Below are 57,401 nucleotides of genomic sequence, written 5' to 3'. Positions count from 1 at the left end.
AGAAACGACTAATCAAGCAGTGAAAGATACTATTTCTGCCATTGAAGAATCTCAAAAACATAATACTAAACTGATTGCTGCGGTAGATGAAGCATCTGAAAAAATGCAAACAGCCAGTGAAAAAATGAATGGTTTAGTTGATAAAATTGATGGCACTGTTCAACACATGGACGAAATTCAAACTGAACAAAGAGTATCTTTGGATAGGTTTAATACTGATCTACAAGAAAATCTTAGCAGAATTCAGCCTGCAATTGAAAAAGGACTTGAAACAGCAAGTACCAGTTTAACCACTGCAATTGGAGCAGCAGCATTATTAATGCAAACTAGTATTTCTAATGCTTCAAATGAGATGGTCAAAAATATTCATGCTGCTTTGAATGAATCAGGTCAAAAACTAGAAAAAGCCGTCACAATTGCAACTACTGAATTAACTCGCTCGGTCACAGCAACCATTGAAAAACAAAATGAATCTATTAATGAATCATTTAAAAAATTCGATGCAGCTCAAGATAAACTCAATACTATTTTAAATACATTCTCTAGCGATATGAATGGTCATTTAGATCGTATGGCGACTGAATTAGAAGCTGTGGGGAAAAACGCTGAAAATATGATTAATTCAGCATCAAATAATTTAGAGAAAACGTTAGGTAATATTGATAATAAACTTCTCAATACGGCTAAAGTTTTAGAAGTATCCTTAGAAACATTCCGTATTCAATATCAGGAATCTTTGACTTCTTATCTCAATCAACAAACAGAAAACCTCAATGGTTTCCTTGAGCGTCAAAATGAGCAATTAGAACAAACTATTGGCGAACAACGTAAAGGTTTAGTTGAAATTACGAATAATTTAACTGAACAATTTAAGTTTATGGATGCCAAACAACGTGAAGTGAATACTGAAATTAATCGTTTAGTTTCTCGTATTGAAGCTATACAGGAGGCAATTATACCGAAAGTTCAAAGTATTGCGAAAGAACTAAATAAAGGTGAAGAAATATTAAGCCGTGAGTTAAGGCAATCTACTGCACATTTAACTACTGTTTCAGAAGCCTTAGAAAATATGGGGCGTAATTTACCAGAAGAATTTGCTAAAGCATTTAAAGAATTGGATAAAACTTATCAAGATGCATTTAAAGACCTTGATTCAGGTTTAAAACATGCTGTCAATAATTTAGGCAGTGCCGTAACTGGTGTAAATACGGCATTAAGTGCTTTAACCAATGCAGTACAACTGCACGACACTTTAAATCAACACTAATCAAAGGAAAATATCATGCTAGATGAAAATGAGTTTTCCGAACATGAAAGTGAATCTGCCACATGGATTGCTCTTGCCGATCTAATGACTGGATTAATGGCGATATTTTTAGTGATGTGTATGATTATCATGACCAATCAAGATCGTACACGTATTTTAATCATTCAATCAATCTCGGAGATTGCCAAACAAAAAAATATTAATATTAAAGTTGATCAGCAAACAGGAGATATTAGCATTACTGATAGTATATTGTTTGACTTAAATAAATCTACTTTGAACGAAGAAGGTAGAAACTTTTTAACAAGATTTGTTCCTATTTATAGTCAAGTATTATTTGAAAAATTACCTTCTGAACAGAGTAAACAAGTTTCTCGTATTATCGTAGAAGGACATACTTTGTTAGGCCCTACAGGTCAATATGCACCGAATATGCAGCTTAGTCTCAATCGAGCTTATGCAGTCGCCGCATTTGTTGAATCAATGCCAGATTTTTCTCATAAAGATGAGTTTTTAAAAAAACTTACGCCAGTTGGGCGTGGTTATTTAGATTCAAAGCCCTATAACCATCCAGAAGACCGAAAAGTAATTTTTACATTTCAATTTTCTTCTAAATTAAATCAACAAGAACTTATTTCTAACAGTTAAAGAGAATATCATGCTAGATGAAAATGAGTTTTCCGAACATGAAAGTGAATCTTCTACATGGATTGCTCTTGCCGATCTAATGACTGGATTAATGGCGATATTTTTAGTGATGTGTATGATTATCATGACCAATCAAGATCGTACACGAGTTTTAATTATTCAATCCGTAGAAAAGGCTATGAAAGAACAAGGTATTCCTGTTGAGATTGACCCCAAAACTGGTGATATTAGCATTGCCGAAAGTATTTTATTTCCTTATGCCTCTGCACAGCTTTCACCACAAGGACAATATTTTTTAGAGGAGTTTATTCCTGTTTATAGTAAAGTACTATTTAATGACCTTAGCCCTGAACAATTAGAACAGGTTTCCCGAATTGTGGTTGAGGGACACGGTAGCCGTGATAATAATACTAGTGCTGACTACGCAAAAAATATGACATTAAGTTTAAACCGTGCTAATGCTGTTGTACAGTATGTCAATAATATGCAGTATTTCCCAGCTAAACTACCATTCTTGCTAAAACTTACTCCTGTCGGTCGTGGCAATATTGATGCAAAAGATTATGATGATGCCAGTGACCGTAAAGTGGTGTTTAAATTCCAATTTGCATCGGAATTATTTAATACCACTAAAGATGAGCTTGTTCATTCAGAAAAAAATAATACTAAGAGTACCTCTATTTTCCCTAAGCCTTTACCTGTATCAGGAACGGTAAGAACATTTCATAGTCCAGCCGAAAGTATATTTTGTGGTTTCTTTATTCCATCTGATGAAAATATACCAACTAGTGTACGTTGCTATATTCGTGATGAATACAAATTTAATCTACCTAGATTAACAGATTGCCCTGTGCAAAAAAATGTATCTTTTACCCTGTGGGATGATATTGCGGAAACTCAGATACGTTGTAATGTCGCAGATAAAGTTGAACAAACAATTTTTGCTAATCGAAATAATAAGCAACAAGTTTTAGGCTATGGTGAAAAAATTAAAGCTGGTGGTATAGAATGTTGGTCAAGAGGAATTGGAATGACCTGTACCAATTCAAAAGGGAAAAGTTTTTCTATTGATGGTAATGGCATAAATCGCACACAATAGGTTATTGAGGTAAATATGAATTTTATTCGTCCAAATTTATTTGATTTTGCCAAAAACAGTACCTTAAAAAGTCAATTTAAAGGAACAAAAAGGATTGCAAAAGATTTAGGTATTCATTTTGATGATGCTGCAATTCAATCCCTTAATCCGCAAATCCTTTTTGATCAATTAACCAAAGGAAAAATTAATTTAGAGCTCATTCAAGTTTTTGCTTTAATGGGTTGGGAAAATCACCAATGGACGAGCAAAAATGGTAAAACTGCGATGCGAAACTGGTGGTTGTCCGCTTTGGATAAAGACCAACAAGGTGAATCTGTTTTTCGTCAGGTCATGTTATTACGGACGATTCTTGCAGATACAGAACGCTACCCTGCGCCTAAAAATGTGATTCAAACCTTGCGAACAGGTTTGGAAGATTTGATTCAATCAGGTGAATGGAAATATACCCATCATCTGGATGTATTGCAGGTACTTATTACCCAAAATGCTAAAAAACTGGCTGAAATTGCATTTAAACAAGAAAAATCTGTGATTGCTTTAATGCAAGAAGCAGGCTTCCCTCAAAGATTGCCAATTGTACAGGAAGCCGAAGTTAATTGGTTAGATCAATGGATTGCTTCTACAAAGTCAAAACGACAGATTCTACGACCAGCTTTAACCCAGATTTTAAACCCTACATTATCTTTGGAACGTCAAAAATGCTTCACTCAACAGATTCTAAATTCAACTACTTTACCCAAAGAGATTAGTGCATTAGAAAAACAGGTTGAGAACTTCCCCGAATTAGTCACATGGCTATCTACTTGTGCTAGAAATACAGAGTTTCAATCTGAACTGGTATTAAAGCACAATGAAAAGCAACGGTTGGCTTGCTGGATTGGTACAGGAAATTATGAAGCATTGCGTAAAATATTAATTGATATTGCCAATATTTATGATCAAGATACAGCAAATAAAACAGCCAATCGTTATATTTTTTGGAAAAACTATCAGGCACTTTTTCAGGAAGCATGGTTACTTTTACCAACAGCAATATTTGATAAAACTAACATCCATCTGAATAACATTAAAAAAATATCGACTTATTCCTATCCTGTGGTCGTTTTAAAAGTAATGGATAAATTTATTTTTCAATCATTTTTAGGAGATGCTTCACAAAATGACTTATTAATGACAGATGATATTTTTCAAGTTGAAAGAATACTTCATCAAAATATAGTAGATTATGAACAATTAAAAAATTTAAATTTAGTGCTTATACATGATCATGCTTTTAAATGGCAAACCGACTTAGCTTATACACTGGATAAACACTTTAATATTAAACCAAAAGATAAAATTGTATATTATATGGAGGGTAAATCACGTTATAGTCACTACTTACAAGAAGTAAATGAGAGTTACTTCAAACTTGAACGTGAGGATTGGAAAAATCTACCGCGTTGGGTGAAAAATAACAAGCATGATAACAAATACCCAGTACAGGTATTTAATCGAGCAGCCTTAACTGCCAAGCGTTACAATCTTATCTAAATTGCAAAAGATTCAGCCTAAAAACTGAATCTATTTATTATAGGAGACAATCATTAATCTCAAAAAAGCATCATTTATTTTAACTTTCAACCACAATCACCTGCCGACAAATTCCATCGGCTTGGCGTTGTTGTTCAAACATACTTTTTGACATCACTTCAAAATGATCACAGAAACTAATCTCTTGTTCATCAATTGAATAAATCAAAGATTGGTTTCCCACACCGTGTAAGGTGTCATAAAATACAATCACAAATTTACCTGCTTCAAACGCCTGTTGAATCTCTGCATAAGTCAAGGCAGCCCGAATGGGAATCTGTAGGCGTTGTGCATCAACATAACTGTGCTGTTCTTTCTCATCAATATTTGGGTCAGGGTCAGTATACAATGACACTTCAAAGCCTAATTTTTTCAGTGCCACAGCCAATGCTATGGTAAAAGTTCCGTCTTGTTGGTCATGGCGACATAACTGAATCAGGTCAGCAATATCAATATGACTCTGATATTGCTTTATAATCAGCCAGACCGCAAACACCCCACAATTTGCCTCAAGCTGCAATAATGGCTCTGGAATATTTAAACTCATTTAATACCAGTTCATTAACGACACACCCAAACCTGCATAGGTTGCACGGTGGTTATAATCAATCAGGCTTTCACCATATCCATCAAAGAGTTGTAGATGTCCACGTAACTTACCTTTGATTGGGAATGCCCAGTCAAATTGCACAGCACCATGCGAGCGATCGCCACCTTTTAATGAATGACGTAACATTAGCGAGAAATCATTATCATCATGGCGATAAAATGCTGTTAAGTCTCCACGCCCCATATAATCCTTAATATCAGGATTATTATCATCTTTGGCATTTTCTTCGACACGGTACCAAGGACGTACCATCAACGCAAAATTATCTTTTTCAAACCCTAAATTAAAAATTACACGGTTCCAACTACGTGATAATGGATCAGAACGACCATTAGATTGATGATTTAAAGTCACACCTAACAGACGCGCATTTAAACCTAAAATTTCATAGTTGGTTCTGAACATCAAACTTGCTTCAGGCTCGTAATTGGTCTCACGAAATGGACGTGATTCCTCAGAGTTGTAAACCTGCCAACGTGAAGACTGCGTATACCCCAACCAGACATCACCATTATTGCCTAAAATATTTTCTAAGGCTTTCGTTTTTAAAGAGATTTGAAACTTAGCTTCTGTAGAGGTTAAGTTTTGTTGATCTTTAACAGTATTGTTTGGATTGGGGCTACTAGGAAATTCATTCTTATCGCTGGTCCAAAATGCAGGCAGCAAATAAACGGGTTGATAAGCACGAATATTCCACACACCCAGTTTACTTTCTTCAGAAAGTTCCCAACGGCGATCTAATAATGAAATATTTGGATCAAATTTAGGCGCAGCACCTAAGATGTGCAAATCACTTACTTTTTGAACAACCTTATCACGCAAAGTCGTAGGTTCAGCTTTTTCATTTTTGTTTTCTACCGATGGAGTAGCTACCGCAATGATTGGTTCGGCTGCTTGAACTTGTGGTGCGATAACTGTTGGAGCTTTAAAAAGGCTATCATAACAAGCTAAACGATCTGCATTTGAAGCCAAAGCGACACAAGCCTCTACTGTTGCTGGTGCTGCAGGTGTAGTTGTCTGCGCATTGACCATAGAACTAGCTAAAGCGCTCAGTGTCATAACGACACCAAGCTCCAAGTGACCCAGCTCAAAAGATTTGAACGCCATAGATATCTCCAACTTTTTATTTTAATTAACTTGCTGAATATTAAATCCAAGTGCTTGTAGCTCATCACGTTTAGCAAATGGCGCAACGACTGCTTTTACTGGTTTTTGTTCCAATAAATATTGTTTTGCAACACGCTGCAAATCTTCCAAATTCACACTTAATAAGCGCTCACGTAAAACTCTACGGAATTTTGGCGTACGTGCATGCAATAATGCATAACAAGCAGTAATTGCTTCGCCAGCAGGTGAACCAGGTTTGTCCATACCTGCGACCAATCCAAGAATTGCCTCTTCAAGTTGATATGGTTGCTGTTCAACGTTAAATAACCATTGCACACTTGCTTCAAAATCATTAAATGTTTCAACTAAGCGTGGATCGCGATAACTATAAAAACGGAATGAACAAGCATTACCATCATAACTTGCTCCACCACCGTAAGCACCGCCTTTTTCACGAATGGCACTATGTAAGAAACCATTACGTAAATACGCAGCCAATACCATCAATGGTGCTGCATCTGCATGTGCAACATCGACGGCTTGATAAGCAGAGCAACAGAATTGAACATTTGTCTGAATGAGCCAAGCTTCTTCATTTTCTGTATTAATTTGCTCAACTTTGGTTAAGCTTACAGGTGATTTATCGACAGCCAGTTTATCCCAAACGTTTTGAATCTCTTCAACTAAACGATCAGATTGATGTTCTTCGCAAACCAATAAAAACTGTTTAGGTGCTTGTAATAACTTACGATGGATTGCTTGTAACTCAGCGATTAAAGCTTCATAAGCCGTATCATCCTGATCAATCTTATTGACCAAGTGAGTAAGCCAATTCAATGCGCCTAAACCAGTATTATGATAGTCACGTCGAGCTAATGCACTCATTTGACGAGAAGCAATTTGCATTGCATAACTATGCCCAGAACCAGACAAGCGCGACTGCCAACGGGTTTTACGTTGTTGCAATAATTCAATAATGCGATCTTTTTCGTCAAAACGAAGCTGCTCAAAGGCAAGTTTCAATAACTGGATAGAATCTAACTTTTGCGTAAGTGATTTTGTCGTCAGTGTTAACCAAGCACTAATTCGATCTTTATCATCCACTTTACTACGCAAAGATGCTCCCATGCCCAAACCACCACTTACAGCCGTTTGGATTTGTTGGAATTCTAAATAATCATGCTCACCTGCGCCAACCTCACCCATCAAGATAGAAAGTAAGTTGAAATAAGGCGACTGTACGATTTCGTCTGGAATCTGAATCAAAACTTGTTGATAGTAAATGCCATTCGTACCTGCATGATATAAATTTAATGGCGTGTCTAAACCATTACTAATAATCTCACGCAGTTGACCTTGAACAATATGCAAATCCGGAGGTACATCTTCCAAACCGACTTTAGGAAGTAACTCAAGATCATCAGCTGTGTCTTGACGTTCTTTTAATGCTTCAGTTTTTTGCTGAATTTCAATTTTTTGATCTTCTGTCAAATTAGCAGTAATTTCAGCCAAACGTGCTTGTTCAGCCTGTTGCTCTTTTACTGATTTGGTCGCATCTGGCACTAAGGTCATTTGTACACGATGCGGATTATCTAACAAATGGGTTTGAATTAAATTAGACAACCACATTGGGTCTTTCAATTCTTCTTTCACTTGCTCAATTGCAGAATCCACATCCCAAACATGGATTGGGTCATTATGGTGAATTGCACTACCTAGACCATTCAAAATAAGGCTTAAACCATAAGGCGTACCATCACCGTTGATCTCACGTTGATGTAATTCTATTTGATGTAAAATCGCATCAACCAAATCACGGTCAATTGGTTTTGAAGCAGCCTCTTTTAAAATATCTAAAACACCATTTTTAAATGTTTCAGCATGTTCTTCATTCGAGCCTTGTACGCCACAATAGAACGTCATTTCAAAGTTACTATCATCAACTCCCATCAATGGACCCGTTGACTGTGCATAACCACAAGTTTCTAAATAATGACGCAACGGCGACGCTGAATTTTCTAATAAAATCCCTTCTACTAAACGCATACCTAAACGTAATTTAATGTCACTGGTTTCAGGGAGTAACCATGACATCACATGATAAGTTTTATCTTTTAAGTCTTCGCTATCAACTGCATAGCTTTCAGTCACTTCTATTGGTGCTAATAAACGTTTTTCAGGTTTTGAATATAATGTTGTACCCTGAGAAAACTTATTTAATGCTAATTTTTCAAACTGCTCCTGTAAATCATAGGCAGTTTGATTACCAAAAGTCATAAAGACTGCATTACTTGGGTGATAATGTGTTTTATAAAAATCAACAAGCTGTTCGTAGGTTAAATCAGGAATGTCTTTTGGATCACCACCTGAATTATAGTGATAGGTCGTTTCAGGGAATAAATGATGTGCCAATTGGTGATAGAGCTGATCTGTAGGTGAACTCATCGCTCCTTTCATTTCATTGAACACCACACCTTTATAAACAGCTTGATCATTCTCTAATTCAATTCGAATCCCTTCTTGAGCAAAATCTAAAGGATTCAAATTTGCAGCGAATGCAGCATCTAAATACACTGACAATAAATTCTGAAAATCTTTTTTATTCTGTGTCGCAAATGGATAAGCTGTCCAATCTGCTGCTGTGAATGCATTCATAAAGGTATTTAATGAACGGCGAATCATTAAAAAGAATGGGTCGCGTACAGGAAATTTTTCAGAACCACATAAAGCTGTATGCTCTAAAATATGAGCTGTTCCTTTAGAATCCATCGGTTGAGTTCTAAATGCCACCAAAAATACATTTTCATCGTGATTTGTGGCCAAATGGTAGTGAACAGCACCAGTTACTTTATGTTTATATTCTGAAACTTGAATATCGAGTGCTTCTACATGGTGTTGACGTAATAGCTGAAACGCGGGATGAATGGTTTGAGTAATGCTTTCAGTAACATCTACAGTCATGTGATCTCCAATTTATCTATTTAAATAACACTAATTTAATATAGAGAGTCTACCGAAGAATACACATGGATATCCATGTAAATTGGTATGTTTTTGTAGAAAAATGCAGCGAGTGACATAAAATTGATGTCAGATATTTTTTAATTCCAGTCCTTGAACATTCAAAATAATAAGCATGGAAAGCTCACCGTAAATGAAGTGAATTTTCTTCAACAAACTACTGTAATCTTGAGCATTCGTGTAAACTTTGCTTTTTGATTTTTTAATGTGATGACAAACATGACAACTGTTGATCTTTTTGCAATTGGTAATGCGCTGATTGACCAAGAATTTAAAGTCTCAAATGAGTTTTTAACACAGCAAGCTTTGCAAAAAGGCACAATGCAGTTGACCGATGGTGAAACTCAGGCTGCTTTATATCAACAATTACAAGACACCCAAAACTATAAAGGTCAAGCAAGTGGTGGGTCGGCTGCAAACACAACTGTTGCATTCAGTGCTTTAGGTGGTACAGCTTTTTACGGATGCCGTGTAGGTAATGATGACCTAGGTTCAATCTACTTGAATGGTTTAAATGAAGCAGGTATTAAAACCGCTGCACAATCAATTAGTGAAGGTGTAACAGGCACATGTATGGTTCTGATCAGTCCTGATTCAGAACGTACTATGCACACATATTTAGGCATTACCGCTGAATTAACTGCTGAACAAATCGATTTTGAACCGTTAAAAGCTGCAAAATGGCTCTATATCGAAGGATACTTATCGACAAGTGATACTGCTCGTGTCGCGGTTAAACAAGCACGTGAACTTGCCAAAGCACATGGCGTTAAAATCGCCCTCTCACTGTCTGATCCTGCAATGGTGCAATATGCACGTCAAGGCCTAGAAGAGTTATTAGATGACGGCGTCGACTTGTTATTCTGTAACGAACAAGAAGCGCTAATGTTCAGTAATACTGAAACACTTGGTGCAGCTATTGAAGTTTTAAAATCAAAGAATCAACATATTGTCATCACTCAAGGCGCAAATGGCGCAGTCATCATTGACCCTGAACAACAATTCCATGTTGCTGGTCGCGAAGTTCATGCCGTTGATACTAACGGTGCTGGTGATGCTTTTGCTGGTGCATTCTTATATGCCATTAACGCTGGTTTAACTTTAGAAGCTGCAGCTCAACTGGCTATTTTAATTTCTAGTGAAGTTGTTGCACAATTTGGTCCACGCTTAGCCGTTGAAAACTATGCCAAATTATTTGAACAATTTAAAAATTCTCAACAGGAATATGCTTAAAATGGAAAAAATTTGCATGACTGAGGAAGTTCCAGATCGTGAGTCTCGTGCATATGACACCATGAAAGGAACAACAATCTTTATTACTCAGAAAGATGGTAGCTTTTACGCTTATCAAAATGTTTGCCCACATTTGCAAACTGAACTTGAGTATTTAGAAAATCAATTTTTAGATCAGGATCGTGAGTATATCCAATGCTCAACTCATGGAGCATTATTCTCAGTAGAAACTGGTGAATGTGTTTCAGGACCATGTCTAGGTGAATTCCTTGAAAAAGTAAATTTGGAAGTACACTCTGATGGTGGTATTTATATTGACTAATACCTAGATCATGAATTCTGCGATGACTGAGTTTTTTTTAAATTACTACCTTATGCCATTTCACATGAGCGTAGTGGCTTTGATTTTACTCAGCATTGCAGAAACAATTGGTATTTTTATTGGGTTACGTCCAAGTCATCTCGTAAAGAAAATGACACCAGAGTGGTTATTAAATTCACCGCTATTAGATGTAAAATTTTCTAAATACTTAATATTTGTATTTTTACTCATTAATTTTAGTTTTGCAGGTTATTTTCTAGAGCTTTCATTTTTTGCTTTACAGCACTACTTTATCTCGCCTTACTATCTTTTTGTTCCTGCTTTGATTATCGACATCTTTTTTACAGTGTTTATGATTCATTGTCTTGACCAAGTGATTAAACCTAAAGTCACGCATACGCATATCAATTTAGTGGGTCGCTTAGCAACAATTTCAACGGGTAATGCACGCCCAGGCTTCTCAGCTCAAGCACGCGTTCGAAATGAGTTTGGCCAACTGTATTACGTGCAAGTTGAACCAGAATACGGCGAATTAGAATTACAATCACAAGTACTGCTGATCAGCCAAAAATCAAATTCTCACTATATTGCAAAAAAAATCTCTATCTCCAATAAGTTATTTACTGCAGACTAAGACCTATTTAGTTATAAATTTTGATCACCCAACTCAAAATTACAATATGTTACAAAAAGAAAATTTATAAATATTGCAATTCCCTCTTCCATTTTCATCAATCTATTGATCTAACTTTCAGACCAAAATGAAGGATGATATTTCACACATTTTTTAAACCAAACTCTACCAATACACTGGGTTTTGTGCAGAATCCATTATAAAAATTACTTAATTATGTAATCAATTCCTTAAATGATTGTAAATATTATATTTTTTATATCCATACTATTTTAGTTGGTTTAATTTTTCTTAAATTAATTATAAACCAAACCTTTTTAATCAGATTTAAAAATATAAATACAACTGTTTTAATCAGTTTTTTAAATTAATTCATATTATTTTAGTTGGGTAATAATAATATTTTCAAAATTTGATCAAAATTTATATAATTAATTGATTTTTATAAATAATATTACATTAATTCATTTTAAAGCCCTTAAAGGTTTATTTTTAATGAATTTTATTTAATAATGTTTTACATGTTTTTTAAATATGAGGCGAAGTTCTATGAACATGAGTTCTCAAGATCCAAATCGAAGATTAATCAGAGAAATCACAATCATTCTTATTATTAAAGTTGTGCTTCTCATGGTGATTAAACATATCTGGTTTGATGCCCCAACGATTCCAAAAGATTTTAACAATGAAGTTGCCGAGCGTATTGCTGGCGATATGTCCAAAACTCAGGAGACACGTTGATGATTTCTGAAAGCGTGGTCGATCTTTCGCGGTTCCAATTTGCAATGACCGCAATGTATCACTTTCTTTTCGTCCCTCTAACTTTAGGTCTAGCTTTTATTCTTGCCATCATGGAAACCACTTATGTGATTTCTGGTAAAGAAATTTACAAAGACATGACCAAATTTTGGGGGAAACTCTTCGGGATTAACTTTGCCTTAGGTGTAACTACTGGTTTAACGATGGAATTCCAGTTTGGTACCAATTGGGCTTATTATTCTCACTATGTAGGCGACATCTTTGGTGCACCGCTTGCAATTGAAGGCTTAATGGCTTTCTTCCTAGAATCGACTTTTATTGGTCTATTCTTCTTTGGCTGGGATCGTCTTTCTAAAGTTCAACACTTAGGTGTAACTTGGTTAGTGGCGATTGGTTCTAACATGTCAGCCTTGTGGATTCTCATCGCAAATGGTTGGATGCAAAACCCTGTTGGTGCCGCATTTAACTATGAAACCATGCGTATGGAACTTGTAGACTTCGGAGCGTTGATTTTCAACCCTGTTGCTCAAGTTAAATTCGTTCATACCGTTTCTGCTGGTTATGTAACAGGCGCGATTTTTGTTCTTGCGATCTCAAGTTACTATTTACTAAAAAAACGTGACTTGCCGTTTGCACGTCGTTCTTTTGCGATTGCTGCAATCTTTGGTTTAGCATCAAGCTTATCTGTAATCTTACTCGGTGACGAATCAGGTTATGAGCTAGGCGATGTTCAAAAAACTAAACTCGCTGCAATCGAAGCTGAATGGCACACTGAACCTGCACCTGCTGCATTTACATTATTTGGTATTCCTAACCAACATGAGATGCGTACAGATTATGCAATTAAGATTCCATATGTTATGGGTATCATTGCAACACGTTCTACAGACAAACAAGTCACTGGCTTACATGATCTGATGAAAGAACACGAAGTACGTATCCGTAACGGTATGGTGGCTTATAGTGAGTTAGAAAAGCTTCGTGCTGGTGATCGCTCACCTGAACTTATGGCTTCATTTGCGAAAAATCAAAAAGACTTAGGTTATGGTCTGTTATTGAAAAAATATTCTCCAAATGTTGTTGATGCAACTGAGGATCATATTAAAGCAGCAACTAAAGATACAATTCCAAACGTAGCTGCATTGTTCTTCTCTTTCCGTGCGATGGTTGCTTCTGGCTTCCTGATGTTATTGCTATTCATCTTAGCAACTTGGGCTGTTGCAAAACGTAATGCAGAGAACAAACCTTGGTTACTTAAATACGCTCTATTTGCGCTTCCTCTTCCTTGGATTGCAGCTCAAACAGGTTGGTATGTAGCTGAAGGTGGTCGTCAACCGTGGTCTATTGGTGAAATCTTGCCTACACACCTCTCTGCATCAAGTGTTAGTACAGGTGATGTATGGGGATCAATTATTGCACTTGCTGCGTTCTATACAGTACTTCTCATTATTGAAATGTACTTAATGATCAAATTTGCTCGTTTAGGTCCAAGTTCGTTGCATACTGGTAAATATCATTTTGAAAAACTAGCTGCAAAAACTGGGGAGGCTCAATCATGATCGAATATGAACTCCTAAAAATTATTTGGTGGGTATTGGTTGGTGTATTACTGATTGGCTTTGCCCTCACTGATGGTTTTGATATGGGCTCAATGGCGCTGATGCCATTTGTAGGTAAAACTGATTCTGAAAGACGTGCTGCAATTAATACGATTGCACCACACTGGGATGGTAACCAAGTTTGGTTTATTACCGCTGGTGGTGCACTTTTTGCCGCATGGCCAATGGTTTATGCTGTCGCTTTCTCTGGCATGTATTGGGCATTACTACTCGTTCTATTTGCGCTATTCCTCAGACCTGTTGGATTTGACTACCGTTCTAAATTAGAAAATACCCAATGGCGTACTTCTTGGGATTGGGGTCTATGCATTGGTGGTGCTGTACCAGCACTAGTATTCGGTGTTGCATTTGGTAACTTATTTTTGGGCGTACCATTTAGCTTAGACGATACCTTACGTTCTCAATACACAGGCAGCTTCTTTGCATTATTGAATCCATTTGCGCTGATTTGCGGTATTGTGAGTTTATCAATGTTATCTGCTCACGGTGGTGCATGGTTAATGCTTCGTACTGATGGTGATCTACATAACCGTTCGGCTAAAGCAACTCAAATTATGGCAATCGCATTCCTTGTATGTTTCTTAGCGGCTGGCGCTTGGTTATTCTTTGGAAATATCTCAGGCTATAGTTATGCTACTGCTGTTAATACTAATGCTGCATTAAACCCACTTGCAAAAGAAGTGGTAACAAATGCAAACCATGGTTGGTTGAATAACTACTCAACCTATCCAATTACTATGGCTGCACCAATTGTTGCAATCCTAGGTGCATTATTGGTTATTCTTAGTGCTGGAAAACGTAAAGCAGCTGCAAGCTTTACAGGTACGAGTCTGATGATTGTGGGTGCAATCTTAACTGCTGGTTTTGCATTATTCCCATTCTTATTGCCATCAAGTATCGACCCAACATCAAGTTTAACGATGTGGGATGCTGTTTCTAGTCACAAAACTCTTGGTGTAATGACTGTTGCTGCTTGTATTTTTGTTCCTCTCATTTTGATCTATACCTCTTGGTCTTATTACAAAATGTGGGGTGTCATCACTAACAAACACATTGAAGAAAATTCACATAGTTTGTACTAATGAGGAGATGTGAAATGTGGTATTTTGCATGGATTCTAGGCATTTTGATGGCATGCTTCGCAGGTGTACTCAGTGCGCTCTATATCGAACACCATCAAGATTTAGATGAGGAATAATAAAATGGCTGAAGCAATGACAACACCGAAGAATAGTAAAGCTCAAGTGCTTGCAATGACCGTTTCGTTTCTGTTGGCATTGCCACTTGCTGCTATTTTATTGGTACACCCATCATTAATGTTAGATGCCAATGGTCACTACAACCACACTATGCTGATGCTCGTCATGGTCGGTATTTCTGGCGGTTTTATTCATGGTGTTGGGTTTATACCAAGATTTTGGTTATGGAAATGGTTATTTAGTCCTTATATTGCATGGCCTCTGATGATCTTAGGTTATTATATTTGGATTGGTAATTAATCTTTAACAAATCAAATAAAAAGAGGAAGCATGGCTTCCTCTTTTTATGTCGTTTAGAATCATCATTTAATAATGCACAAAGTAATTACAATGTAATTTAAAATATTGAATAGTAAAAATTTTAACCAATAGATTATAAGATTACCTTTTTCATTTCAATTAACTGAATTGGCACCAACGGCTGACCTACATTTGCATTTACAGGATAAGGCTCTATATGACCTGTAATCTGATAACCACGACGCTGATAATATGCGATTAATTCAGAGCGAACATCCAAGACATACATAATTAAATCTCGAACTTCCAAACAACTCTGTGCAACATATGCTTCAACATAATTGAGCATTTGTTTGCCATATCCTAAGTTTTGAACCGATGAATCAATCGCAAAAGTTCCAATTTCAACAGAGTTATGATCAAGACTGAGTCCAATACAAGCAACTAACAAACCTTGTTCATTCTCGCCAACAAACAGTTTAAAATTTGATCGGTTCAAGTCTTCACTCAATTGCTCATTGGTAATGCGTGTTCCATCTACAAATGCTTTTTCAGTGGTCCAACTTCGGTCAGATTGAGCCCGATAAGCCAAATTGATTAATTCAACCAATTGCGCTACATCATCAATATTTGCATTTCTAATGTTTAAAGACATTTCTATTTTTTACGCTCAATAAAAAACCGATGATAACATCGGTTCTTTTACAGTGGAGCAATTAGTTCGTTTGCCCTGCTAACCACGCCATAAATTTTTGACGCTCAGCTTTCGATGCTTTTTGCCACAACTCTACTAGTTGCTGATCTGTGGTTTTTATATTGCCCGATACTGCCGTTGTTGCTGTTACAGCAACAGGTGCTACATTTGTTGTCGAAGCTGCATATACGGGTGCAGGTTGATTCACGACATTATTTTTGTTTTTTTGCGTTAAATCTAAAGTACGACCTAGCAAACTGTTACCTGAAAACCACGGTTGAGCTTCATTATTTGCACCTGTTTGCTGTACTACAAGTTTTTTGCTTTGATCATATAAAGCAACCGTAGGCTGTTCAGCAAATTTTTTTGCTTCACTGAAGTCTTTTGGAGCATTTACGAGTGCCAAATTATAAGTTTGATTATCTTTAAGATCTGCTGTTTGAATTGTTACCACACCAGATTTCACAATATCGTGTTCACCATTTAAGTGTTCAAAATATTCACGATAACGAACATTTACCGTTAAGTTCCCAGGATCAACCTGATAGTTATTTTTCTTTGAAGGAATTAAACCATTATTTACTTCTTGACCATTTACCGCAAGAATCACGATTTCTTCAGGTGCAGTGATTGTGACTGCTGAAAAAACTGAACTACTCAATAATAACCCGAAAGCAGCAACACCAACTCTTAAAGACATTAGACTCTTCTCGATATAAACAATTTATGAAATCGTAAGCACTATGCTCTGCGATTATGACCATTTTATGACATAAAACAAAACTGTCTATTCCAACAATTTGGCTTTTTTAAGATATATACATTAGTTTTAATGCTAAGCGCCATAGTTCTTTTGGCGAATACAAACCTTAAATAAAAAAAGAGCACATTGAGTGCTCTTTTTAGTGATACGTATATTTACTTAGTTAAAAGTTTTGAAACGTGCAGCATCATCCATATAGGTTTTTTCGCCAGCAGCTGCTTCAATAGAACCGAATACTAACTGGGCACGTAGTTTCCAGTTTGATGGAATATCAAAAGTTTCAGCAACTTCGGCATCCACGATTGGATTATAGTGCTGTAATGATGCACCAACACCAATTTCAGATAATGCAGTCCATGTTGCGAACTGAGCAATCGCACTTGAATGTTCAGACCAAACTGGGAAGTTATCCGCATACAGTGCGAATTGCTCTTGTAAACCTTTTACAACATCTTGATCTTCATAAAATAACGCTGTACCAAAACCTGCTGAGAAACTATCAATTTTCGCGCTAGTATTTGCAAATGCTTCTGCTGGAACCATTTTACGTAAAGTTTCGCGAACAATTTCCCAAAGTTTATGGTGTGATTCACCATATAAAGTTACAACACGTGAAGTTTGTGAGTTGAATGATGATGGGCTTTGTTTTACTGCTTCGCGAATTGTTTCTTCAATCGTTGCTTGGTCAACTGTAAGATTTTTACCAATTGCATAAATGGTACGACGTGATTTAATGCTATTTAGAAAGTTACTCATGTTGTTATTCCTACTATACCTTTAAGGCGTTATCTTGGATTGAATGTAGTGTATAACGATACATTTTTTAGGAATAGTCTAAAAAACATGACAGATCGTTTTATTTTTGAAACAATGCTATTTGTGAACTATAAAAAAACTCCACATTGAGTGGAGTCTTTTTAACATAAACTAATTACTTATCAGTTTCAAATAATGCCGCAACAAATGATTTTGCTGAGAATGGGCGTAAATCATCAATCTTTTCACCGACACCAATATAACGAATTGGCACATGGGTACGGCTCGCGATATTAAATAACACACCACCTTTCGCTGTACCATCAAGTTTAGTAATCGTAATACCAGTTAAGCCAACCGCCTCATCAAACAGTTGCACTTGGTTAATTGCATTTTGGCCTGTCCCCGCATCTACAATTAACATAATTTCATGCGGTGCAGTTGCATCGATCTTTTGCATCACACGTTTAACTTTTTTCAACTCTTCCATAAGATTTGATTTATTTTGCAAACGACCTGCTGTATCTGCGATAAGAACATCAATACCCTTTGCACGCGCACTTTCAAAAGCATCAAAGATAACCGATGCACTATCTGCACCATGCCCCTGAGCGACAACTGGAATATCGTTACGTTCACCCCAAATTTGTAGTTGCTCAGTCGCTGCAGCACGGAAAGTATCACCCGCCGCAAGCATGACTTTTTTACCTTCACCTTGTAAACGTTTAGCCAGTTTACCAATGGTCGTCGTTTTACCTACGCCATTTACACCCACCATTAAAATCACATAAGGCGATTTATTTGGATCGATATGTAATGGTTTTACACGTGGCGCAAGTAATGCAACCAACTCTTCTTGTAATGCTTTGTAGAGCGCATGCGAATAAATTAAATCTCCACGCGCAGTTCTTTCAGTAAGATTCGCGATAATAGTTTTGGTCGCATCGACACCAATGTCGGCGATGAGTAGCTGTTCTTCAACTTCTTCTAATAACTCATCATCAATTTCTTTGCCACCAATTAAGATATTGACCATACCATCCGTAAAGCTACGGCGCGTTTTAGTCAAACCATCCTTCATACGACCAAAGAAACCTGTTGACTTGGCTTCTTCTGTAACAGCAGGAACAGATGTTTCTTCCACAACAGCAGATGATGGCGTTTCAACAGTAATTTTAGCAACTGGCTCAATAATGGGAACATCGACAGCAGGTAAACTTGGTAATGTGACATCGTCATCTCCGATATCGGCATTTATCAAGAATTTATTTTGCATATTCGATTGCTGTTGCATGTCGATTCCTTGAGAAAAAAAGCAGCTTTTTTAAAAGATGGTCAGTCTAGCACAAATTGATTTCTTTTTCCTGACTAAGGCAAACTGTTCATTTATAAATAGAAATGAGTCGATTAAAACTTACTCATCTTCTTGTGCCATCGCTGGATACTCTTTGATTCGACTAGATTCAAATTGATAAGCGTTCAAAAGCTTTAAATAATCCTCACGGCGAATCTGAGAATTTTCCAGTATATGTACCGCCATTTGTTGTGTTTTAGGATGACTGGCTTGCTGTGAAAACTGAAGTACTTGTTGATATTGCAAAGGATTGACAGGAAGTTTCAATGCATAAAATGCAAGGATAAAAATAGACAAAATAATGATACTGACCAAAGCATTATAAAATTGGTCAATTTTCAACCCTAATTTGGATTGTAAAAATTTATGTTTAGAAATTATAGACAGCATAATCTACCTCGAATTAGATGTAGTGTATGTGTCTAGCTCGCTTAGGACAAGTGTAGCGTTCAATAATTCACCACTAGTAAGTTTATTGAACGCTCATATGATATTAATCAACTCATCAGCGAACGGACAAAGGCGAAATATAGAATGAATGCAATAATCACGAGTGTCAAAAATATAGCAAACATCCCTACACCACTTTCAGCATCAGCTGGATGTAAATCATCATCATCAGCAATACGTTCCAACTCGCCATTGTAAATATCATAAAACCGATCTTTTTGTTCAGGGCTTAAATGACTTGCGAAATCGTAAACTCTTTTACGCTGTGCTAAACAATAGTCACCTAAGTGAATCTCCTGATGAAAGATTGCCTCATCGAGTAATTTACGGTGATGGTGAGCTAAAGCAATAATTTGGCTTTCTGCTGGCGGTACATCAAAGCTGAAGCCATCAATTACATTTGACATATTATTCTCCTTATCTATTTCTATTATTTTCACTTTGATTTTACTTAAAAATATTTGCGAGAAGTGTTTAATCGTGTAAGCTTACAAATTACATAATGACACGCAATATACTTGACAATTCAAGTAATGTTGTCATAATTATTTCATAATTCAGAGTTATAGTGACTTAAGTTCAAAGTAAAGTATCTTTGAATAGAATCTGAAGTAATCATAATTAAAATAAGGAGTTATATATGATTCAGCATTTTACACAACATGAACTAGAGCATGTGTATGCCAATGCAGTAAATACAATTCAATCGCAAAAAAACTTTCTAGATGCTGTGAAAGAGCTTGAACAAGTAGCTCAAGCAGGTCACGGTAAAGCAGCATTATTTTTAGCGGAACTGTATTATCAAGGTTTTCGAGTAGAACGTGATTCTTTGAAAGCTCAATATTGGCAAAAGTTAGCAACAATGCAAGCATAAGAAAACGTCACTCAGGTGGCGTTTTTTAATACCTCCTTAAAACGTACAACATCACTCCCTCCCAAGGTCTAACTTGCGCTGCATCAAAGCTTTGATTTGCTCAGGTAGTGTTAACTTTAATAAAAAAAATATTTCTAGAGTCTTTCTGAATTGCTTTTATCTGATGCAAAGATTGAATAATCAAGATGATATTTTGACCCAAAAGAATATTTGCTTACGATTTAGATCAATTGTTTAAACATAAATGCCATATAAATTTCTTATAATTAAACATGAGTTTAAATAAAATTAGTTTACGAACATGTATCGTTTTAATAATTTCCAACCAGTATCACGCGAGTTGATGATTAAAATTTCAATTCTAAAAACAATGATGTATTGTGGCGTACTTTGGGGTTTATATCATCAAGGTTGGGCAATCAAGTCCGATCACGATGGTCATGTATTCCCATTTTGGTTGAATGGCGTACAAGCACACCGTTACGCAAAATCAAATTGGAAAAATTATAAACCACGTAAAATTACACCTAAAGATTTTCATGAATCACTATTACCAACCTTAACGCGTTTACAAGTAGAGCCTGCTTTATTTAATTCTTCGCATCGCAAATTCAAACTTTCGACACAACAAATGCAGCATTTCTTTTTTATGCAAGAACCAGTTATGGCGTAATAAATTTGCCCACCAATCATGATGACTTTTTAGACATTCACAAGAGAAAGTTATCATTGTTGTGCATTTAGGACTTTGCAATTAAAAAAAATACCGTTAAGTTAAATGAAAATGACAATACAACAGAGGTAGATAAACAATGACAAGCGTTGCCCAAGTCATCAAAAATAAAGCTGTACAATCAATTTTTACAATTTCGCCAAATGCGACTGTACTTGAAGCAATTAAAATTATGGCGGACAAAGGTGTAGGTGCACTGGTGGTTGCAGAAGATGAAAAAGTGGTTGGAATTTTCTCTGAACGTGACTATACCCGTAAGATCGCCTTGATGGAACGCACCTCAGAAAGCACACTTGTCTCGGACATTATGACATCCAAGGTCATTTCAGTCGGCTTGAACCATACGGTAGAAGAATGTCTACAGCTCATGACCGATCGTCATTTACGTCATTTACCTGTATTGGATCAAGAAAAGTTGGTGGGTTTTATCTCAATTGGTGACTTGGTGAAAGCAGCAATGGAAGATCAACGCGTTCTTATCGAACAACTTCAACAATATATTTCAGGCTAATCGCCGCAAAAAAGGGCAATTCAAATTGCCCTTTTTTATTGTATGACTAATACGTCATTACGCTGCTAAAAAGCCTTGAATTGCAGGTACAAGACGCTTCAACAATTCATCAGCCTGAGCTTGAGTCAGGTTTAATGGTGGTAATAAACGTACTACCGAACCTGCCGTTACATTAATAATCAACTTATATTGATCACGTGCAATAGCAACTAGTTCAGCACAATCTTTTGGTAATTGAACACCAATCATCATACCAAAACCACGCACCTGTACATTTTGATCAATCAATTGAGCTCGTAGTTGATCAACAATATAGGCTCCAACCACGGCTGCATTTTCAACGGCATTTTCATTTTCAAGCGTATCAAGTACAGTGTAAACCACACGTGAGCCAAGTACTGTACCGCCATATGTTGAACCATGGCTGCCTGCACCGAGTAAGCCTACCGCTTTACCCTGTGTCATTACTGCACCAACAGGGAAACCATTTCCTAAACCCTTCGCAGTGGTCATGACATCAGGAATAATGTTCGTATGTTGATAAGCAAAGTATTTACCTGTACGTCCATTCCCTGTTTGAATTTCATCAAGCATCATTAACCAATTATGCTGATTACATAAAGCACGAACTTCCTCGAGGTAACTAAAACCCTGCGGTGCTGTATTGACACCACCTTCACCTTGAATTGGTTCAATCAAGATTGCAACGATATCTGGATGATTGATAGCTGCCTCTTGAATCGCTTCAACATCACCAAATGGCACACGAATAAAGCCTTCAACCAAAGGTGCAAAACCTTCTTGAACTTTTTTATTGCCTGTCGCAGATAAGGTCGCCAAAGTACGACCGTGAAAAGATTGTTCAGCAACAATAATTTTAGGATTGCTAATGCCTTGTTTAGAACCAAATTTACGTGCAATTTTGATCGCACCTTCATTTGACTCAGCGCCACTGTTTGAGAAGAAAATTTCTTCCATTCCAGAAACTTGTGCAAGTTTTTGAGCTGCAGCAGTTTGCCAAGGAATTTCGAATAAGTTACTGGTATGCACTAAAGTTGCAGCTTGCTCAGCAATCGCTTCCGCAATCACTGGGTGTGCATGCCCTAAACCACAAACAGCAATACCTGTTAAGGCATCCAAATATTCCGTACCATCCGCTGTATATAAATACGCCCCTCGTCCTCGTACAAAGCTGATCGCTTGGCGACCATAAGTTGCCATAAGATGTGATGGTTGATCAGGTTGCACAGGAGCAAGAGTGATATTAGTCATAACAAACTCAATCTATCATTAGTTGTGGTGAAAAAAGTTATATAAGCAAAAACTTGAGTAGATTGAAAGCTCAAACTCACATTTATATAAGAAAAATCTTTAGCAATAGCCGCAAAACTGTTTTTCAGTATATAATTTACGAAGATTAGTTGAGGATCTATCTATGACGGAACAAGCGCGTGATACAGTAGCGTTAATTCGTGATCAAATTGCGAAACACCCTGTTTTACTTTACATGAAAGGCACTCCACAATTTCCGCAATGTGGTTTTTCTGCGCGTGCAGTTGAAGCACTTAGCCAAATTGGTCGCCCATTTGCCTATGTAAATATCTTGGAAAATCAAGATATTCGTACAACATTACCTCAAATTGCTAACTGGCCTACTTTCCCACAATTATGGGTAAACGGCGAGCTCATTGGTGGTAGCGATATCATGCTTGAAATGTTCCAAAATGGTGAGTTAAAGCCATTAGTTGAACAGTATAGCCCTGCTCCTGAAGCATAAGCTAAAAAATGAAAGCCAATCAAATGATTGGCTTTTTTATTACAATGAGTTTTAGTTTAAGCTAAAACCAACATACCGAAACATACCTTCCACCCCTAAATCGGCTTTGTAAATTTGCATGTTTGGATAGTCTGCCTGAGTGATCGTCTCATAAATATTCATACTTGGATCTTCATGAATTTCATCAACCGACTGTGGTAGAACTTCTTCAAAACGATCAGCAATAAATTCAAAACCTAAATCCATAGCCATGAATAAAGTATGCTCACACGGCTGAACATACTGTTCTTGTTCGCAATCTAAAACAGCTTGATGACAATATGGACATGCAATGTTTTGAGTCGCATCGATAACGTTTATAAGTTGATATGTCATAATTTTAAAGCATAGAAAATTTGGATTTAGTTTAAAAGAATATGATCTGTGAATCTATCTGAATAACAGGGATTTAAATTATGGCAACACTTGAACAAGCGATTTCACTAGCTGCAAAACAACATGAAGGGCAAGTAGATAAAGCAAATGCCCCTTATATATTGCATCCATTAAGAGTCATGTTAAATGTTCCTACAATTGAACATAAAATTGTGGCCGTTTTACATGATATTTTAGAAGATACAGAAACAACGATTGAAGATTTATACCAATTCGGTTTTCAAGAGCATATCATTGACGCAATCGTCGCACTCACTAAAAAACAAGGAGAAACTCGTCTAGAAGCAGCTCAACGAGCGCGACAAAATCCAATCGCACGTGTTGTTAAATTAGCAGATATCAATGACAATATGGACTTATCTCGCATTCAATCACCAACAGTCAAAGATTTTGAGTGTTTGAAAGAATACCAACAGGTTCGAGATTTATTACTCCAAAATGTTTAATAATCTCTTTTATAATGATTCACCCTAATCACAAAAGCTGGAGTTTATAGCGTAATGCTAACGGATTTAGATGATTTTTATTGCTTTGCCCTTGTTGTCGAACATGGTGGTTTTAGTGCGGCTGAAAGAGCAACTGATATTCCTAAATCCAAATTAAGTCGCAGAGTTTATAATCTCGAAGAACAGCTGGGTGTACGCTTAATTCAACGTAGTTCACGACACTTTGCCGTTACCGATATTGGTATGGATGTTTATCGTCATGCTCAAGTGATGATGAATGCAGCCCAAGCTGCACATGATGTTGTCAATCACTTAAGTAGCGAACCACGCGGTGTAATTAAAGTCAGTGTTCCAGTTGATATTGCACAAAATCAAATGGCGAAAATATTACCGAGCTTTTTAAAGAGGTACCCTGAAGTTCGGGTTCAAATGATGGTAAGCAATCGCAGAATTGATGTAATTAACGAAGGCGTTGATCTCGCCTTACGTGTTCGCTCTAAGCTAGACGATGACCCTAATTTAGTTTTGCGTCAGTTTACAGCAATTGAGCAACGTCTATTTGCTAGTCAAGCTTATTTAAATGAATTCGGTCATTTAACAACGCCAGAACAATTATCTGAGCATCGTATTATCAGTATGTCCGAAGAACATCTAGATCAACACTTTTTATTATTTGGACCTGAAAATCAACAAAAGAAAATTAAAGTAAATCCTGTCATTATGGGTTCGAATTTGTTGATGCTCGCGGAATTGGCAAGTCAAAATTGTGGAATTGCTTTATTACCAGATAGTATTGCACAAGATTTCACAAAATCAGGGCAATTGGTCAAAGTTTTACCTGAATGGACTGCCCCACATGGTATTTTCCATGCCGTTTATCCATCACGTAGAGGTCTATTACCCGCTGTACGAGTCTTTATCGATTATTTAGTAGAACAATTAACAGAATCACCGAATAAAAAAAGAGCTTGAATCATTCAAGCTCTTTTTTAAATACATTATACCGCTGGATAGTGTCCTGTTCCATTTGGCCAAGGTGTTAACAACTCAAAACCATCATCAGTAACAACAATCATATGTTCCCATTGCGCTGATAAGGACTTATCTTGTGTCACCACAGTCCATCCGTCATTCAGTTCTTTCACATGCCGTTTACCAGCATTCACCATCGGTTCAATCGTAAATACCATACCCTTTTTCAAGGTCATGCCCTGTCCTTTTTGACCATAATGCAAAATATTCGGCTGTTCATGATAGATACGACCAATACCATGACCACAATATTCTCGGACAATACTATAACCTTCACGTTGCGCAACAGATTGAATTGCATAACCAATATCACCAAGTGTCGCACCTGGTTTTACCGTATGAATCCCTGCAAGCATGGCTTCATAAGTTGTTTCCACCAGTTTCTTGGCTTCTGGGCTCGGCTCGCCCACAAAATACATGCGGCTGGTATCCCCAAAATAACCATCTTTGATTACAGCAACATCGATATTTAATATATCGCCATCTTGCAAAATTTTCTTTGCGGAAGGAATTGCATGGCACACTTCTTCATTGACTGAAATACATGTCGTCTTGGTAAAACCGTGATATCCCACATTGGCTGGAATCACCTGCAAAGTATTTACGATATAGTCGTTGCAAATATCGTCTAAATATTCAGTTGAAACGCCGGGCTTAATATAATCACCAATCATTTCTAATACTTGTGCCGCTAAACGTCCTGAGATACGTAATTTCTCAATATCTTGCTCAGATTTAATCGTCACAGTAGAAGCTCTCATTCGAGATTTTCCTTATTTAAATATAGGTTAATGCAACATGCAGATTCATTTTTGTACTGCATCTCGTATTTCAACAGTTGTACGCTGTCGTACAAAAATCTTCAATCGTTTTAAGATTGAACGGTTGCTATTATTTTACATTTAATTTCAATCGGCATCATAGTAAAAAAGTATAAAGGGCTATATTTTTTACTTTTAAAATCTTTTCAATAAATTAAGTTTACCAATGCTAATTATATGATTTTAATCATTTCTTATTAGACAAAAATAAACCAAATTTCACATAAAATTAGTTTCAAATGACTACAAATTTGTTCTAGAATCCGCACTTTTATTTTATACCTCCCTTTTATGAACCATCTTCGTACAGGAGATATTATTGCTCTCGGTTTCATGACCTTTGCACTCTTCATTGGTGCTGGCAATATTATTTTCCCCCCTATCGTTGCGCAACAAGCAGGTGAGCATGTTTGGCTCGCTGCTTTTGGATTCTTAATTACCGCAGTCGGTCTACCTGTAATTACCATTATGGCTTTGTCTCGTATGCAAGGCTCTATTGAAATTATCAGCTCGCCACTTGGACGCTTTTTTAGCTTACTCCTCACGATTGTCTGTTATTTGTCTGTTGGACCATTATTTGCCACACCACGTACTGCAACTGTTTCTTATGAAATAGGATTTGCTCCATATTTTGGTACATCAAATAGCAGTCTACTGATTTATAGTGTTATTTATTTTACACTTGTCACTGTGATCTCGCTTTACCCGAATAAATTATTAGATACAGTAGGTCACGTCTTAGCTCCTTTAAAAATTGCTGCTCTAGCGGTTCTTGGTATTGCAGCAATCCTTATCCCTACTGGCTATATTTCTCCACCAATCCATAAGTATGTGACTAGTCCTGTTTCTGAAGGCTTCGTAAACGGCTATTTAACGATGGATACTTTGGGTGCCTTAGTCTTCGGTATTGTGATTATTCAAGCGATTCAGTCTCGTGGGGTGACAGATTCAAAGCTGATCACCAAATATGCGATTATCGCGAGTTTAATTGCTGGTGTAGGTTTAACACTAGTATATATCAGCCTATTTAAACTTGGATTAGGTAGCCATGAAGTTGCGGCGAATGCAGCGAATGGTGCAGTAATTCTGCATGCTTATGTACAACACGCCTTTGGTGATCTAGGTTCGTTGTTTTTAGCTGGTTTGATTTTTCTTGCCTGTATGGTAACTGCAATTGGCCTTACCTGTGCATGTGCAGAATATTTCACTGAATTAACAGGCTTACCGTATAAATTATTAGTTTTTATCTTAATTGGATTTTCATTATTAATTTCTAATTTAGGCTTAACAAAACTAATTGCGTTCTCTGTTCCAGTGTTGAGTGCAATTTATCCACCAGCGATTGTTGTGATTATGATGAGTTTCTTCTGGAAATATTGGAATAAACCTTCAACTGTCGTGAGCTCTGTTACTGCTGTTGCTTTTCTTTTTGGCATTATTGAAGCACTCAAAGCGGCTGGATTCTCTGAACAACTCCCTCAATTCATTAATAATTTACCGTTGAATGAACAGAACCTTGCTTGGTTATTGCCTTCATTGGTCGTACTCGTTATCGCAATTGCTGTAGATCGATTCTCTAGCAGTACTGCTTCTCAAAATTGAAATGATTTGTCGTTAAAATGATGTTTTACCCAAACATAATTTTAGCTATACAAAAAATGTTCTTTTATCCAACTTACATTTTTTGTTTACGACAAATTATTTTTTTATCTTATTTGTATCTACCTCTACCCGTATTATTCACACTGTATTTGATCTGAATCACAAAAACATCTTTTCAGCAACTTTTTCAAATTGTAAAAAACCAATACCACTATTCATAATAAAAATAATCTTAATACACCCAAAAAATGTTTAATCTATATAGAAATCAATACATTCATAAATTTATTTAAAAAATAGTGAAATTAGCTATTGAAATACTAAAAAAATCAAAGTACAACTTTAATCTTAATTCTGACAAAAACGATTAGCTTTTGTCATCACTACTCAAGGAGGGATGGAGATGTTCTCATTACATTTCAACAAGCAAGTCTTCATTGACACTCTAAAGACCAATGATTCCATCGTATATGCAATTACGACATTTGCATTAATGGCGACGCTGTTATTGCAAGGCACTATTAAGGGTAATTTAAAACCTGAATATTTTGCATACGCTTTGATCGTCTCTTTAGCCTTTTGTACGTGGGGGATTATTGATCGAAAGTTTCGACAGATAAGTGCTGAGCGCCAAAAGAATTTTTAATATAAGAAATGGATGAGTAATCATCCATTTTTCTAACTGGTAAATTTTAAGATTGTTCCTAATAGTAATACTGCTGTAGCACCTAATTCGACCATTATTAAACTCAACATTAAAAATGTCATACACCATCTTGGAATCGACCACTGCCCCAACTTATGCGGTTGCTTAAACTGATTCGTTGTATCTTTTAACATTCCATGAATGATATAGACCAAAATTGACATTGAGAAAAAGAATAAATTCGCCACAACGCAAAATAGACTCAAACTATCCGATAAACTTGTAAAATAACTTAATGCAGCCAAGATTAAACTCGCAGCGGCATAAAGCAAACTACTGCGATGTGCAATATCGACATAATAATGTGCACGTGCAAGCTCTGTATTTCTAATTTGATAATACTTCCAAACACCAGTTAGCATCCCTATCCAAAGAAATATTCCACTAAAAATGATCGCCAATTTGGTTGCACTGGTTAAAATTAACATTCCCTTTTCCCCAAATTGTTTTTCCAAAAATAGCTATATTACATAAAATTTGACTTTTAAGTCATTTTTTAAACGAGTTTCTTTTTGGAACTTGTATAAACTGGAAATATGTCTAGACAAGAGTATTTCTCAAATGACTACATTTGAATCATTTTGGATCAGTTGTAAAGATGGTTACCAACTTGCAGCGCAGTATTATCCAGCAAGTGATGCCACTAAACCATTTCCGATTCTAATTTGTCCCGCAACAGGTATTACCAAAGCTTTTTATCACTCATTTGCTGAATGGTTAAATCAACAAGGCTACAAGGTCTTAAGTTTTGACTTTAGAGGAATAGGTCAATCTTTACATGGGGCACTGAAAAATTCGAATGCCAGTATCAATGATTGGGGTTTATTAGATATTCCCGCAGCCATCGAGACCCTCTTAAACCGCGCTCAAGCTGAACAAGTGATTATTTTGGGACATAGTGCCGGTGGTCAATTACTTGGAATCAATCCTAACCATCAACAAGTTGCTAAAGTTGTCGCAATCGCTGGTTCAACAGGTCATGTAAAAGGCTTAAAAGGAAAAACTAAACTTCTTGCTCCATTAATGTTTAATGTCATTTTCCCAATATCCAGTGCTATTAAAGGATACGGTGCAACACAATTTATTGGTATGGGTGAAAATTTACCTAAAAATGTAGCAAAACAATGGGCTGAATTTTGTAGTCAACCTGGTTATGTCATGAATGCAATTGGTAAAAGTATTTTTGCTGATTATCACCAAGAGATTGTCTGTCCGATTACATCAATTTGGGCAAGTGATGATGAAATCGCAACACAGGCAAATGTTAAAGATTTACTCAGACTTTATCCTAATGCTCAAACCAATTTGATTGAATTGAAACCACAACAATATGGTTACAAACAAATTGGACATATGCTGATGTTCAAAAAATCACATCAGAAATTATGGCCCGTATTAGAAAAAGAACTGAGAATGTAATCCCTAAACTCACAGCTTTACCCTTTTGCGCATCTAAATTTGTAATCCTATTTAGATGCGCCTTTTTAATTTACAATTATTTACATAAACTATGAATGACACAACTAAGTAGAAGTTTTTTACAATGAATTATTTTTTAACAATATAAAATTAAATAATAAAACTACATTTGTATTCTTTTTAAGCAAATTAATTAACTAATAATGATTAAATGTGATAAAGAATGTATTTATTCAACTTTTTTAGCAGCACTATGGATTTTAATTTTTAACCAAATGTTAAATTCAAATATATGTATTTAATTTGTTTTTTTGATTATTTTATTTTACAAATGTAATAATTTTAAAGCTATATGACATTTTAGACAGAATCTTTTATAAAAAAGTCACGTCATAATTTGTATTTATTTTCTACAATACATTTGTTCTACAAATAAGCTACAATGCAACACTGTAGAAATACAATTGGGGTAAGATGGATAGGTAAGACCATCATTAATAACAGTTTTATGTAGTTTACATGATGATACCCCTATCCTAAGCAAAGATGGTTATACAACCATTTTTAGGAAGATTTGTTATAAATGGAATGTTAGAAAAATTAGATTTCATCATTTTTCTAGCGTATAAATTGTAGACATTTCATGGAATTTAGGAGTTGCATCTGACAACTCTGTGTAACAAGCATAGGAAATAACTTAATGCCTAAAAAATATGCGCGTTTTTTACCTACATCAGAAACATTTAACTTAGAAGACTTTCCTTATTTCTGGATTTCTCAAGTAAATGCACAGTACGTTCAAAATATCGATAATGTACTTAAGAAGTATGGTTTAGACAACTCTCGCCGTCGTATTTTAATTGCATTGAATGTCAAACCACATGCAAGCGTGTCTGAACTTTCAGACATGGTGATTTCTAAAATGTCTACAACCACGAAAATCGTATATCGCCTTAAAGATGAGGGATATATTGAAACTTATTCATGTAAAGAAGATGGTCGTATTACTCGCGTTTATCTTACTGATAAGGGTACAGAAATGATTACTAAAATTAATGATCTAACCTCTGTAATATTAGAACAATCATTTGATGGATTAACGCCGTTGCAAATTGAAAAGACGATGGAAATTTTAAAACATATGTTTAAAAATCTTGCTCGTTGATTGATAAAATATAAAAAAAGGTTTCTTATTAGAAACCTTTTTTATTTAGAAAAGATCAAACATATTTAACTGGGGTGTTTGTTTTGCTATTTTTGCCTTAGGTACATGTAAACATTCAAACTCTTCGACTGGAAACCCTTGCATAAATTGAATCATTTGATGTGGTTGTTTTAAACTCAACCAATCATCAAGACGATCATGTGGAATGATGACAACTGAGCTTTTTATATCGCCAGGTTCATGAAATTCTTTCATCATCGGATGATCGACTGCGTCCATTGTAAGCATCGCTGCTGAACGAATAATTTGATTATTGATTTTACAAATTTCATAAAGTGCAGCAATAAAAAAGGCTCTGCCATCTTTACGCCTTACACCCCATCGTTGAGGTTTATTTCCAATATATTTACTTTCATAAAACTCAGTGACTGGAATTATACCGAACTTGCATTTATAAGCTGCCTCCTGAAAGCTTGGTTTCTCAAAAATGGTCTCATGTCTAGCATTATAAGCACGTTTAGAGCTGTTAATATCCTCTGCCCATTTCGGCACTAAACCAAATAATACTTCTCTCCACTCCAATCCATGTTCAGATTTAAATAATAACGGTGTTTTATAACTTGGATAAATCTCATCGAGATAGTTAAAAGGAACAAGTGGTAGTTCAAGTTGTTGTAATTGCTCAAGTGTTACTGGTTTGTAGTTAGCACACATAAAATCACAAGCACCTTACTTAATAAAAAAGCCTCCGAGGAGGCTTTTTATTTTAGATGAAATTAATCACCTGTATAACCTTTAAGTTTTAAACGCGCAGCGTGTAACAATGGCTCTGTATAACCAGAAGGTTGCTCAGCACCTTTGAAGATCAAATCAGCGGCAGCTTGGAATGCAATACCATCAAAATTTGGTGCCATTGGTGTATAAAGCGGATCATTGGCATTTTGCTGATCAACAATCACAGCCATACGTTTAAGCACTTCTTCAACTTGTTCTTTCGTTACGATACCGTGACGCAACCAGTTTGCAACATGCTGAGAAGAAATACGTAAAGTTGCACGGTCTTCCATCAAACCAACGTTGTTGATATCTGGAACTTTAGAACATCCAACACCTAAATCAACCCAACGAACAACATAACCTAAGATACCTTGACAGTTATTTTCAAGTTCGTTGTTTAGTTCTTCTGCTGTCCAGTTAGTTTCAGGAGCAAAAGGAGGTGTTAACAAATCATCCAAAGTCAACATATCTTCAGCAGCCAATTCGTCTTGACGTGCTTTTACATTAATTTGATGATAATGCATTGCATGAAGTACAGCACCTGTAGGTGATGGAACCCATGCACAAGAAGCACCCGCATTTGGATGCGCTGTCTTAGTCGCCAACATATCTTTCATGCTATCTGGTTTTGGCCACATGCCTTTACCAATTTGCGCTTTACCTTGTAAACCACAAGCCAAACCAATTGCAACGTTACGATTTTCGTAAGCAGCAATCCATTTCTGAGCTTTAACAGCTTCTTTACGTACCATTGGCGCTGCTTCCATAGACGTATGGATTTCATCACCCGTACGATCCATAAAACCAGTGTTAATGAAAATTGTACGGTCTTTTGCAGCTGCGATACAGTTTTTCAAATTAACTGAAGTACGACGTTCTTCATCCATGATACCGATTTTGAGAGTTTTTGCAGGTAAACCGAGTGCTTGTTCTGCACGCTCAAATAATTCAACTGCAAATGCAACTTCTTCTGGACCATGCATTTTTGGTTTAACGATATACATAGAACCTTTACGAGAGTTCTTATTTTCGTTTTCGCCACGAATATCTGTAATTGTAAGTAATGGAGTAACTAATGCATCCATAATACCTTCAAATACTTCTTGGCCATCTACAAGGATCGCAGGGTTAGTCATTAAATGACCAACGTTACGAAGAAGCATTAATGAACGACCATGTAGCGTTGTAGTACCGCCAATTAAGTTCTGAACTGTACGGTCTTTGTTTAATGCACGAGTAATGGTTTTACCATTTTTCTCAATTGACTCTTGCAAGTCACCCTTCATTAAACCTAACCAGTTACGATAGCCTTCAACTTTCTCTTCTGCATCAACAGCTGCAACTGAGTCTTCTAAATCTTGGATCGTTGTAATAGCAGCTTCTAGAGTTAAATCTTTAACGCCAGCCGCATCAGTTTTACCGATTGGGCTATTTGCATCGATATCAATAATAACGTGCAAGCCATTATTTAATAAAACGATTTCAGTTGGGTTTGCAGCATCGCCATTAAAGCCAACAAATTGAACTTCATGAGCCAAAGAGGTTGTTGAACCATCTTTTAAAGTTACAACTAAACGATTGTGATCAACTGCATATTTAGTTGCATCGGCATGAGAGCCTTGAGCAAGTGGGAATGTTTGATTAAGAAAATCTTTAGCGAAAGCAATTACTTTATCGCCACGGACTGGGTTGTATCCCTTACCTTTCTCTGCACCATTTTCTTCAGAAATTACATCAGTACCGTAAAGTGCATCATATAATGAACCCCAACGTGCATTCGCAGCATTTAAGCAATAGCGTGCATTACGTACTGGCACAACAAGCTGAGGACCAGCTAATAATGCAATTTCTTCATCTACATTTTCAGTCGTTACTTGGAAATCAGCAACTTCTGGTACTAAGTAACCAATCTCAGTTAAAAATGCTTTATACGCATTTAACTCAAATTCATTATTACGATGCCATTCATCAATCTTAGCTTGAATTTCATCACGCTTAGCTAATAGTGCTTTATTCTTTGGGCTAAGATCGACAACGACTTGCTCGAAATTTTTCCAGTAAGTTTCACTGTCTAAACCAGAGCCTGGTAAAGCTTCATTTTCGATGAAATCGTAAAGTTCTTTAGCAATCGCTAGCTTGCCTTGTTGAATACGTACAGTCATTGTCTTTCCTGATGATGCTAACTTTTTATAACAAGAAACCTAGTATACCGATTTATACTAGCCTGAATAGTAATATCACATTGCTAAATAGTAAGCATTTTCTTAGTCTAAGTATTGACAAATATAATTTTTATAAACACCAAAACCAAGTTTTGATCTAGCTACTTCTATTCTGCGACATACTCACTTTTTAAAACTCATTTAGTTATAACAAAATTCAATTAAGAATAAAGCTTTCTCTATATGAATTTATAAAAAAGACATTCCTGAGAATGCCTTTATAATTTATGAAGTTTTTGAAACCTGAATTTGACGATGCTCTGAATGCAGATAATCATCGGATTGCATTTCTAATAAACGTGAACGTGTTCGTTCAATTTCAAATGCTAATTTTTGACCTTCATAAAGATCAATAATTGAATCTTCTGAAGTTAAAAGTAATTTCACACCACGATCATAAAACTCATCCACTAAATAAATAAAGCGACGGGTTCCTTCTGAGAGAAAATCAGTTAAATGCGGCACGTTACTTACCAGTACCGTGTTGTAAATATTAGCAATTTCAATGAAATCAGCTGGACTACGTGGTTTAAAACATAACTCAGAGAATTCACACCATAATACATCTTCTGTATGCCCAAGCGTTTCTACAATACGATTGTTAATCATGATAGGTGTATTAAAGAGCGTTTGTGTCTGTGTCAGCGCTTGAAAACGCTCATACATCCATGATTGAGCATCATTACTCAATGGATGTTTGAATAATTGAGCCTGCTTCAAAACACGCAAACGATAATCAACACCAGCATCTACATTCAGAACCGTACAGTTTTTTTGAACCAATTCAATTGTAGGAAGAAAACGGTCACGATGGATACCATTTTTATAGAGACCTTCTGGTGCAATATTAGACGTTGCAATCAACGTGACGCCACGTTCAAATAACTTTTGAAATAAATCACTAATAATCATTGCATCGGTCACATTTGATACAAAAAACTCATCAAAACAAATGACAACCGCATTTTTATAAATCTGATCAGCAACAGAATCTAATGGATTACGTTGACCTGAAAGCTTATTCAATTCTTTATGGACATGTTGCATAAAATGGTGAAAATGCATGCGTGTTTTGCGGCGAAATGGAACTGACTCATAAAATTGATCCATCAACCATGTTTTCCCACGTCCTACACCACCCCACATATAAACACCTTTTGGGTAGGTTTGACGACGGAAACGTCTAAACGCTTTCTTTGAGGCTTTATAACGAGTAAGCAACTCTTTCCATACTCGATCTAACTCTTGCACTGCCTGAGCTTGAGCTTCATCTGGCATAAATTGACCTGATTCGATTGCTTGAGCATAACGCTCCGCAGGTGAGATCGGCATAAATGAAGTGCTATGTGAGTCTGGTTTAGAATTTAACATAAGGTGTTATTACAATTTTAATTGGTGAAAATTATATCGAACATTAAGTCCAAAGGCATTAGATTTTAGGCTTAATTATCATGGAGTTTAAACATCATAATGTACCATTTTTTAATCATTTTAATGATTACGATTATATTGTCTTGGACTTTGACCAAACCATCGTTTAAACGCATGATTAAATGCAGCAGGTTCAGAATAACCTAACATTTCCGCAACTTGCTCAATTGAATACGCACTATTTTCAATAAACTTTAATGCTTTATGCTTAATGAGCCTTTCGCGTATTTCCTTATAACTTGTTTGCATTTGCTGCAATTTATGTCTTAGAGTCCTCTCAGGAATCTTTAATGCACATGCTGTTTCAGACATGGTAGGTATTACACCATTTTGCATTTCAAGATATTCCTCGACATATTCTAAAATGGTCAACTTTGCACGGCTACTTCGCTCTAATTTATTCAGATCTTGTAGGCATTTTTCTTCATAGACACGGTAAGTAAGAACATCAGCAGATGGTATTTTTATATTTAAAATGTCAGTATTTTCTGGAATAAAAGAGGCATGCTGACATTCAAATTTTACATCCTGACCATAATAGTCTTGATAAGCCATTATTAATTCTAATTCTTTAGGTGCTTTAAAAGGTAATTCAATACGAATATTAGGGATTTCAAGCCCCATCATTTTAAAAATATCTTGTAAGAACTTATAAGTTCCTGAGATTTCAGATTGAGCACGAAATAATCCTAAATGTGTATTTAAATCAATTGGTTGATAATGAAAATGGATGTAATCTTTTTTAATATTTAGTTGTAATGAACCAAACAGATGTGTCAATTGCTGAAATCGCACACCATTTAACAGAGCTTTATGTAAAGTATCGCTTGTAACAAGCAGCATCAAGAATGGGCCATACCCTGCAAGCGCATAATGTTGACCAATGATTAAGCCTTGTTCAGGAGAAATATCTTGACTAATATACTGTAAAATATCCCATTCAATTTCATCTGGAATAATTGAACTCGGATCTAAAGCTTCGGCTTGTATTCCCATGTCTGCTAAACGAGCATCAACATCAATGCCCACATGACGCATGCCTTGAATTAAATACATCAATCCGAGGATAGATCTCTTCATAATTCCGAATGTAATTCCCAAAACTTTAACGTTGTACTATAAAAATACGAATAAATGAATTGCCGAAATGATCAAGTTTTGCGTCTATACAATCATATTTAATCTCTACAAAACCTTTAAACTTGCATAAAATTTAGATGTGTAGGGCATGGACTATGCGTGATGTACCCCAAAATGCTATTCAAAAAACTAAAGTTGCAATTATTGGTGCAGGTTTTGGTGGTTTAGCAATGTCTATTCGACTATTACAAAGTCAAATGAATGATTTTGTAATTTTAGAAAAAACCAATGACGTTGGTGGCACATGGCGTGAAAATCAATACCCGGGTGCTGCCTGTGATGTTCAATCACACATGTATTCACTTTCGTTTGCTCCCAAAACAGATTGGTCAAAACGTTACGCTGAAGCTGATGAAATTTTTGAATATATCCAAGATATTACTCAACAATATAGATTAAAAGATTATTGCAAATTCAATCATGAAGTTACTCATGCTGAGTTTGATGAAAATCGTAATGTTTGGTTATTAGATTTTAAAGATCAACCATCCATTGAAGCTCAATTTGTTATTTTTGCTTCTGGTCCCCTACACGTTCCGCAAATTCCTCACTTAAAAGGAATTGAAAAGTTTAAAGGTAAAGTCTTCCATTCTTCACAATGGGATCATCAATACAGCTTAGAAGGTAAATCTGTTGCTTCTATTGGTACTGGTGGTAGTGCAATTCAATATATCCCCGAGATTGCACAAGAAGTGAAACAGCTTTATGTATTCCAACGTACTGCCGCATGGGTCATTCCACGTGATGAACGTAAATATTCACAATTAAGCAAATCTTTATTTAAAGCTTCAAATATTTATCGTCAAATTCATCGTACTCGTTTGTATTGGAGCAACGAATCACGTGTCGTACCTATCGTACAACCACAGATCATGAAATATGGTCAAAAGCTTGCAGAAGCATTTATCCGCTTTCAAGTCAAAGACAAAGAGCTCGCTAAAAAACTTACACCAGACTTCGTTATGGGTTGTAAGCGTATTTTGATTTCAAATAAGTACTTCCCAACGTTCAACCGTAAAAATGTTGAATTAATTACTGATAGCGTTCAGGAAATTACAGCTAACGGCATTATTACCAAAGACGGTAAAGAACGCCAAATTGACTGCTTGATTTATGGTACGGGATTCATTACTGACCCACGTATTTACTTAAAGCATTTCGATTGTGTTGGTCGTAATGGAATCGAACTTAAGCAAGCTTGGAAAGATGGTGCAGAAAGCTACTATGGTGTTAGTACGAAAAACTTCCCTAACCTATTCCAACTCTTAGGTCCAAATACGATTTTAGGTCATAACTCTATTATTTTTATGATTGAATCTCAAGTGAATTATATTTTGCAATTGATTCAAACCGTAGATAAAACAGGTTCTCAAGCTGTTGAGATTAAACAACAGGTACAAGATCAATTTAATAATCGTGTGCAGGAACAACTCAAAGGAACAGTTTGGCAAGCAGGTGGATGCAGTAGTTGGTATCAAGCAGCCGATGGTAAAAACTTCTCATTATGGCCAACATATACTTGGAAATATTGGTTAGAAACACGTAAAGTAAATGTCGCTGACTATAATTTTATTCATACAGCAACAAATGCAAAAAACAATGCAGCCTAACCAATAATTCTTCATAATAAGCAGGTTATTCGTAACCTGCTTTTTTTTATGCAATCTTTTGTTCTTATCTTCCAAATTTTTATCGCAATAAGCTTAGGCTATTTTCTCGCCCGAAAACTATCACAGCGAATTAAACAATTTGTATTTAAAATTTTACCCTATTTTTCTTATTTATTATTAATGAGTGTTGCATTTGAACTGACTCAAGCTTTGAATCATATCTCAGATCCAGCAGCAATATTACCACCTGCATTATTAATTGCATTTACTACATCAGTTGGTTCTTTCTTTATCTGTCTGATTACTTACAAACTGATTGATCGTCAAAGCATACAAGGAAAAATTTCATTACACCTCTTTATCAATGCACTCAATAATATCGCTAAAGCATTTCTAGCATTAGGTTTAGGGATTTTACTTGGAATACTAGTCACTCAATCTAATCTACAAATTGCATTTAATAGTTGGTATTTATTACTCATATTTATCTTTTTGATTGGCATTGAGCTTGCTTTTACGCAATTTGATCGTAGTTGGTTAAGTTGGAAAGTACTATTGGTTCCCGCCGCAGCCTTTGTTGGTTCATGCTTAGCAGCAATCGTGAATTATTTAATTTTATCTAATCACTTTAACTTAAATGAAATAATGGCTTTAGCTCAGGGATATGGATGGTACTCAATGTCTGGCATTCTATTCACTGAATTACATTCAGCACGACTTGGTGGCATTGCCTTATTAACCGACCTCTTCAGAGAAATTTTCGCCATTCTTCTTATGTATTGTCTAGGCTGGCGTTTTCCACGTTCAGCGATTTCAAGTGCTGGAGCAACCTCAATGGATGTCACCCTTGCAATGGTTAAACAGTCATGTGGCACGCATTACGTACCACATGCAATGATGAGCGGATTAATTTTATCGCTTCTTGCGCCTTTATTAATCAGCCTATTCTTAAATCTCAAGTTCTAAGGTATTTATAAACTAAATAAACTTAGATAGACGCCAAAATTGACTTCAACATTTCTGTTGGACGTTCAGCCTTTGTAATCGGCCGACCAATCACTAAATGCGTCGAACCATCAAGCATAGCTTGTTTAGGTGTAACGATACGTTTTTGGTCATCTGCATTTGACCCTTCTGGACGAATGCCTGGGGTAACTAATGCAAAATCAGCATTCAACATTTCACGAAGAATCTTAGCTTCTTGTGCTGAGCAAACTACGCCATCCAAACCACTTTCTTGAGTCAATTTAGCTAAACGTTTGACATGCTCTACTGGCTCGATGTCTAAACCAATATCACGTAGATCTTCACGCCCCATAGAAGTTAACACAGTAACTGCAATTAGTTGTGTTTGATAATTGCCTGCTTTGAGTCTTTCAACACAAGTTTCCATCATTTTTCGACCGCCAGACGCATGAACATTGACCATCCACACACCTAGATCTGCCGCAGCACAAACAGCTTGAGCAGTTGTATTCGGAATATCATGAAATTTTAAATCAAGGAAAACTTCAAAGCCTTTATCTTGTAAAGTTTTAACAACACTTGGACCTTCATGAGTAAAAAGTTCCTTGCCCACTTTGACACGACATAAAGCAGGATCAAGCTGATCCACAATCGTTAAAGCGTCATATTCGCTTTTTGCATCTAGTGCAACAATGATACTCAAGAGCGTTTCTTCCCAGTTGATTCAAAGTCGCTATTATAAATAGGTTTTAATTTAAGTGTAAAATTTCATTCAACACATTTTTACTTCTTACATTTAAGTTGCAACAACAAAACTAAAACATACCAAATAGTAAAATTTGATTAAATTTTAATCATAAAATAAATTAAAAACGAATAAGGTTAAAAATGAAAACGATTAAAACTGCAATAGGCATAAAAAGGCATCAATTTAGTCACCATCATTTTTTAAGATTTTGAAAAATCGAGAAATACCCATACAACAGCGCTTAAAATTCTTGCCCAATCTTGCTCACTTTATAATGAGCTTTGCGGGTTTAAATAAATATGTACTGCCCTTTAATTTTCCGCAGAATGAATATCAAGAGGCAATCAATGTTCACTGTAAAGAAGATGCTAATCATTAGCCTTGGTATTTGCATGACCTAAAAACACTCGAACTCAACAATAAACAAAAACTTACCAACACCCTTAGATTTATTTGGTGTGATGACATGTCACCTAGCCGTAAACTATCTTACGAATTAATAGGCTTGGTCTCGAATCAAACGTTTTTGAAAACATGCCTATAACGCGAGAAATGAATGAAACTGCATTAATCGTAGTAGAAAAAGTTTTAATGGTTTTAATCAATTTATGGATCAGCTTGAATTGAACTTGAAAAATGAAATTAAAATTAATTAAGTGTTTTTTAATCAAAAACTAAAAGGGCTACTTCAATTGTGAAATAGCCATTTTCAATACTAAATAGCAATTCAACTATTAGATCTTATCATTCGGATAAACATCTAAAACAGTTTTTTCATGTCTTACGCTTGCAGCAGCTTCTGCGGCTGCTTGCTGAGCAAGTTGGATCTGCTCTTTTCTGAGGTGGTCAATATCTTTACGTAATCGTTTAATTTCCCAATTCGTTTGGAAAACACGAAATACTTGAACACCTAGAAGCAAACCGACCACGACACCTAATGCCAAAGTCAATAAAAGCAATAAACCTAAACGCATTGCAGGAACTTGAGTAAACAATAGGTTTACTTCTAATTCTGCTGGATTTTGTAAAACTAGAGCAAGTGAATAACCAAAAATGGCGATGAGTAATGCTATAAGAATATAACGCATGAACACCTCAATTTTTTATTAATCAAAAGTCTCGTTTACTGCATCACGAAGTGCTTTACCTGGTTTGAAATGCGGTACAGCTTTTGCTGCAACATCAACTGATTTACCAGTTTTAGGATTACGCCCTAAACGTGGCTCACGATGATGTAATGCAAAACTGCCAAAACCACGAATCTCAATACGATCGCCACTCGAAAGTGCTTCAATCATTTGATCAATCATAATTTTAACTGCATCTTCGACCAACGGTTCTGCCAAATGAGGGTTTTTAAGGGCAATCCGTTCAATCAAATCAGATTTGTTAAGTGCGTCAGTAGTCATCGTTGACCTCTTTAATTATTGCTACTTTTCAATATTTTAATAATAACCTGTTTAAATACAAAACGGTAGCGCAGTACATCGATACTACGCTACCGTTTGCAGTATTTTTGTATAAAAAGGTACATCTCTGTTACAAGAAATGTACCTTTTAACAAATTACTTCATTTGAGCTTTAATCAAATCACCAATAGTCTTAGGACCATTAGCTTCTGAAACTTGAGCTGCTGCTGCTTGACGAGCATTGTTCACAGCTTCTTTCTCTTCAGCTTCGTCTTTCGCTTTGATAGACAAGTTGATAGAGCGAGATTTACGATCAACGTTGATGATCTTCGCTTCAACTTCTTGACCAACTTCTAAGAATTTAGTTGCATCTTCAACGCGGTCACGGTTGATTTCAGAAGCTTTAAGCGTTGCTTCGATGTCATCAGCTAATTTAACTGTAGCACCTTTAGCATCAACAGCAGTTACAGTACCTTTAACTAAAGCACCGCGCTCGTTCGCAGCTAAGAAATCATTGAATGGATCGCTGTTTAATTGCTTGATACCAAGGCTGATACGGTTACCTTCAGCGTCTACAGATAAGATAACTGCTTCAACTGTGTCACCTTTCTTGTAACGACGGATAGCTTCTTCGCCTTGTTCGTTCCAAGAAATGTCAGATAAATGTACTAAACCGTCGATACCACCAGATAAACCGATGAAGATACCGAAATCAGTGATTGACTTGATCGTACCAGAAACTTTTTCGCCTTTTTCATTTGCTTTAGCAAACTCTTCCCATGGGTTAGCACGAGTTTGTTTGATACCCAATGAAATACGACGACGTTCTTCGTCAACTTCAAGAACCATAACATCAACTTCGTCACCGATCTGAACAACTTTAGATGGGTGGATGTTTTTGTTTGTGTGGTCCATTTCTGAAACGTGTACTAAGCCTTCAACGCCTTCAGCGATTTCTGCAAAGCAACCGTAGTCAGTTAAGTTAGTTACACGTGCTTTAACGATAGAACCTTTAGGGTAACGGCTCATGATCGCTAACCATGGATCTTCGCCTAATTGCTTAAGACCTAAAGATACGCGGTTACGCTCGCGGTCAAATTTAAGTACTTTAACAGTAACTTCTTGACCAACTTCAACAACTTCTGAAGGGTGCTTGATACGCTTCCAAGCCATATCTGTGATATGTAGAAGACCATCGATACCGCCAAGGTCAACGAACGCGCCGTAATCAGTAAGGTTCTTGATAGTACCTGTAACTGTTTGACCTTCTTCAAGTTGAGCAAGTAATGCTTCACGGTCAGCTGAAGATTCAGCTTCCATAACTGCACGACGAGAAACTACAACGTTGTTACGCTTAGCATCAAGTTTGATTACTTTGAACTCTAACTCTTTACCTTCAAGGTGAGTTGTGTCACGGATAGGACGAGTGTCAACTAAAGAACCTGGTAAGAATGCACGTACAGGACCAATGTCAACAGTGAAACCACCTTTAACCTTACCAGAGATAACACCAGTAACGATTTCGCCGTCTTCAAAGATTTTCTCAAGTTTAGTCCAAGTTTCAGCACGTTTCGCTTTTTCACGTGATAAAACTGTTTGACCCATACCGTTGTCAAGCGCTTCAACAACTACGTCAACAGTATCGCCAACTTGAACTTCAAGTTCACGTTGTTCATTTAAAAATTCAGCACGGTCAACTACGCCTTCAGATTTAAGGCCAGTGTCAACAGTAACCCAGTCAGAATCGATACTAACAACAGTACCTTGGATGACTGCACCCTTTTCAACGTTGAGGTTTAATTCACTTTCTTCAAAGAGGGCTGCAAAAGATTCGGTCATGATATACCTGATAAAGTCCGCGGTCTTGGATCAGACAAGGCCGGTTTAGTTAAGTTGTTACATTGTCCAAAAAATCTGATCAAGCAATGCTTCAACTGAAAATAAAATGGTCTATCTATTGAATACGGCTATCGATATAGTTCACCATTAACTGAAATACTTCATTGATGCCTATTGTAGAACTATCAATGATATACGCGTCTTCAGCTGGCTTGAGCGGAGCAACAGCTCGCTCCATATCTCTTTTATCTCTAGCCTGTATGTTAAATAAAATGTCGCTTATTTTAGCATCAAGACCCATACCCTGCAACTGTTTTACTCTACGCTCTGCTCGAGATTCAGCCGATGCTGTTAAGTATATTTTAGCTTGAGCCTCTGGAAAAATTGATGTCGCCATATCTCGTCCATCAGCTACCAAACCAGGGGCTTGAATAAATGCACGTTGGCGCGCAAATAATGCTTTTCTTAATTCAGGAACAGTTGCAACTTTAGAGGCATATTCTCCGACCTGTTCAGTACGAATGGTATTTGTGACATCTACACCTTCTAGTAAAACAAGAGTCGCAGCCTCAGTCGTTTTAAATTCAATATCTAAATTCGTTGCGTATTCAACGCATTGACCTAAATTAGAGTCGATTTGATCAAGTAAGCCACGTTGAAACAATGACAGCCCGAGTAACCGATATAAAGCACCAGAGTCTAATAGATTAAAACCATAATAAGCAGCTATTTTGGCTGCCAAGGTCCCTTTACCAGAACCACTAGGACCATCAATCGTAATAATATGAACTGTCATTCCCGTCTCTTATGAAGCAACTGACTTCGCTAACTTTGAAAAACCTAGTGTAATCGCTGCTTTGAGTTGTGCAAGAACTAATTTACTTACAAAAGGCGCTTTTGCTGTAAATTCAATCTTGTAAGTCACTAAAGTAATAAACGGTGTGATTTCTTTAAAATCAATTTGCCCGAGATGGTGTTTAACCAAAGGATTATTAATCAATTTATATTCAATACGTTTATTCTCTTCTAGTAATGTGATTTCTTCTTGAAGAGGCTTGATTGGTCCAAAGCCCATACGGCGAATTGAACCGATTCCATCTGGACGCTGAGGATCAGCAGAATCTTTTACACGTACAACTTGTAAAGGAGCAAATGCTTTACTATAAGTTGCGTGCTTTGACAATAAGTCAAAAACTTCAGAAATTGGTGCGTTGAATTCTTTTTGTATGGTGATTGCGTTACGCATAACTTTGCCTTTTTGATTTAGCTAAAATCTTCGGAGGCATAGTTTGCCACAACTAATGAGACATTTTTAATCATTTAAGGACGTTTTTAATAGCCGAGTTTTCTTTTTTTCTTCTCGTCTTTGTTTAAAAAATTCACTTAATTGCAATGAACATTCAGCTTGCATACAACCTTGTTCAAATACGAATTTATGATTGTAATAGCCATTTTCTAATAATTGTCGAGCACTGACCAACGAACCAGCCTTAGGCTCTGTCGTAGCAAACACTACTTTTTTGACACGAGCATGAATGAGTGCGCCAACACACATCGTACAAGGTTCAAGCGTCACATATAATATAGCATCATCTGGTAAACGATAATTATTCAATGATTGACAAGCTGCACGTAAAGCTTGAATTTCAGCATGGGCGGTAGGATCAGATTGTTTAATTGGTGCATTATAACCAGCACCAATAACTTTCTCTTGACTCACTATCACCGCTCCAACAGGAATTTCACCCTGCGAAGCAGCTAATGCAGCTTGCTCATAAGCAAGCTGCATCCAATATTCATCATTAAAGTTTTCTGAAGTTGTGACGTCTATACTCATCGATTTTAAGCAATAACACCATATTGTCTTAATAAAGCATTCCAACTATCAATTGTAGTTACTGGAGCACAATCACATAAAATATCTTTCAATGTAATCTTTTCCGCTGCTTTCCATTCTGGTGATAAGTCTTTATCAACTAAACGTGCACGGACACCCTCAACAAAATCTGGATGGCGGATTTTCCAATCAGAGATTTGTGATTCTAGTGCAAAAACTTCATCCCAAGCATGTCCTTGCTTACCCCATTGCCATAGCAACCATGTAATCGCAGCAGTACTTGGAGAACCTTTTTGCAGATTCTCACTTGCCTGACGTAACCAATCACTACTTGCATCACTCAAACCAATAATCGCTTGATAGTCATACTCAAAACTTTGACCACGACATACGCTATGAATCACATCGATTGAATTTTGTAACGGACCTGATGATACAGGGCGATGTAGACTATTTAAAGTATCATCGATTGCACGGAAAGTACCCGCAGGATAATGATTCCAATCCACATTCAAAACTTTTTGAAGAACATTATCTCGCTGTGCTTCACAAATATGAGTTGCCCAACCAATGCTAAAAGCACCAGCTGAAGTCATGATTGAACCCGTTAAACCTGTAAACAGCCCAATTTGACCACGATCTGCAAGGAAACGACTCCCCCCTACATCAGGATAGAGGCCAATATTGATTTCAGGCATTGCAAGACGTGAATAAGGTGTAACTAGACGAAATGGCGCAGCCATGAATAGGCCTAAACCACCACCCATGACATAACCTTCACCCCAAACTACAATTGGCTTAGCATAGTTATGAAGCAATAAATCAAGCGCATATTCTTGTTCAAAAAACTTATTTGCCGTATCTACTTCATTATTAATGACAAGTTGACGGAGTTTACGAACATCACCACCTGCGCAAAATGCTTTCGGTGTGGTTGAATCAAACCAAATTGCTTTAACACTGTCATCTTCATGAAAATATTCAAATACTTTCAATAAAGCGCTCACAATTGACTCATCAAGTGCATGTAAAGATTTTGGTCGGTTTAAACGAACAATACGCCAACCATTTTTAGCGTTTTCGATGATTAAATCTGGGTGATAACTATTTAAATCGGGAGAATTCATTATGCGTCCAGTTGCCAGTCTATTGGCTCAATGCCATGTTGTTTCAAATAATGATTTGTTTTAGAAAATACTTTACAGCCAAAAAAACCACCTCGGTTTGCAGCAAGTGGTGATGGATGAGCTGCTGTTAACACTAGATGTTTATTTCGATCAATGCGCTGTCCTTTACGTTGTGCATAAGCACCCCATAAGATAAACACAACATGCTCACGCTGTTCATTTAACACATCAATTACAGCATCAGTAAATTCTTCCCAGCCTTGCTTTTGATGAGAAGTTGGCTGTCCTGCTTCAACAGTGAGTACACTGTTTAATAGCAATACCCCTTGAGCAGCCCATTTACTTAAATCCCCATGACGTGAAATCGGCACTGTGAGATCAGTATGTAATTCATGAAAAATATTACGCAAAGATGGTGGTAATGCAACCCCTCTTTGTACAGAAAAGCTTAGACCATTGGCTTGATTAGGGCCATGATATGGATCTTGACCCAATATCACGACTTTTACATCCTGTAACGGGGTTGTATTCAATGCATTGAAAATTTGCTTGCTAGGTGGATAAATCGTTTTCTGAGCAAGGATTTGTTGCTGTAGAAACTCTCTTAAATGATCCATTTTCTGACTGAGTAGAAATTCTGACAAAGAGATTTTCCATGACTCATCCAACTGAACTTTATTAAGTTTTTCCTGCTGCTGTTCAGTAAATTGCATCAACATTCCTTGAAATAACGACCCCAACATTTAAATCTTGCTGACTTAAATGTTAACTTGTAACTCTACATTTGGATTTTGGAATTTAATTCCATTTTTCAGATTTTCATACATTTGAGGATCACTCCACTCCACTTGTACTTGCTCTGAAAAAATAATTTGGTCTAGGCTAAGTAAACCCATTTGCTCATTTTCAATATCTTCTAAAAAACTTTGTGCGTAACCTGTATCAGTTTCATGCACGATCACTGAATAGACCTCAACATCACCCTCACCATTCTGTGTTGTGGTTGAAGCGAGCACCTGTTGCGCTAGATAAAAGAAAATCCTTGAAAACTGTTCAGCTGATGGTGAAACTGGCAAGGCAACCCAACGTGCACTAAAAGTTTTACACGCTTGAATATATTCAGGATCATCTTTTTGCCAATAACAAATTGCGTGATCAAAACTGTCAAAAAGCTCTTTAATCACACCTTTTAATAGACCAAAATCATAGACCATTTGCCCATGATCTAATTTTGAGGCTTTTAACAGTAATTCAACTTTATAACTATGCCCGTGAATCGAACGCTTACAGCGATCTGATGAACAATTACGTACAATATGAGCATTTTCAAACTTAAATAATTTACGAATTAACATGCACCAAGCTGATCTATATCTGCAAACAGATTTTATTATAAAGCAAAAAAATCATCGGTGGGATTGATTTTAAGCCTTGTGACTATTCAATAATCCAATCTATACAAAGACTAGAATGGTGCAAGACTTCTTGAATACACAATCACTTGTTTATCTTTTCTCATCATTAAGCTGTTAAATTGGCGCTTACGCTCATTTAGCATCACTTCAATTTGAGCCGTAAAATAATTTGACTTACTATCTAATAAAGATGCGGCATCCGTTTTACTCTGTTCATCTATCCCAGAAAAAGCACTTAATTTCCATAAATCATCTACATTATTAAAATGCGTTAACTCAGTTTCCTTGATTTTTAATTGTTGTTCGATAGCTTTGACATCTACTTTAGGATCAATACTAGCTAATAGTAATGCAGGTGCTGTATTCATATTCACCTTAGTCTGTTCAGGTAATGCCGTGACATAAGGTTTGATCAAATCGTAGTTTTTGCCTTCAAAACCTCGTACAAGTTTTAATTCTTCTATACTATGAAACTTGGTATTCGGCGTTAAATATGCAGGATCTAGTCCTTGGTAATAGCTACTCTCCGCACCCATTGCGCCAGTCACTTCATCATTTGTGTCTTGCCAATCAATCACAGCTTGACTGAGTTCAGCAGGCAGACCTACACGTTGCAATAACTTTTCAAACCAACGTCGAGCAGAATCATCAACTTGATTGCCATCAGCCTTAACCAAATTATTTAGATTAAACTTTCCTGACTCATCTAGTAGTTTTCCTGAGACTGATCCATCTTCTACGGGAAATGATGGCATCGGTTTTGCCCAGTTTTCCTGTAAATGATCAATACTACTACCATTATCGCTATCTTGAATGAGTAACTCTGAAAAAAAAGCTTCTGCACTTTTTGCATACAATAACGATTGATCCTGACGCATCAAATAGCCCGTATTTTCAGCGGTATTGGTTTGTCGTTTTGCAATTGTTGCAGCCAAAATCGTTGCTAAAGCAACCATGACTAAAATCGTTAATAAAGCTACGCCACGCTGAGATGAATAGTTTTTCATGGTGGTGAGTTATTTCCCAACAATTGATTTGCATTCAGTAGACTATAAATCCACTCGTAATCCGTGCCTGCAACACTAAGCTGTATTTTTATGCCTAATGGTAATTTTTTTAACTCATTAATATTATTAGGATCACCAATATTTTCAGGCCATTGTGTCAGTTCCTGTGGATTCATCACGATTACTTTAAATTGATCTACATTTTCTAATAAGGTACTTGAGATGGGTTGTACCCGATTTGGAATATTTAGATTTGAATATTTGAGTCGATAAACTTTTTTCTGTGTTGAATCGTAGCGATATTCAATACGTTCATAAGGTGACAAACCTTGTTTCAACGGATCGGACACCCCTGCTTTACTAAACATAAAACCACGATCATTTAGCACCAAAGCGGCTTGTAATTGTCGACCATCATTTGCCGTTAATGGAATAATTTGCAGGCTATCTCTTAGAATCTGCTGATAGGCATCTTGTAACGCAAATAAATGTGTTTCATGCTCTGCATTACGATCTTTGACTTTTAATAAATAATCAAAAACTTTCCAACCAAGCATTGAAAGTACGGCAAAAATAGCAATTGCAACCAGCAATTCAACAAGGGTAAAACCCTTTTTAATTTTCATCATGTTCTAGCTTTTGCTGGATAATTAAAAAACACCATATTGGTGATGCCCGCTTCAACTTTACCTTGCTCAGTATTAAATAAACTTACTTGTAATTCGATACGTTGTATTTTGGGGCTAATTGTAGCCTGTGCTTTTTTATCAATCTGCCAAGTCTCGCCTTGAGAAGTCACCTGTTTCGATTGCGTTCCATCCAACCATTCTTGATTCATTTCCATCATTGCAATTTCATTCATTGCAACGAACTGTGCTTTTGTTCGCAAAATCGCACTCGATGTAGATTGTGTATATTGCATGGCAATTTTTGTTAATGCAATTGCAGCGACAGCAAATATCGCTAAAGCAACCATTACTTCCAACAGGGTAAATGCTTTAATCTTCTTCATTTATTTTACCCAAATGATCTATTTGAAACTCATGTCCAATTGGCTGTTGCTCATAATAAAATTGAATACGGACAGGCTTAACTTCACCATTGCCAAACCATATGAGTTGCGGTGCTTTACCACCTAATAAGTCCTCATTTCTCGCTTTTCGATATTCTTCAGCATTTAAAGTTTGAATACTAAAAGATACGCTAGTCGGTAGCTCTCGAAGTTTAAACTCTTTATACGGCTGCCACGTCCGATCAGCTTGCTGAATTTGCTCATGGCTCTGATCATGATACTCAAACAAATTATAGCGAAATGGTGCAACGTCAGTCGCATTTTGAGTATTTAAGGCAAAAACTTTAGCTTGATCCGTTGATTCTTTATTAATCTTTTTTAAATCAAGTATAAACATTTCTCTGGCTTGCATCGCTCGACGTTGATCTACACCACCAATATTCAGAACAACCAAAGATGTCATAATCGTCATGATTACAATCACCACCATGATCTCAATGAGGGTAAAACCTTGTTGTAATCTATGTGGTGATTTCATTTTATTTATCAGCCATTCGCTAAATATTCAATTTGTTTTGGCAAACCTAAAGCTTGATCAATATAAGCCACACGTAAACTATCACGTGAACCTAAATAACGCTGATAAAAGCTAGAATTCAGAATAACTGCTGCACCATAAGTCAGAGACCAAATCGAAGCCAAATAATCACGCGTTGTCATCGTGCTATTTATATCTAATAAATAACTTTCTGTCATACGAATGATAATACGTAAACGTTGACGACGAACTTTATACAATTCACTAAATAATAACTGAATACCTTGACCCGTCGTAGAGAGGCGTTCTTCAATTTGATGAAATAAAGCAGTACGTTCAGGATGATGTAAATGGTGTAGCATGAAAAAAGCTAGATGCTCAGGGAAAGCTTTCTCTGTATCCTGAATCATTTCAAGCAGCATTCGTTCATTACGAATAATCAGCAACATATACAATTCATCTTTGCTCTGAAAGTGCTTATATAATGTGCCTTTAGCAAGATCTAATTCCGCCGCTAAAGCGTCCAAAGTCATGCCTGCTTCACCATTTTCTAATAGGAGTTGCTCAGCGATCTGAAAAATTAAGGCTTCTCGTGCTCTAAACTGAGCTTGGCGATCCATTTTCACGTGATAACTCTCTTTGCTAATACAACTAAACCGTTTACTTCAAACGAAGAAGATTCTCAAAATTCTGTGTGGTAATCATACCTATTTCTTCAACTGACTTGTTATATACATCCGCTAACGCCTTTGCAACATAAGGCACATATTTAGGCTCATTGGTTTTACCCCGATAAGGCATAGGTGCTAAATATGGGCTATCCGTTTCAATTAACAACCGATCAAGCGGCACTTGTTTAGCTACATCACGTAATTCTTGTGCATTTTTGAATGAAACAATACCAGAAAAAGAAATATAGTAACCACAATCTAAAACAGCCTTCGCTGTTTCCCAATCTTCGGTGAAACAATGCAAAATACCATGTGTGGACTGCTCTGCTCTTATAATATCGACGGTATCGTGTTTGGCTGATCGTGTATGCACAACCACAGGTTTTTTTACAATTTTTGATGCATGAATATGACGGGCAAAACATCGTTTCTGTTCTGCAATAAAATTTGTACTGTGATAATAATCTAAACCTGTTTCCCCTAATGCCCATACCTTATCAGACTGTGCTAGCTCTACGAGGTAGTCTGTTGTTGCTCGTGCCATAATATGATCATCCTCGCATGGATGAACACCTACAGAATAACCCACGTCATCATGTCGAGAGGCGATTTCAGCCAATTTAATATGATCATCTAAATCAACTGAGATGCCCATAAATTTTGAAACACCTGCAAGGCGAGCTTGGGCAAGCGCTTGATCTAAACTCCCATCGTAAGGACTTAGATCTAACATCGTTAAATGACAATGGGTATCAACAAACACGCTTATTTCCTATCAACTTACATCGTAAAACTTGGACGATCCATCGCTTTTGAACCAGCCAACAATCTCTCAGCCTCATTTTTGTAATACACACCTTTTTCACCAGCAAGCTGAATTGCAAAACCTTGTGGTTTAAAATGTGTTTGTTTATGCGAAATCCAAATCACCTTACCCGTTAATGGGATTTTTTGTGACTGCTCTGGTAAAGTCGCTAAAACAAAAACTTCCTGTCCCATTTTTACGGCTTGTTTCGTGGAAACAAATAAACCGCCACCTTGCACAAAAGGCATATAACTTGATTGCAAAGTTGCTTTATCAGGAATATTGACCTGTATAATTCCGCCCATCATTTGTGGTTGCATAACATTCCCCTGTCAAATACAAATAGTTTGAAATATCTATATTTTCATAGCATTAGTAAATTTTTAAGCATATTTACATGCCTCTCAAATTCAATATTTTCTACCGTCAATTTAAAAAACTATAATTACTGCTATTTTAATTATAGGAAACAATCCGACAAACAACAAATAATGTTTGAGGAAAACTGTTCGAAAACAAACAAAAAATGGTTTTTATTTAAACAAATATAGCCTTCGATGAATCACGATTTCAGAGGTGATCACCATAACGAAAGCAAATGCTTTTTGGCTATTACAAAATCAAGCATTCAATCAACATAAAAGATTTTAATACCCTATCTAAACCACATGCATCAATTGAATAAACAACTGATCTAATACCAACTGTGTTTGTACATTTTGCTCAACCATCAATTTTTTCTGTTGCAGGTCAGAATAAATTTGAAATAAGCTTTCCAAGTCATAAAGCTGTGCAAGCTGTGTTAAATCTAAGTCTTTATTTCTCAAAGATTGATTTAATTTTATAGCGACTAAATCAGCCAACAAATATTCAAACATTGTCATAAATTCAGAGAAACTCAACTCTTTCGACCACTTGCTTGAATAACTTAAAGGCATATTTTTTTCTGAGACCAACTTAAACCAATCTTTCAAGAATAAATCTCTTTTATGCAACCAATCGCTCTGATTAATTTCAACGGCAGTCAATGGCATGCCATTTGCGAGATTAAGCAACAAATCAATGTGTTCAGCTGAAATATTCGCTATTTGCTGCTGAATAAAGTTTTGTGCATCTTGGGTATCTAGACGGTCTAAAGCGAAATGCTGCAAACGGCTTCGAATCGTTGCTGGTAATTTCAAGTAATGATCCGCCAATAGAATCAGAATAACCCTTTCTCCAGGTTCCTCTAAAGTCTTTAGCAATGCATTTGCGGATGCTATATTCAAAGCCTCCGCTGGCTCAATCACAACGACTCGCCATCCATCACCAGTCTGTTGAACAAATGGTAATAAATCACGAATCTTTTCGATTTTTATCTTGGCATTTTGCTTTTTATTTTCTTCATCTGTGGTGATATGGACATAGCGAGGATGTGTATTAGACTTCAACCAAAGACAACTTGTACATTCACCACAAGCTTGTTCGGCTTGTTTGTTTAAACATAATACCCATGCCACAAAACGCTCAGTAAATTGATATTTCGCGCAGCCATGTTTACCATAAAAAAGTAAACCATGACCTATATCGGGAAAACGCGTTGTCAACAACGCCCATGTCTGCTTGTGCCAAGGATAAACGGTTGTTGACTGCATACTCATCATAATTATTCAAATAAACTTACTGGTAGCGCATTTAAACGCTCTAGATCAGCTTGTGTATCTACACCCGGAGGCAGATTGGCTTCAGCAATATCGATCGCAATACGATGACCATTTTCTAATACGCGTAATTGTTCAAGACTTTCTGATTTTTCAAGATCGCCTTGTTCCCATGACACATATTCTTGCAACAATTTAACACGATATGCATATAAACCCAGATGACGAAAAGCACGATCATGCAGCTTTGGCTGCTGTAATTTTGCACCATCACGATCATAAGGAATAGTTGCTCGACTAAAATATAATGCTTCTTTACGATTACTCATCACGACTTTGACGATACTATCGCGCTGGAATTCATCTAATGCGTGAATAGGCTCGCATAAAGTAGACATTGAGCAATGCGGTTGATCAACTAAAAGCTGAGTAACTTGTTGAACCAATTGAGCAGGAAGTAATGGTTCATCACCCTGTACATTGACAATAATATCGTTTTCTGCCCAGCCTTTTAGACGAGCAACTTCACTCAAACGATCTGTGCCTGACGGATGATCGGCACTGGTTAAAACCACATCAATTCCTTCCGAACGACACACTTCTGCAATACGCTCATCATCAGTCGCAACACATAAATCATCAAAACCTGCAACTTTCTTCGCTTGATCTACCACACGCAAAATCATTGGACGACCATGAATAAGCAAAAGTGGTTTTGCAGGTAAACGTGAACTCGCAAAACGAGCAGGAATGACAATATGTTTCATGTTAGAACTCTAAGAAAATTGGATACCGACTTGTTGCAATTGTTGTTTCAATAAATCATAACAGTCTGCAGATAAAACCGCTTCAACAGGCACAACCCAAATCGGAATATTAAATTCTGGGTATTGTTTCAATAAAACCTTAAGCTTTACCGCATCTTTTTCTGTGGTAATAATTGCATCTTGATTATTGAAGGTGAGATCATCGATCTGATAATCATAATGATCAGCAAACTCATGTGTTTGATATTGCTTCACATTCAATTGATTTAAAGTTTGATAAAATCGTTGTGGGAAGCCAATACCAACAACCACATTAAAATACTGATTTGGATCAAACACATTTAAATCTTTATTTAAATTTAACAGATATGGCTGACCAATCGCTAAATGCATATTCCTTTGTGATTGGGCAATTTTAGTATGTTCAATGACCGTACTTCTATTTAGGCGTGATTTAGGCTCACGTAGATACCCTTCAGGCAGCAACTTTTCATTCCCCAAACCACGATTTTGATCTAGAACAATCCATTCAATTTGACGTGCTAATGCCCAATGCTGCAAACCATCATCGCTAATAATTAAATCGAGTTTTTCAGATTTCAATAATAATTCAATTGATGCTTGACGATTTGGCCCAACCGCCATGGGTACATGAGTAGATTGAACGATTAGGCACGGCTCATCACCAGCAATATCTGGTTCAGACAAAGCATTCACCAAAACTGGAAAAGGTCCTTTGCCACCATATCCTCGACTAATTACACCAACACGAACACCTTGTTGCTGTAAATATTTAACGAGCTGAATTAATAAAGGTGTTTTCCCACTTCCTCCAACCGTAATATTACCAATAATCATCACAGGAATTGGGGCTGTGTATTTTTTCTTAAGACCAACCTTATATAAGGTTTTATTTAATTCAAAAACTAAGCGATACAATAATGATAAAGGACGCAACACAATCAACCACGACGCTTTTGTATTCCAAGCATCTTGTACGTGTTGCGCAATAGACATTATTAATTTTCCTCAAAATTACGTTGATGCAATTGATAATACACGCCATGTTTATCTAGCAACTCAGTATGTGTACCCTGCTCGATAATTTGTCCTTTGTCCATTACCACAATAAGATCTGCATTTTCAACTGTAGATAAACGGTGCGCAATCACTATCGTCGTACGACCTTGCATCGCTTCATCAAAAGCTTGTTGGATGAAGTATTCAGACTCATTATCAAGCGCACTGGTTGCTTCATCTAAGATTAAGATTGGAGAATCTTTTAAGATTGCTCTGGCAATCGCAATACGTTGACGCTGACCGCCTGAAAGATTCAAACCTTGCGCACCAAGTATTGTGTCGTAACCCTGTGGCAAATTCATAATAAAGTCATGCGCATAGGCAGCTTTTGCAGCTGCAATAACCTGTTCATCACTTGAGTCTTGAAGCTGACCATAAGCAATATTGTCACGCACAGAACGATTGAATAGTACAACCTGTTGATTGACTGTCGCAATTTGTGAGCGAAGATAAGAAAGCTCTATCTCTTGTACAGGAATATCATCAAAATAAATTTGCCCTTCACTTAATTCTTGAAAACGCGGCAACATATTTACTAATGAGGTTTTCCCTGCACCAGATCGACCAACCAAAGCAATGGTCTGACCTGCTTCAATATCTAGACAAAAATCCTTAATTGCATGTGTACCATCTGTATAACGCAGATTAGCATGATCAAATTTAATATTGCCTTTCAAAACCGGCTTAAGCTGACCATTATTTTCTTCTTCTGGCATGTCAAGCAGTTCAAATACCGAATGCGCTGCTGCCAAACCACGCTGAAGTTTCTCATTAATATCAGTTAAATTCTTCACTGGTTTAGAGATCAGACCTGCCGCAGTAATGTAGGAAACAAACTCTCCTGCTGAGGTGTCACCTAAAACCTGTGGGCGAAGCGCTAACCATAAAATAATTGCCATTGCCATAGACAATAGTAATTGTATGATCGGGCTATTAATATTCTGCACCACAACCATTTTTAGGCCACGACGAAGGTTTTCCTCAGAAGATTTGTAAAAACGTTGCTGCTCAAAAACCTCACCCGTAAAACTCTTAACCACCGAGTTTCCATTAATCGTTTCTTGTACCACATGGTTCACATCGCCCATCGTGTTTTGCACTTGAATTGACAACTTACGCATTTTCTTAGATGCGATTCTGACCAATATCCCAATGAAAGGCATGAAAACCACGATACATAGAGTCAAACGCCAGTTGGTATAGAGTAAATAACTCAACAAACCAATAACAATTAAACCATCTTTAACTAATGTTTGTAGAGATTCAGATGATGCTGCTGTGAGTTGTTCGACGTTATACATCAATTTTGCACTGATATGACCTGCACTGTTATCAAGATAATATTGCGCAGGTAAGCGCAGTAATTTAGCATAAACTTCTTGACGAATACTAAATACCAAACTACGTGAAATAACTGCTGAAAAGTATCCACCTAAGAACAAACCAAGGCCACGGAAAAACATAAGTAAGACAATTAAGGCCGGGAACCAATCTAAATTTTCGCGACTACCATTTTGGATTGCATCAATAATATATTTCAATAACTTTGCGACAGAAACCTCTGTCGCAGCGTTGATTCCAAAACCAAGTAAGACAAATAAGGCAACGCCCCAATAAGATTTTAAATATGATATTAAACGGACATAAACCTTAAAATCCTGATTCACTCAGTAAAACCTCTAGTTGGAACTTTGGTGCTAATATTGACATTAACAAAGCCGAGTTGACCTGCCACATCCATTACACGAATCACATCTTCATGTTTTGCTTTTGCATCAGCTGCAATAATAAACATAAAATCACGACGATCCTGTGCAGCCTGTTTAATCGCAGTACTGAGATCGGCACTATCTTTGGTCGATAATGCTTGACCATTCACAGAATAATGTCCCGTGGAGTCTACCATGATTTCAATTTTGTGATCGAATTGTTTAGGTGGAACACCTTGAGCATCTGGTAAAGTAAGATTTATACGGCTTTGCTGACTAAATGTGGTAGATAATAATAAAAACACCAAAATGAATAACATACAGTCAATCATTGGCGTCAAATTGATATGAATATCTTCAACTTGAGAACGTTTAAATTTCATAATGTCACCTATGCTCAGCTTGCACGGCGATTTTCTTGCACATGAGGTGCTTTTTTGTAGAAAAGTGCAGCATGAAATAATGTTGATTGTTGTTCTAACTCAGCAATATATTCATGTACTACACGTTGAAAATAACGATAAGCAATCATTGCTGGAATCGCTATCAGCATACCTACAGCCGTAGTAATCAATGCTTTAGAGATACCAGGCATCATCATGCTTGCATTTCCAGCAGAACCGATATCAATCACTAAAAACGATTCAATAATACCAAGTACTGTTCCTAACAAACCAAGCAAGGGTGCAATCGCGCTCAATGTACCTAAAAAGTTAATATTTT

The 57,401-nt window shown here is 36.6% G+C and carries 64 protein-coding genes (2 of these 64 running past the window's edge); 24 read left to right on the top strand and 40 right to left on the bottom strand.

Going from position 1 to position 57,401, the window contains the following annotated elements; all coding sequences use genetic code 11:
• The 4 genes in view from CDG55_RS08380 to CDG55_RS08365 are tightly spaced (at most 15 nt apart) and all read left to right on the top strand, a layout consistent with a single transcriptional unit that may run on beyond the window.
• Nucleotides 1-1,267, top strand: partial view of a hypothetical protein gene (locus CDG55_RS08380; RefSeq protein ID WP_087535814.1) — the 3' portion only. Its footprint begins 734 nt before the window's first position; 1,267 of the gene's 2,001 nt are visible here — the last part of the coding sequence; its start codon lies beyond the left edge, outside the window; the stop codon is at nt 1,265-1,267.
• A 15-nt stretch (nt 1,268-1,282) separates the two neighbouring features.
• Entirely contained in the window at nt 1,283-1,915 is a 633-nt protein-coding gene (locus tag CDG55_RS08375; protein WP_111313919.1) for an OmpA/MotB family protein, read from the top strand.
• Between the two features lie 10 nt (nt 1,916-1,925).
• Nucleotides 1,926-3,014 carry an OmpA family protein gene (locus CDG55_RS08370; RefSeq protein ID WP_087535816.1) on the top strand — a complete coding sequence of 363 codons (1,089 nt, stop codon included), beginning with the start codon at nt 1,926-1,928 and terminating at the stop codon, nt 3,012-3,014.
• 15 nt (nt 3,015-3,029) lie between these two features.
• Nucleotides 3,030-4,547: a hypothetical protein gene (locus CDG55_RS08365; RefSeq protein ID WP_087535817.1), complete on the top strand. Its 1,518-nt coding sequence runs from the start codon at nt 3,030-3,032 to the stop codon at nt 4,545-4,547.
• 79 nt (nt 4,548-4,626) lie between these two features.
• On the opposite strand, the gene CDG55_RS08360 is transcribed toward CDG55_RS08365, so the two are convergent.
• Genes CDG55_RS08360 through CDG55_RS08350 form a run of 3 tightly spaced genes read right to left on the bottom strand, consistent with a single transcriptional unit; the run spans nt 4,627 to nt 9,264 of the window.
• Nucleotides 4,627-5,133: a cysteine peptidase family C39 domain-containing protein gene (locus tag CDG55_RS08360; protein ID WP_087535818.1), complete on the bottom strand. Its 507-nt coding sequence runs from the start codon at nt 5,131-5,133 to the stop codon at nt 4,627-4,629.
• Nucleotides 5,134-6,303, bottom strand: coding sequence for a phospholipase A (locus tag CDG55_RS08355; protein WP_087535819.1), 1,170 nt, complete (start codon nt 6,301-6,303; stop codon nt 5,134-5,136).
• 21 nt (nt 6,304-6,324) lie between these two features.
• Nucleotides 6,325-9,264, bottom strand: a complete 2,940-nt coding sequence (locus tag CDG55_RS08350) for an insulinase family protein (protein ID WP_087535820.1) — start codon at nt 9,262-9,264, stop codon at nt 6,325-6,327.
• Between the two features lie 279 nt (nt 9,265-9,543).
• On the opposite strand from CDG55_RS08350, the gene CDG55_RS08345 reads away from it, so the two are divergent.
• The 8 genes from CDG55_RS08345 to CDG55_RS08310 all read left to right on the top strand — a co-directional run bounded on the left by CDG55_RS08345 (nt 9,544) and on the right by CDG55_RS08310 (nt 15,390).
• Nucleotides 9,544-10,557, top strand: coding sequence for an adenosine kinase (locus CDG55_RS08345; protein WP_087535821.1), 1,014 nt, complete (start codon nt 9,544-9,546; stop codon nt 10,555-10,557).
• Nucleotides 10,558-10,573: 16 nt separating this feature from the next.
• Complete coding sequence (locus tag CDG55_RS08340) at nt 10,574-10,879, top strand: Rieske (2Fe-2S) protein (protein WP_087535917.1); 306 nt, start codon at nt 10,574-10,576, stop codon at nt 10,877-10,879.
• A gap of 22 nt (nt 10,880-10,901) precedes the next feature.
• On the top strand, nt 10,902-11,513 hold the full coding sequence (locus tag CDG55_RS08335; protein WP_161793994.1) for an OB-fold-containig protein: 612 nt from the start codon (nt 10,902-10,904) through the stop codon (nt 11,511-11,513).
• A gap of 549 nt (nt 11,514-12,062) precedes the next feature.
• Nucleotides 12,063-12,254 (top strand): cytochrome oxidase putative small subunit CydP, encoded by a 192-nt coding sequence (gene cydP, locus CDG55_RS08330; protein ID WP_004662308.1) that lies wholly within the window; start codon nt 12,063-12,065, stop codon nt 12,252-12,254.
• Nucleotides 12,254-13,831: a cytochrome ubiquinol oxidase subunit I gene (locus CDG55_RS08325; protein WP_004662309.1), complete on the top strand. Its 1,578-nt coding sequence runs from the start codon at nt 12,254-12,256 to the stop codon at nt 13,829-13,831. Before cydP ends, CDG55_RS08325 begins: the two co-directional genes overlap by 1 nt.
• Nucleotides 13,828-14,973 carry a cytochrome d ubiquinol oxidase subunit II gene (gene cydB, locus CDG55_RS08320; RefSeq protein ID WP_004662310.1) on the top strand — a complete coding sequence of 382 codons (1,146 nt, stop codon included), beginning with the start codon at nt 13,828-13,830 and terminating at the stop codon, nt 14,971-14,973. The genes CDG55_RS08325 and cydB overlap by 4 nt, the downstream gene beginning before the upstream one ends.
• Before the next feature lie 14 nt (nt 14,974-14,987).
• Nucleotides 14,988-15,089, top strand: coding sequence for a cytochrome bd-I oxidase subunit CydX (cydX, locus tag CDG55_RS08315; protein ID WP_002120988.1), 102 nt, complete (start codon nt 14,988-14,990; stop codon nt 15,087-15,089).
• 4 nt (nt 15,090-15,093) lie between these two features.
• A complete protein-coding gene (locus CDG55_RS08310; protein WP_087535822.1) occupies nt 15,094-15,390 on the top strand; it encodes a cyd operon YbgE family protein in 297 nt (98 codons plus the stop codon).
• A gap of 133 nt (nt 15,391-15,523) precedes the next feature.
• Here the strand turns inward: CDG55_RS08310 and CDG55_RS08305 are convergent, their stop codons facing one another.
• From CDG55_RS08305 to CDG55_RS08280, 6 genes are all read right to left on the bottom strand, one after another.
• A complete protein-coding gene (locus CDG55_RS08305) occupies nt 15,524-16,045 on the bottom strand; it encodes a GNAT family N-acetyltransferase (protein ID WP_005216416.1) in 522 nt (173 codons plus the stop codon).
• A gap of 61 nt (nt 16,046-16,106) precedes the next feature.
• On the bottom strand, nt 16,107-16,784 hold the full coding sequence (locus CDG55_RS08300; RefSeq protein WP_046738866.1) for a DUF2057 domain-containing protein: 678 nt from the start codon (nt 16,782-16,784) through the stop codon (nt 16,107-16,109).
• Between the two features lie 222 nt (nt 16,785-17,006).
• Nucleotides 17,007-17,603: a nitroreductase family protein gene (locus CDG55_RS08295; protein ID WP_087535823.1), complete on the bottom strand. Its 597-nt coding sequence runs from the start codon at nt 17,601-17,603 to the stop codon at nt 17,007-17,009.
• A gap of 175 nt (nt 17,604-17,778) precedes the next feature.
• Complete coding sequence (gene ftsY / locus CDG55_RS08290; protein WP_087535824.1) at nt 17,779-18,897, bottom strand: signal recognition particle-docking protein FtsY; 1,119 nt, start codon at nt 18,895-18,897, stop codon at nt 17,779-17,781.
• Nucleotides 18,898-19,017: 120 nt separating this feature from the next.
• On the bottom strand, nt 19,018-19,347 hold the full coding sequence (locus CDG55_RS08285; protein ID WP_005160011.1) for a hypothetical protein: 330 nt from the start codon (nt 19,345-19,347) through the stop codon (nt 19,018-19,020).
• Between the two features lie 107 nt (nt 19,348-19,454).
• Entirely contained in the window at nt 19,455-19,814 is a 360-nt protein-coding gene (locus tag CDG55_RS08280; RefSeq protein ID WP_087535825.1) for a hypothetical protein, read from the bottom strand.
• A 233-nt stretch (nt 19,815-20,047) separates the two neighbouring features.
• On the opposite strand from CDG55_RS08280, the gene CDG55_RS08275 reads away from it, so the two are divergent.
• The 3 genes from CDG55_RS08275 to CDG55_RS08265 all read left to right on the top strand — a co-directional run bounded on the left by CDG55_RS08275 (nt 20,048) and on the right by CDG55_RS08265 (nt 21,525).
• A complete protein-coding gene (locus CDG55_RS08275) occupies nt 20,048-20,281 on the top strand; it encodes a hypothetical protein (protein WP_004662320.1) in 234 nt (77 codons plus the stop codon).
• Between the two features lie 301 nt (nt 20,282-20,582).
• Nucleotides 20,583-20,954, top strand: a complete 372-nt coding sequence (locus tag CDG55_RS08270) for a DUF2750 domain-containing protein (RefSeq protein ID WP_005160000.1) — start codon at nt 20,583-20,585, stop codon at nt 20,952-20,954.
• 139 nt (nt 20,955-21,093) lie between these two features.
• The gene (locus tag CDG55_RS08265; RefSeq protein ID WP_087535826.1) at nt 21,094-21,525 is read left to right on the top strand and encodes a CBS domain-containing protein; all 432 of its coding nucleotides are present in this window, start codon (nt 21,094-21,096) and stop codon (nt 21,523-21,525) included.
• Nucleotides 21,526-21,582: 57 nt separating this feature from the next.
• Here CDG55_RS08265 and CDG55_RS08260 read toward each other — a convergent pair whose 3' ends face one another.
• Nucleotides 21,583-22,797 (bottom strand): aspartate aminotransferase family protein, encoded by a 1,215-nt coding sequence (locus tag CDG55_RS08260; RefSeq protein ID WP_087535827.1) that lies wholly within the window; start codon nt 22,795-22,797, stop codon nt 21,583-21,585.
• Between the two features lie 163 nt (nt 22,798-22,960).
• Here CDG55_RS08260 and grxD point away from each other — a divergent pair, with 163 nt between their 5' ends.
• Nucleotides 22,961-23,302, top strand: a complete 342-nt coding sequence (gene grxD / locus CDG55_RS08255) for a Grx4 family monothiol glutaredoxin (RefSeq protein ID WP_004662328.1) — start codon at nt 22,961-22,963, stop codon at nt 23,300-23,302.
• A gap of 51 nt (nt 23,303-23,353) precedes the next feature.
• On the opposite strand, the gene CDG55_RS08250 is transcribed toward grxD, so the two are convergent.
• Nucleotides 23,354-23,677 carry a hypothetical protein gene (locus CDG55_RS08250; RefSeq protein ID WP_087535828.1) on the bottom strand — a complete coding sequence of 108 codons (324 nt, stop codon included), beginning with the start codon at nt 23,675-23,677 and terminating at the stop codon, nt 23,354-23,356.
• A gap of 80 nt (nt 23,678-23,757) precedes the next feature.
• Here CDG55_RS08250 and CDG55_RS08245 point away from each other — a divergent pair, with 80 nt between their 5' ends.
• Both CDG55_RS08245 and CDG55_RS08240 read left to right on the top strand, forming a co-directional pair.
• Complete coding sequence (locus CDG55_RS08245; protein WP_087535829.1) at nt 23,758-24,183, top strand: HD domain-containing protein; 426 nt, start codon at nt 23,758-23,760, stop codon at nt 24,181-24,183.
• A 54-nt stretch (nt 24,184-24,237) separates the two neighbouring features.
• Nucleotides 24,238-25,155 carry a LysR family transcriptional regulator gene (locus CDG55_RS08240; RefSeq protein WP_087535830.1) on the top strand — a complete coding sequence of 306 codons (918 nt, stop codon included), beginning with the start codon at nt 24,238-24,240 and terminating at the stop codon, nt 25,153-25,155.
• A 26-nt stretch (nt 25,156-25,181) separates the two neighbouring features.
• Here the strand turns inward: CDG55_RS08240 and map are convergent, their stop codons facing one another.
• A complete protein-coding gene (map, locus tag CDG55_RS08235) occupies nt 25,182-25,976 on the bottom strand; it encodes a type I methionyl aminopeptidase (protein WP_087535831.1) in 795 nt (264 codons plus the stop codon).
• Nucleotides 25,977-26,327: 351 nt separating this feature from the next.
• Between map and brnQ the strand changes: the two genes are divergently transcribed.
• Both brnQ and CDG55_RS08225 read left to right on the top strand, forming a co-directional pair.
• Nucleotides 26,328-27,638, top strand: coding sequence for a branched-chain amino acid transport system II carrier protein (gene brnQ / locus CDG55_RS08230; protein WP_087535832.1), 1,311 nt, complete (start codon nt 26,328-26,330; stop codon nt 27,636-27,638).
• Between the two features lie 403 nt (nt 27,639-28,041).
• Nucleotides 28,042-28,284, top strand: a complete 243-nt coding sequence (locus CDG55_RS08225; RefSeq protein WP_005159983.1) for a hypothetical protein — start codon at nt 28,042-28,044, stop codon at nt 28,282-28,284.
• A gap of 32 nt (nt 28,285-28,316) precedes the next feature.
• On the opposite strand, the gene CDG55_RS08220 is transcribed toward CDG55_RS08225, so the two are convergent.
• Nucleotides 28,317-28,772, bottom strand: coding sequence for a hypothetical protein (locus tag CDG55_RS08220; RefSeq protein ID WP_087535833.1), 456 nt, complete (start codon nt 28,770-28,772; stop codon nt 28,317-28,319).
• Between the two features lie 133 nt (nt 28,773-28,905).
• On the opposite strand from CDG55_RS08220, the gene CDG55_RS08215 reads away from it, so the two are divergent.
• Entirely contained in the window at nt 28,906-29,763 is an 858-nt protein-coding gene (locus tag CDG55_RS08215) for an alpha/beta fold hydrolase (protein ID WP_087535834.1), read from the top strand.
• A 700-nt stretch (nt 29,764-30,463) separates the two neighbouring features.
• Complete coding sequence (locus tag CDG55_RS08210) at nt 30,464-30,928, top strand: MarR family winged helix-turn-helix transcriptional regulator (protein ID WP_004662340.1); 465 nt, start codon at nt 30,464-30,466, stop codon at nt 30,926-30,928.
• A gap of 45 nt (nt 30,929-30,973) precedes the next feature.
• Here CDG55_RS08210 and CDG55_RS08205 read toward each other — a convergent pair whose 3' ends face one another.
• The 4 genes from CDG55_RS08205 to CDG55_RS08190 all read right to left on the bottom strand — a co-directional run bounded on the left by CDG55_RS08205 (nt 30,974) and on the right by CDG55_RS08190 (nt 36,438).
• A complete protein-coding gene (locus CDG55_RS08205; protein WP_087535835.1) occupies nt 30,974-31,642 on the bottom strand; it encodes an SOS response-associated peptidase in 669 nt (222 codons plus the stop codon).
• 62 nt (nt 31,643-31,704) lie between these two features.
• Nucleotides 31,705-33,867 carry a malate synthase G gene (locus CDG55_RS08200; RefSeq protein WP_087535836.1) on the bottom strand — a complete coding sequence of 721 codons (2,163 nt, stop codon included), beginning with the start codon at nt 33,865-33,867 and terminating at the stop codon, nt 31,705-31,707.
• Nucleotides 33,868-34,152: 285 nt separating this feature from the next.
• A complete protein-coding gene (zapE, locus tag CDG55_RS08195) occupies nt 34,153-35,298 on the bottom strand; it encodes a cell division protein ZapE (protein ID WP_005159962.1) in 1,146 nt (381 codons plus the stop codon).
• 120 nt (nt 35,299-35,418) lie between these two features.
• Nucleotides 35,419-36,438 carry a helix-turn-helix transcriptional regulator gene (locus CDG55_RS08190; RefSeq protein WP_087535837.1) on the bottom strand — a complete coding sequence of 340 codons (1,020 nt, stop codon included), beginning with the start codon at nt 36,436-36,438 and terminating at the stop codon, nt 35,419-35,421.
• 155 nt (nt 36,439-36,593) lie between these two features.
• Between CDG55_RS08190 and CDG55_RS08185 the strand changes: the two genes are divergently transcribed.
• Nucleotides 36,594-38,108: a flavin-containing monooxygenase gene (locus CDG55_RS08185; RefSeq protein ID WP_087535838.1), complete on the top strand. Its 1,515-nt coding sequence runs from the start codon at nt 36,594-36,596 to the stop codon at nt 38,106-38,108.
• Nucleotides 38,109-38,156: 48 nt separating this feature from the next.
• Nucleotides 38,157-39,074: a lysine exporter LysO family protein gene (locus CDG55_RS08180; RefSeq protein ID WP_087535839.1), complete on the top strand. Its 918-nt coding sequence runs from the start codon at nt 38,157-38,159 to the stop codon at nt 39,072-39,074.
• Between the two features lie 22 nt (nt 39,075-39,096).
• Here the strand turns inward: CDG55_RS08180 and pyrF are convergent, their stop codons facing one another.
• The 23 genes from pyrF to CDG55_RS08060 all read right to left on the bottom strand — a co-directional run.
• Nucleotides 39,097-39,777, bottom strand: a complete 681-nt coding sequence (gene pyrF, locus CDG55_RS08175) for an orotidine-5'-phosphate decarboxylase (protein WP_005159948.1) — start codon at nt 39,775-39,777, stop codon at nt 39,097-39,099.
• Between the two features lie 779 nt (nt 39,778-40,556).
• On the bottom strand, nt 40,557-40,910 hold the full coding sequence (locus CDG55_RS08165; protein WP_005159942.1) for a lipopolysaccharide assembly protein LapA domain-containing protein: 354 nt from the start codon (nt 40,908-40,910) through the stop codon (nt 40,557-40,559).
• 18 nt (nt 40,911-40,928) lie between these two features.
• A complete protein-coding gene (locus CDG55_RS08160; RefSeq protein ID WP_005159938.1) occupies nt 40,929-41,231 on the bottom strand; it encodes an integration host factor subunit beta in 303 nt (100 codons plus the stop codon).
• 156 nt (nt 41,232-41,387) lie between these two features.
• A complete protein-coding gene (gene rpsA, locus CDG55_RS08155) occupies nt 41,388-43,070 on the bottom strand; it encodes a 30S ribosomal protein S1 (protein ID WP_005159935.1) in 1,683 nt (560 codons plus the stop codon).
• A 115-nt stretch (nt 43,071-43,185) separates the two neighbouring features.
• On the bottom strand, nt 43,186-43,866 hold the full coding sequence (gene cmk, locus CDG55_RS08150; RefSeq protein WP_087535840.1) for a (d)CMP kinase: 681 nt from the start codon (nt 43,864-43,866) through the stop codon (nt 43,186-43,188).
• Nucleotides 43,867-43,875: 9 nt separating this feature from the next.
• The gene (locus tag CDG55_RS08145) at nt 43,876-44,316 is read right to left on the bottom strand and encodes an SRPBCC family protein (protein ID WP_005159930.1); all 441 of its coding nucleotides are present in this window, start codon (nt 44,314-44,316) and stop codon (nt 43,876-43,878) included.
• A gap of 66 nt (nt 44,317-44,382) precedes the next feature.
• Nucleotides 44,383-44,907 (bottom strand): tRNA adenosine(34) deaminase TadA, encoded by a 525-nt coding sequence (gene tadA, locus CDG55_RS08140; RefSeq protein ID WP_005159927.1) that lies wholly within the window; start codon nt 44,905-44,907, stop codon nt 44,383-44,385.
• A 5-nt stretch (nt 44,908-44,912) separates the two neighbouring features.
• The gene (locus tag CDG55_RS08135) at nt 44,913-46,037 is read right to left on the bottom strand and encodes an enoyl-CoA hydratase/isomerase family protein (protein WP_171287548.1); all 1,125 of its coding nucleotides are present in this window, start codon (nt 46,035-46,037) and stop codon (nt 44,913-44,915) included.
• Nucleotides 46,034-46,747 carry a uracil-DNA glycosylase gene (ung, locus tag CDG55_RS08130; RefSeq protein ID WP_050040245.1) on the bottom strand — a complete coding sequence of 238 codons (714 nt, stop codon included), beginning with the start codon at nt 46,745-46,747 and terminating at the stop codon, nt 46,034-46,036. The genes CDG55_RS08135 and ung overlap by 4 nt, the downstream gene beginning before the upstream one ends.
• Before the next feature lie 45 nt (nt 46,748-46,792).
• The gene (locus CDG55_RS08125) at nt 46,793-47,389 is read right to left on the bottom strand and encodes a 6-pyruvoyl trahydropterin synthase family protein (RefSeq protein ID WP_087535842.1); all 597 of its coding nucleotides are present in this window, start codon (nt 47,387-47,389) and stop codon (nt 46,793-46,795) included.
• A 110-nt stretch (nt 47,390-47,499) separates the two neighbouring features.
• Nucleotides 47,500-48,456: a type II secretion system minor pseudopilin GspK gene (gene gspK / locus CDG55_RS08120; RefSeq protein WP_087535843.1), complete on the bottom strand. Its 957-nt coding sequence runs from the start codon at nt 48,454-48,456 to the stop codon at nt 47,500-47,502.
• On the bottom strand, nt 48,453-49,082 hold the full coding sequence (gspJ, locus tag CDG55_RS08115; RefSeq protein WP_042862502.1) for a type II secretion system minor pseudopilin GspJ: 630 nt from the start codon (nt 49,080-49,082) through the stop codon (nt 48,453-48,455). The genes gspK and gspJ overlap by 4 nt, the downstream gene beginning before the upstream one ends.
• On the bottom strand, nt 49,082-49,468 hold the full coding sequence (gspI, locus tag CDG55_RS08110) for a type II secretion system minor pseudopilin GspI (protein ID WP_087535844.1): 387 nt from the start codon (nt 49,466-49,468) through the stop codon (nt 49,082-49,084). Before gspI ends, gspJ begins: the two co-directional genes overlap by 1 nt.
• Nucleotides 49,455-50,006 (bottom strand): prepilin-type N-terminal cleavage/methylation domain-containing protein, encoded by a 552-nt coding sequence (locus CDG55_RS08105; RefSeq protein WP_087535845.1) that lies wholly within the window; start codon nt 50,004-50,006, stop codon nt 49,455-49,457. The genes gspI and CDG55_RS08105 overlap by 14 nt, the downstream gene beginning before the upstream one ends.
• A gap of 8 nt (nt 50,007-50,014) precedes the next feature.
• Nucleotides 50,015-50,626 (bottom strand): TetR/AcrR family transcriptional regulator, encoded by a 612-nt coding sequence (locus tag CDG55_RS08100; RefSeq protein ID WP_034601445.1) that lies wholly within the window; start codon nt 50,624-50,626, stop codon nt 50,015-50,017.
• A gap of 40 nt (nt 50,627-50,666) precedes the next feature.
• Complete coding sequence (locus CDG55_RS08095; RefSeq protein WP_087535846.1) at nt 50,667-51,440, bottom strand: TatD family hydrolase; 774 nt, start codon at nt 51,438-51,440, stop codon at nt 50,667-50,669.
• Nucleotides 51,441-51,457: 17 nt separating this feature from the next.
• Nucleotides 51,458-51,802 carry a PilZ domain-containing protein gene (locus tag CDG55_RS08090; protein WP_005159897.1) on the bottom strand — a complete coding sequence of 115 codons (345 nt, stop codon included), beginning with the start codon at nt 51,800-51,802 and terminating at the stop codon, nt 51,458-51,460.
• A gap of 339 nt (nt 51,803-52,141) precedes the next feature.
• Nucleotides 52,142-53,125 (bottom strand): DNA polymerase III subunit delta', encoded by a 984-nt coding sequence (locus tag CDG55_RS08085; protein WP_087535847.1) that lies wholly within the window; start codon nt 53,123-53,125, stop codon nt 52,142-52,144.
• Between the two features lie 2 nt (nt 53,126-53,127).
• Nucleotides 53,128-53,889: a 3-deoxy-manno-octulosonate cytidylyltransferase gene (gene kdsB, locus CDG55_RS08080; RefSeq protein ID WP_087535848.1), complete on the bottom strand. Its 762-nt coding sequence runs from the start codon at nt 53,887-53,889 to the stop codon at nt 53,128-53,130.
• 9 nt (nt 53,890-53,898) lie between these two features.
• Nucleotides 53,899-54,906 (bottom strand): tetraacyldisaccharide 4'-kinase, encoded by a 1,008-nt coding sequence (gene lpxK, locus CDG55_RS08075; RefSeq protein ID WP_087535849.1) that lies wholly within the window; start codon nt 54,904-54,906, stop codon nt 53,899-53,901.
• Nucleotides 54,907-54,908: 2 nt separating this feature from the next.
• Nucleotides 54,909-56,636, bottom strand: a complete 1,728-nt coding sequence (msbA, locus tag CDG55_RS08070; protein WP_087535850.1) for a lipid A export permease/ATP-binding protein MsbA — start codon at nt 56,634-56,636, stop codon at nt 54,909-54,911.
• On the bottom strand, nt 56,633-57,061 hold the full coding sequence (locus CDG55_RS08065; protein ID WP_005159883.1) for an ExbD/TolR family protein: 429 nt from the start codon (nt 57,059-57,061) through the stop codon (nt 56,633-56,635). Before CDG55_RS08065 ends, msbA begins: the two co-directional genes overlap by 4 nt.
• A gap of 14 nt (nt 57,062-57,075) precedes the next feature.
• Nucleotides 57,076-57,401: the 3' portion of a MotA/TolQ/ExbB proton channel family protein gene (locus CDG55_RS08060; protein ID WP_005159881.1), read on the bottom strand. The gene runs 304 nt beyond the window's last position; the window shows 326 of its 630 coding nt (coding positions 305-630); its start codon lies beyond the right edge, outside the window; the stop codon is at nt 57,076-57,078.

Source organism: Acinetobacter sp. WCHA45 (assembly GCF_002165255.2).
Lineage (GTDB): Bacteria > Pseudomonadota > Gammaproteobacteria > Pseudomonadales > Moraxellaceae > Acinetobacter.
This window is presented reverse-complemented; position numbering and strand designations above follow the sequence as displayed.

What these genes read in the sequence shown, in the direction of transcription:
- CDG55_RS08270 (WP_005160000.1), top strand. Translation starts at nt 20,583, where the DNA reads ATGTATCGTTTTAATAATTTCCAACCAGTATCACGCGAGTTGATGATT.
- CDG55_RS08200 (WP_087535836.1), bottom strand. Translation starts at nt 33,867, where the DNA reads ATGACTGTACGTATTCAACAAGGCAAGCTAGCGATTGCTAAAGAACTT.
- CDG55_RS08245 (WP_087535829.1), top strand. Translation starts at nt 23,758, where the DNA reads ATGGCAACACTTGAACAAGCGATTTCACTAGCTGCAAAACAACATGAA.
- brnQ (WP_087535832.1), top strand. Translation starts at nt 26,328, where the DNA reads ATGAACCATCTTCGTACAGGAGATATTATTGCTCTCGGTTTCATGACC.
- CDG55_RS08085 (WP_087535847.1), bottom strand. Translation starts at nt 53,125, where the DNA reads ATGATGAGTATGCAGTCAACAACCGTTTATCCTTGGCACAAGCAGACA.
- CDG55_RS08370 (WP_087535816.1), top strand. Translation starts at nt 1,926, where the DNA reads ATGCTAGATGAAAATGAGTTTTCCGAACATGAAAGTGAATCTTCTACA.
- CDG55_RS08215 (WP_087535834.1), top strand. Translation starts at nt 28,906, where the DNA reads ATGACTACATTTGAATCATTTTGGATCAGTTGTAAAGATGGTTACCAA.
- CDG55_RS08145 (WP_005159930.1), bottom strand. Translation starts at nt 44,316, where the DNA reads ATGCGTAACGCAATCACCATACAAAAAGAATTCAACGCACCAATTTCT.
- CDG55_RS08335 (WP_161793994.1), top strand. Translation starts at nt 10,902, where the DNA reads ATGACTGAGTTTTTTTTAAATTACTACCTTATGCCATTTCACATGAGC.
- CDG55_RS08285 (WP_005160011.1), bottom strand. Translation starts at nt 19,347, where the DNA reads ATGCTGTCTATAATTTCTAAACATAAATTTTTACAATCCAAATTAGGG.
- cydB (WP_004662310.1), top strand. Translation starts at nt 13,828, where the DNA reads ATGATCGAATATGAACTCCTAAAAATTATTTGGTGGGTATTGGTTGGT.
- CDG55_RS08065 (WP_005159883.1), bottom strand. Translation starts at nt 57,061, where the DNA reads ATGAAATTTAAACGTTCTCAAGTTGAAGATATTCATATCAATTTGACG.
- zapE (WP_005159962.1), bottom strand. Translation starts at nt 35,298, where the DNA reads ATGTTAAATTCTAAACCAGACTCACATAGCACTTCATTTATGCCGATC.
- CDG55_RS08090 (WP_005159897.1), bottom strand. Translation starts at nt 51,802, where the DNA reads ATGCAACCACAAATGATGGGCGGAATTATACAGGTCAATATTCCTGAT.
- ung (WP_050040245.1), bottom strand. Translation starts at nt 46,747, where the DNA reads ATGCAATTTACTGAACAGCAGCAGGAAAAACTTAATAAAGTTCAGTTG.
- CDG55_RS08265 (WP_087535826.1), top strand. Translation starts at nt 21,094, where the DNA reads ATGACAAGCGTTGCCCAAGTCATCAAAAATAAAGCTGTACAATCAATT.
- CDG55_RS08340 (WP_087535917.1), top strand. Translation starts at nt 10,574, where the DNA reads ATGACTGAGGAAGTTCCAGATCGTGAGTCTCGTGCATATGACACCATG.
- kdsB (WP_087535848.1), bottom strand. Translation starts at nt 53,889, where the DNA reads ATGAAACATATTGTCATTCCTGCTCGTTTTGCGAGTTCACGTTTACCT.
- cydX (WP_002120988.1), top strand. Translation starts at nt 14,988, where the DNA reads ATGTGGTATTTTGCATGGATTCTAGGCATTTTGATGGCATGCTTCGCA.
- CDG55_RS08275 (WP_004662320.1), top strand. Translation starts at nt 20,048, where the DNA reads ATGATTCAGCATTTTACACAACATGAACTAGAGCATGTGTATGCCAAT.
- CDG55_RS08325 (WP_004662309.1), top strand. Translation starts at nt 12,254, where the DNA reads ATGATTTCTGAAAGCGTGGTCGATCTTTCGCGGTTCCAATTTGCAATG.
- CDG55_RS08160 (WP_005159938.1), bottom strand. Translation starts at nt 41,231, where the DNA reads ATGACTACTGACGCACTTAACAAATCTGATTTGATTGAACGGATTGCC.
- map (WP_087535831.1), bottom strand. Translation starts at nt 25,976, where the DNA reads ATGAGAGCTTCTACTGTGACGATTAAATCTGAGCAAGATATTGAGAAA.
- gspK (WP_087535843.1), bottom strand. Translation starts at nt 48,456, where the DNA reads ATGAAAAACTATTCATCTCAGCGTGGCGTAGCTTTATTAACGATTTTA.
- CDG55_RS08100 (WP_034601445.1), bottom strand. Translation starts at nt 50,626, where the DNA reads ATGGATCGCCAAGCTCAGTTTAGAGCACGAGAAGCCTTAATTTTTCAG.
- lpxK (WP_087535849.1), bottom strand. Translation starts at nt 54,906, where the DNA reads ATGTCTATTGCGCAACACGTACAAGATGCTTGGAATACAAAAGCGTCG.
- CDG55_RS08250 (WP_087535828.1), bottom strand. Translation starts at nt 23,677, where the DNA reads ATGACATATCAACTTATAAACGTTATCGATGCGACTCAAAACATTGCA.
- CDG55_RS08190 (WP_087535837.1), bottom strand. Translation starts at nt 36,438, where the DNA reads ATGAAGAGATCTATCCTCGGATTGATGTATTTAATTCAAGGCATGCGT.
- CDG55_RS08295 (WP_087535823.1), bottom strand. Translation starts at nt 17,603, where the DNA reads ATGAGTAACTTTCTAAATAGCATTAAATCACGTCGTACCATTTATGCA.
- CDG55_RS08180 (WP_087535839.1), top strand. Translation starts at nt 38,157, where the DNA reads ATGCAATCTTTTGTTCTTATCTTCCAAATTTTTATCGCAATAAGCTTA.
- CDG55_RS08350 (WP_087535820.1), bottom strand. Translation starts at nt 9,264, where the DNA reads ATGACTGTAGATGTTACTGAAAGCATTACTCAAACCATTCATCCCGCG.
- CDG55_RS08310 (WP_087535822.1), top strand. Translation starts at nt 15,094, where the DNA reads ATGGCTGAAGCAATGACAACACCGAAGAATAGTAAAGCTCAAGTGCTT.
- CDG55_RS08305 (WP_005216416.1), bottom strand. Translation starts at nt 16,045, where the DNA reads ATGTCTTTAAACATTAGAAATGCAAATATTGATGATGTAGCGCAATTG.
- CDG55_RS08280 (WP_087535825.1), bottom strand. Translation starts at nt 19,814, where the DNA reads ATGTCAAATGTAATTGATGGCTTCAGCTTTGATGTACCGCCAGCAGAA.
- CDG55_RS08220 (WP_087535833.1), bottom strand. Translation starts at nt 28,772, where the DNA reads ATGTTAATTTTAACCAGTGCAACCAAATTGGCGATCATTTTTAGTGGA.
- cydP (WP_004662308.1), top strand. Translation starts at nt 12,063, where the DNA reads ATGAACATGAGTTCTCAAGATCCAAATCGAAGATTAATCAGAGAAATC.
- CDG55_RS08185 (WP_087535838.1), top strand. Translation starts at nt 36,594, where the DNA reads ATGCGTGATGTACCCCAAAATGCTATTCAAAAAACTAAAGTTGCAATT.
- tadA (WP_005159927.1), bottom strand. Translation starts at nt 44,907, where the DNA reads ATGAGTATAGACGTCACAACTTCAGAAAACTTTAATGATGAATATTGG.
- ftsY (WP_087535824.1), bottom strand. Translation starts at nt 18,897, where the DNA reads ATGCAACAGCAATCGAATATGCAAAATAAATTCTTGATAAATGCCGAT.
- CDG55_RS08240 (WP_087535830.1), top strand. Translation starts at nt 24,238, where the DNA reads ATGCTAACGGATTTAGATGATTTTTATTGCTTTGCCCTTGTTGTCGAA.
- CDG55_RS08300 (WP_046738866.1), bottom strand. Translation starts at nt 16,784, where the DNA reads ATGTCTTTAAGAGTTGGTGTTGCTGCTTTCGGGTTATTATTGAGTAGT.
- rpsA (WP_005159935.1), bottom strand. Translation starts at nt 43,070, where the DNA reads ATGACCGAATCTTTTGCAGCCCTCTTTGAAGAAAGTGAATTAAACCTC.
- grxD (WP_004662328.1), top strand. Translation starts at nt 22,961, where the DNA reads ATGACGGAACAAGCGCGTGATACAGTAGCGTTAATTCGTGATCAAATT.
- gspI (WP_087535844.1), bottom strand. Translation starts at nt 49,468, where the DNA reads ATGAAGAAGATTAAAGCATTTACCCTGTTGGAAGTAATGGTTGCTTTA.
- CDG55_RS08260 (WP_087535827.1), bottom strand. Translation starts at nt 22,797, where the DNA reads ATGACTAATATCACTCTTGCTCCTGTGCAACCTGATCAACCATCACAT.
- CDG55_RS08105 (WP_087535845.1), bottom strand. Translation starts at nt 50,006, where the DNA reads ATGAAATCACCACATAGATTACAACAAGGTTTTACCCTCATTGAGATC.
- CDG55_RS08210 (WP_004662340.1), top strand. Translation starts at nt 30,464, where the DNA reads ATGCCTAAAAAATATGCGCGTTTTTTACCTACATCAGAAACATTTAAC.
- cmk (WP_087535840.1), bottom strand. Translation starts at nt 43,866, where the DNA reads ATGACAGTTCATATTATTACGATTGATGGTCCTAGTGGTTCTGGTAAA.
- gspJ (WP_042862502.1), bottom strand. Translation starts at nt 49,082, where the DNA reads ATGAAAATTAAAAAGGGTTTTACCCTTGTTGAATTGCTGGTTGCAATT.
- CDG55_RS08125 (WP_087535842.1), bottom strand. Translation starts at nt 47,389, where the DNA reads ATGTTAATTCGTAAATTATTTAAGTTTGAAAATGCTCATATTGTACGT.
- CDG55_RS08360 (WP_087535818.1), bottom strand. Translation starts at nt 5,133, where the DNA reads ATGAGTTTAAATATTCCAGAGCCATTATTGCAGCTTGAGGCAAATTGT.
- CDG55_RS08375 (WP_111313919.1), top strand. Translation starts at nt 1,283, where the DNA reads ATGCTAGATGAAAATGAGTTTTCCGAACATGAAAGTGAATCTGCCACA.
- CDG55_RS08365 (WP_087535817.1), top strand. Translation starts at nt 3,030, where the DNA reads ATGAATTTTATTCGTCCAAATTTATTTGATTTTGCCAAAAACAGTACC.
- CDG55_RS08345 (WP_087535821.1), top strand. Translation starts at nt 9,544, where the DNA reads ATGACAACTGTTGATCTTTTTGCAATTGGTAATGCGCTGATTGACCAA.
- CDG55_RS08165 (WP_005159942.1), bottom strand. Translation starts at nt 40,910, where the DNA reads ATGCGTTATATTCTTATAGCATTACTCATCGCCATTTTTGGTTATTCA.
- CDG55_RS08225 (WP_005159983.1), top strand. Translation starts at nt 28,042, where the DNA reads ATGTTCTCATTACATTTCAACAAGCAAGTCTTCATTGACACTCTAAAG.
- CDG55_RS08355 (WP_087535819.1), bottom strand. Translation starts at nt 6,303, where the DNA reads ATGGCGTTCAAATCTTTTGAGCTGGGTCACTTGGAGCTTGGTGTCGTT.
- CDG55_RS08205 (WP_087535835.1), bottom strand. Translation starts at nt 31,642, where the DNA reads ATGTGTGCTAACTACAAACCAGTAACACTTGAGCAATTACAACAACTT.